Below are 56,849 nucleotides of genomic sequence, written 5' to 3'. Positions count from 1 at the left end.
ATCGCGGGACTGGAACTGTTCGCTCCCCTGACCTGCGGGGCCACCCTCCACCTCGCCGGATCCGACCTGACGCACGACCCCGCCCGCCTGCACGCCACGATCACCGAGCACGCCATCACCGTCGTCCAGGCCACCCCCAGCCTCTGGCGCACCCTCACCCCCACCGGCGGCGCGGACAGTGCGCAGAGTCTGCGTGGTGTCCGTGTCCTGATCGGTGGCGAAGCCCTCCCCCCGGACCTGGCCACCCAGCTCGCGTCCGTCACCGGCCGGCCCCTGCTCAATGTCTACGGGCCGACGGAGACGACGATCTGGTCGACCACCGCCTCCATCACCGCCCACACCCCTATCACCATCGGGCAGCCCCTGAGCAACACCCAGATCTACGTCCTGGACTCCCGCCTCCAGCCCGTCCCGCCCGGCACCACCGGCGAGCTCTACATCGCCGGTCACGGCTTGGCCCGGGGCTACCTCGACCGCCCCGACCTCACCGCGGAACGCTTCACCGCCAACCCCCACGGCCCGGCCGGCTCCCGTCTCTACCGCACCGGAGACCTCGCCCGCTGGACCCACGACGGCCACCTCCACTACCTCGGCCGCGCCGACCACCAGATCAAACTCCGCGGCTTCCGCATCGAACTCGGCGAGATCGAAACCGTCCTGGGCACCCACGACTCCGTCAGCCAATGCGCCGTCATCGTCCGCGAAGACCAGCCCGGCGACAAACGCCTCGTCGCCTACCTCACCGGCGACACCCCGGACAGTGCCACCCTGCGCACCCACCTCGCCCACACCCTCCCCGACTACATGCTCCCCACCACCTACATCACCCTCGACGCCCTCCCCCTCACCCCCAACGGCAAACTCGACCGCAACGCACTCCCCGCCCCCGATTACGGTGTGGGCGCGGAGGCGTCGCGCCGGGCGCGTACTCCGCAGGAGGAGATCCTCTGCGGGCTGTTCGCCGACGTCCTCGGGCTGGAACGGGTCGGCATCGACGACAGCTTCTTCGACCTGGGCGGGCACTCCCTGCTGGCCACCCGCCTGGTCTCCCGCATCCGTACCGCGCTGGGCGCGGAACTCTCCATACGCCGCCTCTTCGAAGCCCCCACCGTCGCCGGCATCGCGGCCGAAGTGGCACTGGGCACGGGCACAGCTCGTACCGGGGTGGTGGCCGGGGTGCGCCCGGAACGGGTGCCGTTGTCGTTCGCGCAGCGGGGCCAGTGGTTCGTGCACCGGCTGGAGGGCCCCAACGCCACCTACAACATTCCGGTCGCTCTGCGCTTGAGTGGCGCTCTCGACCAGGAGGCGCTGGAGGCGGCGCTCGCGGACGTGGTCGTCCGGCACGAGTCGCTGCGCACGGTCATCGCCGAGGATGATGAGGGCGCGTACCAGATCGTACGAACCGGTGACACGACGGTGCCGTTGGCGGTGGAGCAGGTAGCCGACGAGGAGCGGTTGGGCGAGGCGCTGGCTGTGGCTACGGCGCGCGCGTTCGACCTCGCGACGGAGATCCCGCTGCGGGCCACCCTGTTCCGGGCCGGTCCGGACGATCACGTCCTGCTGCTCCTGCTGCACCACATCGCGGCCGACGAGTGGTCGTTCGGGCCGCTGGCCCGGGATCTGACGGAGGCGTACACGGCTCGTTGCGAGGGTGTGGCGCCGGACTGGGAGCCGTTGGCGGTGCAGTACGCCGACTACACCCTGTGGCAGCGTGAGGTGCTGGGTTCGGAGGACGACCCGGAGAGTGCCATCGCGCGTCAGTTGGCCTACTGGCGTGCGGCGTTGGCCGGCCTGCCCGCCGAACTGGACCTGCCGACCGATCGTCCCCGCCCGGCCACTCCGTCCCATCGTGGCGGCACCATCACCTTCGACATTCCTCAGGAGCTGCACGCCGGCATCACCGACGTGGCTCGTGAGCACCAGGCGAGTACGTTCATGGTGCTCCAGGCCGCACTGTCCGTACTCCTCAACCGGCTCGGCGCGGGCACCGACATCCCCATCGGCACGCCCATCGCGGGCCGCACGGACGACGCCGTGGAAGACCTCATCGGCTACTTCCTCAACACGCTGGTGCTGCGCAGCGACCTCTCCGGCGATCCCACCTTCAGCGAACTGCTCACCCGCGTCCGCCACAGCGACCTGGCCGCCTACAGCAACCAGGACGTTCCCTTCGAGCGTCTCGTCGAAGTCCTCAACCCCCAACGCTCCGCCACCCGTCACCCCCTCTTCCAGGTGCGGCTCGTCGTGCAGAACGCGGACCCGCGCAGCTCGGCCGGCCGTGCTCTCGAACTGCCCGGGCTGTCGGCCTCCATGGTGCCGACCGGGGCCGAAGGGGCCAAGTTCGACCTGTTGTTCCGTCTCTACGAGAAGGAGGCGGGCCTGGGCGGCGTGCTCGAATACAGCGCTGACCTGTATGACGCGTCCACCGCGCAGTCGCTGTGCGAGCGCTTCCTCCGTGTACTGGGCACGGTCGTGACCGAGCCGGAGCAGCGGGTCGGCCGTGTGGAGGTGCTGTCCGCCACGGAGCGCCACCGGATGCTCGACGAGTGGAACGACACCGCGCGTGACGTCGAGCCCGCGAGCGTGGTCACCCTCTTCCAGGCGCAGGCGGCCCGTACCCCGGACGCCCCGGCGCTCATCGTCGACGGCACCTCGCTCTCGTATGCCGAACTTGACGCGCGCAGCAACCGGTTGGCACGGCTCCTGATCGAGCGTGGTGCGGGTCCCGAGCGATATGTGGCGGTGGCGCTGCCCCGGTCCGCCGAATTGATCGTGGGCCTGCTCGCGGTGCTGAAGTCCGGCAGTGCGTACCTCCCGCTGGACCTGGAGTACCCGTCCGAGCGGATCCAGTACATGCTCGCGGACACCGCGCCCGTCTGTGCCCTCACCAACGAGGAGTGGTCCGGGCTCGTGCAGGGCGTAGACACACTCCTGGTGGACGACGAGGTGACCCGGGTCGCGCTGGCGAAGCTGTCCGGGCAGGCGCTCGCGGCCGCGGATACGGCCGGGACGACCGCCCTGCACCATCCCGCGTACGTGATCTACACGTCCGGATCGACGGGCCTGCCCAAGGGCGTGGTCGTCGAGCACCGTTCCGTGGGCGCCTACCTCCAGCGGGCACGCCTCGCGTATCCGGACGCCGCCGGAGAGGCACTGCTGCACTCCCGGATCGCCTTCGACCTGACCGTCACCGCCCTGTACACGCCGCTGGTGTCCGGCGGCTGCGTACGGATCGCCGATCTCCAGGACGAGGTGCCCGCCGACGCCGGCAGGCCGACGTTCATGAAGGCGACGCCGAGCCACTTGGCGCTCCTCGAAACACTCGGCGACGCCGCCTCGCCGTCGGGCACGCTCATCCTCGGCGGGGAGCAACTCCTCGGCGAGAAGCTCGCCGCGTGGCGCGACCGGCATCCCGACGCGGTGGTGATCAACGCGTACGGGCCGACCGAGGCCACGGTCAACTGCACGGACTTCCGGATCGAGCCAGGCGCCCCGACGCCCGCGGGCCCCGTGCCCATCGGGCGCCCCTTCTGGAACACACAGGCCTACGTCCTGGACGCGGGGCTGCGGCCGACGGCCCCCGGGGTCGCCGGTGAGCTGTACATCGCCGGCACGGGGCTGGCCCGCGGCTACCTGGGCCGCCCCGGCATGACAGCGGAACGCTTCGTGGCGAACCCCTTCGACCCCGCAGGCTCGCGGATGTACCGCACGGGCGACCTGGCGCTGTGGGCTGCCGACGGGCAACTGCAGTACGTGAGCCGGGCCGACCAGCAGGTGAAACTGCGTGGCTTCCGGATCGAACTGGGCGAGATCGAGTCCACGCTCGTGGGTGTCGACGGCGTCCGGCAGGCCGCGGTCGTCGTCCACGAGGACGCTTCCGGGGACAAGAGCCTCGTCGCGTACGTGGTGCCTGAGCAGGGTGGCGACACGGCGCCGTCGCTGCTCCGCTCGTACGTCGAGCAGCGCCTGCCCGACTACATGGTGCCGTCGGCCTTCATGGTCCTGGACGCGCTGCCGCTGACGTCGAACGGGAAGCTGGACCGGAGGGCGCTGCCCGCCCCCGTCCACGAGGCGGACTCCGGCCGCGGGACCGAGTCGCTCGTGGCACGCGGCGCCCACAACCCGTGGGAGGACGCCCTGCGCGCGCTGTTCGCCGATGTCCTCGGGCTGGAGCGGGTCGGCGTCGACGACAGCTTCTTCGAGCTGGGCGGGCACTCGCTGCTCGCGATCCGTCTGCTGGCGCGGGCGCGTTCGGTCCTCGGTTCGGAACTGTCGGTGCGCGACATGTTCGACAACCCGACGGTCTCCGGTCTCGCGAAGCTGATGACCGTGGCGGGCCGTTCGGGTCACCGGCTGGTGGCCGGGGTGCGTCCGGAGCGGGTGCCGTTGTCGTTCGCGCAGCGGCGGTTGTGGTTCCTTCAGCAGTACGAGCCCGACAGTTCCCTGTACAACATTCCGGTCGCTCTGTGCTTGAGTGGCGCTCTCGACCAGGAGGCGCTGGAGGCGGCGCTCGCGGACGTGGTCGTCCGGCACGAGTCGCTGCGGACCGTCTTCGCCGAGGATGATGAGGGCGCGTACCAGATCGTACGACCCGTCGACACGACGGTGCCGTTGGCGGTGGAGCAGGTAGCCGACGAGGAGCGGTTGGGCGAGGCGCTGGCTGTTGCTACGGCGCGCGCGTTCGACCTCGCGACGGAGATCCCGCTGCGGGCCACCCTGTTCCGGACCGGTCCGGACGACTACGTCCTGCTGCTCCTGCTGCACCACATCGCGGCCGACGGATGGTCGCTCGCACCCCTGGCCGGCGATCTGACGGCGGCGTATGCAGCGCGCGCGGTCGGCCAGGCCCCGGTCTGGGAGCCGTTGGCGGTGCAGTATGCCGACTACACCCTGTGGCAGCGTGAGGTGCTGGGTTCGGAGGAGGACCCGGAGAGTGCCATCGCGCGTCAGTTGGCGTACTGGGGTGAGGTGTTGGCTGATCTGCCTGCCGAGCTGGATCTGCCGACCGATCGTCCTCGTCCGGCTACGGCGTCCTACCGTGGTGGCACGGTCACGTTCGATATTCCTCAGGGGTTGCACGCGGGCGTCGCCCGGGTGGCTCGTGAGCACCAGGCGAGTACGTTCATGGTGCTCCAGGCGGCGCTGGCCGTGCTCCTCAGTCGGCTCGGTGCGGGCACCGACATTCCCATCGGGACGCCGATCGCGGGTCGTACGGATGATGCTGTCGAGGACCTCGTCGGGTTCTTCGTCAACACGTTGGTCTTGCGCAGTGATCTCTCGGGTGATCCTTCGTTCGGCGAGCTCGTGGGCCGTGTCCGGCACAGTGACCTGGCCGCGTACAGCAACCAGGACGTGCCTTTCGAGCGTCTCGTGGAGATCCTCAATCCCCAGCGCTCCACCGCCCGGCACCCCCTCTTCCAAACCATGCTCACCCTGCACAACGTCGACCCGACCGTGGACTCCGGCGTCGGCCGGCTCCCGGGTATCGACGTGAGCACCATGAACGCCGACAACGCGGTGGCGAAGTTCGATCTGCTGCTGGCCATCCGGGAGCTTGAAGCTTCCGGGGAAGCTGAAGTGGGTGGGATGCATGCGGTGCTCGAGTTCAGTGCGGATCTGTTTGATGAGGGGTCCGCGGAGTTGTTGTGTGCGCGGTTCGTGCGGGTGCTGGAGGCGGTGACCGCGGATCCGGGGACCCGGATCGGTCAGGTGCCTGTGCTCGACGCGGTCGAGCGGCAGCGGGTGTTGGGGGAGTGGAACGACACCGGCCGTGATCTGGGGGACAGCGATGTCGTGGGGTTGTTCGAGGCCCGGGCGGCCGCGACTCCGGATGCTGTCGCGGTGGCCTTCGCCGATACCCGTCTCACCTATGCCCAGCTGGCCGGGCGGGTCGACCGTCTGGCGGGTGCCCTGCTGGAGCGGGGTGCGGGGCCGGAGCGGTTCGTGGCGGTGGCCCTGCCCCGCTCGGCCGACCTGGTCGTGGCACTGCTGGCCGTCCTGAAGACGGGCAGTGCCTATCTGCCCATCGATCTGGACTATCCGGCCGACCGTATCCAGCACATGCTCGACGCCACCCGCCCCGTCCTGACCCTCGACCCGCCACTCCTGGCCGAACTCCACACCGCGGCCCACGCCACTGCTCCCACTGCTCCGGCTCGGGCGGTGCGTGGGGACAGTGCCGCTTACGTCCTGTTCACGTCCGGCTCCACAGGACGTCCCAAGGGTGTGGTCATCTCCCGGGCCAGCCTGACCAATCTCCTGACCGACATGCATACCCGTATCCCCCTCACCCCGGAGGACCGGCTGCTCGCGGTGACGACGATCGGGTTCGACATCGCGGGACTGGAACTGTTCGCTCCCCTGACCTGCGGAGCCACTCTCCACCTCGCCGGATCCGACCTGACCCACGACCCCGCCCGCCTGCACGCCACGATCACCGAGCACGCCATCACCGTCGTCCAGGCCACTCCTAGTCTCTGGCGCACCCTCACCCCCACCGGCGGCGCGGACAGTGCGGAGAGTCTGCGTGGTGTCCGTGTCCTGATCGGTGGCGAGGCCCTCCCTCCGGACCTGGCCACCCAGCTCGCGTCCGCGACCGGCCGGCCCCTGCTCAATGTCTACGGGCCGACGGAGACGACGATCTGGTCGACCACCGCCTCCATCACCCCCCACACCCCTATCACCATCGGGCAGCCCCTGAGCAACACCCAGATCTACGTCCTGGACTCCCGCCTCCAGCCCGTCCCGCCCGGCACCACCGGCGAGCTCTACATCGCCGGGGCGGGTCTGGCCCGGGGCTACCTCGACCGCCCCGACCTCACCGCCGAACGCTTCACCGCCAACCCTCACGGCCCCGCCGGCTCCCGCCTCTACCGCACCGGAGACCTCGCCCGCTGGACCCACGACGGCCACCTCCACTACCTCGGCCGCGCCGACCACCAGATCAAACTCCGCGGCTTCCGCATCGAGCCCAGCGAGATCGAATCGGCCCTCACCACCTTCCTCGGCATCAGCCAGGCCGCCGTCATCGTCCGAGAAGACCAGCCCGGCGACAAACGCCTCGTCGCCTACACCACCGGCGACACCCCCGACATCAACGACCTACGCCAACACCTCGCCAAAACCCTGCCCACCTACATGATTCCGTCCGCGTTCACCCACCTCGACGCCCTCCCCCTGACCCCCAACGGCAAGCTGGACCGCAACGCACTCCCCGCTCCCGATTACGGTGTGGGCGTGGAGGTGTCGCGCCGGGCGCGTACTCCGCAGGAGGAGATCCTGTGCGGGCTGTTCGCCGATGTCCTCGGGCTGGAGCGGGTCGGTGTCGATGACAGTTTCTTCGAGTTGGGCGGGCACTCGCTGCTGGCTACGCGTCTGGTTTCCCGTATTCGTTCGGGGCTGGGGGTTGAGCTTTCGGTTCGTCGTCTTTTCGAGGCGCCTACGGTCGCTGGTATCGCGGCGGGGCTGGCCGGGGCTTCGGTGGCGCGTGCCGGTCTGGTGGCCGGGGTGCGTCCGGAGCGGGTGCCGTTGTCGTTCGCGCAGCGGCGGTTGTGGTTCCTTCAGCAGTACGAGCCCGGCAACTCCCTGTACAACATTCCGGTCGCACTGCGCCTGAACGGAGATCTCGACCAGGAGGCCCTGCGACTGGCGCTCGCGGACGTGGTGGACCGGCACGAGTCGCTGCGGACGGTCATCGCGGAGGATGACGAGGGTGCTCACCAAGTCGTCCTCGACGGCGACCGGGCCCGTCCCCGCCTGGCCGTGGCAGCCACCAGCGAGAGCGCCCTGGAAGGTGATCTGGCCCGGGCCGTGGCCCACGGTTTCGACCTCGCCGCCGAGACTCCTCTGCGTACTACCTTGTTCGGGCTGGCACCCGATGAGCACGTGCTGCTCGTCGTCGTGCATCACATCGCGGCCGACGGATGGTCACTCGCACCCCTGGCCCGCGACCTGACGGAGGCCTACACGGCTCGTTGCGAGGGTGCGGCCCCGGTCTGGGAGCCGTTGGCGGTGCAGTACGCCGACTACACCCTGTGGCAGCGTGAGGTGCTGGGTTCCGAGGACGACCCGGACAGTCAGCTGTCCGCGCAACTGGCCTACTGGCGTGAAACTTTGGCCGATCTCCCCGTCGAGCTCGACCTGCCGACCGATCGTCCCCGCCCGGCCACTCCGTCCCATCGTGGCGGCACCATCACCTTCGACATTCCTCAGGAGCTGCACGCCGGCATCACCGACGTGGCCCGTGAGCACCAGGCGAGTACGTTCATGGTGCTCCAGGCCGCACTGTCCGTACTCCTCAGCCGGCTCGGCGCGGGCACCGACATCCCCATCGGCACGCCCATCGCAGGCCGCACGGACGACGCCGTCGAAGACCTCGTCGGGTTCTTCGTCAACACCCTCGTCCTGCGCAGCGACCTCTCCGGCGATCCCACCTTCAGCGAACTGCTCACCCGCGTCCGCCACAGTGACCTGGCCGGCTACAGCAACCAGGACGTTCCCTTCGAGCGTCTCGTCGAAGCTCTCAACCCCCAACGCTCCAGCGCCCGGCACCCCCTCTTCCAAACCATGCTCAGCCCGAACGTGACCAGCGATTCGGCCGGTCGGGGCGCGGAGTTCGGCAACCTCAAGGCGGTGCACGAGCCGAGCAGCACGGGGGCCTCGCGGTTCGACCTCTCCCTGTCCTATGCGGAGTTGGGAAGCAACGCCGGTATGCATGCGGTGCTCGAGTTCAGTGTGGATCTGTTTGATGAGGGGTCCGCGGAGTTGTTGTGTGCGCGGTTCGTGCGGGTGCTGGAGGCGGTGACCGCGGATCCGGGGACCCGGATCGGTCAGGTACCTGTGCTCGACGCGGTCGAGCGGCAGCGGGTGTTGGGGGAGTGGAACGACACCGGCCGTGATCTGGGGGACAGCGATGTCGTGGGGTTGTTCGAGGCCCGGGCGGCCGCGACTCCGGATGCTGTCGCGGTGGCCTTCGCCGACACCCGTCTCACCTATGCCCAGCTGGCCGGGCGGGTCGACCGTCTGGCGGGTGCCCTGCTGGAGCGGGGTGCGGGGCCGGAGCGGTTCGTGGCGGTGGCCCTGCCCCGCTCGGCCGACCTGGTCGTGGCACTGCTGGCCGTCCTGAAGACCGGCAGTGCCTATCTGCCCATCGATCTGGACTATCCGGCCGACCGTATCCAGCACATGCTCGACGCCACCCGCCCCGTCCTGACCCTCGACCCGCCACTCCTGGCCGAACTCCACACCGCGGCCCACGCCACTGCTCCCACCGCTCCGGCCCGGGCGGTGCGTGGGGACAGTGCCGCTTACGTCCTGTTCACGTCCGGCTCCACAGGACGTCCCAAGGGTGTGGTCATCTCCCGGGCCAGCCTCACCAACCTCCTGACCGACATGCACACCCGTATCCCCCTCACCCCGGAGGACCGGCTGCTCGCGGTGACCACGATCGGGTTCGACATCGCGGGACTGGAACTCTTCGCACCCCTGACCTGCGGAGCCACCCTCCACCTCGCCGGATCCGACCTCACCCACGACCCCGCCCGACTGCACGCCACAATCACCGAACACGCCATCACCGTCGTCCAGGCCACCCCCAGCCTCTGGCGCACCCTCACCCCCACCGGCGGCGCGGACAGTGCGCAGAGTCTGCGTGGTGTCCGTGTCCTGATCGGTGGCGAAGCCCTCCCCCCGGACCTGGCCACCCAGCTCGCGTCCGTCACCGGCCGGCCCCTGCTCAATGTCTACGGGCCGACGGAGACGACGATCTGGTCGACCACCGCCTCCATCACCGCCCACACCCCTATCACCATCGGGCAGCCCCTGAGCAACACCCAGATCTACGTCCTGGACTCCCGCCTCCAGCCCGTCCCGCCCGGCACCACCGGCGAGCTCTACATCGCCGGTCACGGCTTGGCCCGGGGCTACCTCGACCGCCCCGACCTCACCGCCGAACGCTTCACCGCCAACCCCCACGGCCCCGCAGGCTCCCGCCTCTACCGCACCGGAGACCTCGCCCGCTGGACCCACGACGGCCACCTCCACTACCTCGGCCGCGCCGACCACCAGATCAAACTCCGCGGCTTCCGCATCGAACTCGGCGAAATCGAAACCGTCCTGGGCACCCACGACTCCGTCAGCCAATGCGCCGTCATCGTCCGCGAAGACCAGCCCGGCGACAAACGCCTCGTCGCCTACACCACCGGCGACACCCCCACACCCCGGACAGTGCCACCCTGCGCACCCACCTCGCCCACACCCTCCCCGACTACATGCTCCCCACCACCTACATCACCCTCGACGCCCTCCCCCTCACCCCCAACGGCAAACTCGACCGCAACGCACTCCCCGCCCCGCACTACACCCCCACACCCCAAGGCCGCGCCCCCCGCACCCCACAAGAAGAAACCCTCTGCCGCCTCTTCGCAGACACCCTCCGCCTCGACCACGTCACCATCGACGACGACTTCTTCACCCTCGGCGGCGACAGCATCCGCTCCCTCCAACTCATCACCCAAGCCCGCACCACCGGACTCACCCTCACCGTCCGCGACATCTTCGACCACAAAACCGTCGCCGCCCTCGCCCAGATCCACACCGAAACAGACACCGGAAAGGGCGTGGACGTGGCCGGTGGCGCGGAGTTGGCGGCGGAGGGGGCGCTGACGGGGCTGAGTCAGGACGAGATCGAGCGGCTACAGGCCGAGTGGGGTGCCTGAGGCCTGGATGCCTCGGCCGCGCCGCACCGCCCTTTCCCCCACTCCCACCGGACTTCCTCACTCGTAGGTGACCACCATGCCCATCGCCCTCGTCAACGGAATACGTCTGCATTACGACGACACAGGAGGTGCCGGAGAGCCCGTCGTCCTCGTCATGGGCTCAGGAGCTTCGGGCCAGGCGTGGCACCTGCACCAGGTGCCCGCGCTGCGGGCCGCGGGGTACCGGGTCATCACCTTCGACAACCGGGGGATCGCGCCGAGCGACGTCTGCGCCGAGGGGTTCACCATCCAGGACATGGTGGCCGACCTCGTGGGTCTGCTCGAAGTGCTGGGGCTGAGCAGGTGTCGGCTGATCGGCACTTCCATGGGCGCGTACATCGTCCAGGAACTGGCGTTGCTGCGCCCCGATCTCGTACAGCAGGCCGTGTTGATGGCGACCCGGGGGCGTACGGACGTGTTGCGCGCCGCCCTGACGCGGGCGGAGATCGAGCTGTACGACTCGGGGATCGAGCAGCCGCCTCTCACGCACGCGGTGGTCCAGGCGATGCGGAACCTCTCGCCGCGCACGCTGTCGAACGACGTGGACATCCGCGACTGGCTCGACATCTTCGAGCTGACCTCCGGGGTCGGGCCCGGGGAGCGCCAGCAGTTGGCGCTCGATCCGCCTCCGGGCCGTCTCGTCGCCTATCGGAGCATCTCCGTGCCCGTCCATGTCATCGCCTTCCAGGACGACTTGGTCACCCCGCCCGAGCTGGGGCGGGAAGTCGCCGAGGCCATTCCGGGCGCGAGCTTCGAGACGGTCGCCGGGTGTGGTCACTACGGCTACCTGGAAGACCCGGAGTCCGTGAACAAGGGCGTCATGGAGTTCTTCCGCACGGTCCAACCCTGATCGTCCAACCCTGATGGTCCGGCCCATCCCGACCGTCCCAGAGCGATGTGAGGAACTGATGAGCGATCAGTACAGCTGGAAGCCGCTGGAAATCACCGCGGCCGACGCGGGCGTCGAGGCGTCGGCGGCCGGTCTCGCGGAGTTCCTGAGCGATGCCGAGAAGATCAGCGGACTGCTCGTCCGCGAGAAGGCCCTGGTGTTCCGTGGGTTCCGGGTGTCCGAGGACACGCTCGATCCGGTGATGGACCGGTTGCTGCCCAACCGTCTGGCCTATGTGCACGGGAACTCTCCGCGCAGCAAGGTGGGCAGCAACGTCTATACGTCGACGGAGTACCCGTCGGAGCTGACGATCTCGATGCACAACGAGCTGTCGTACGCGTATGCCTGGCCTTCGCGGCTGCTCTTCTTCGCGGCGCACGAGCCGACCACGGGCGGCGCGACGCCGGTCGTCGACGGGGTGCGCTGGCTGGAGTCCCTCGACCCCGCGATCCGTGAGGCGTTCGCGGGTGGCGTCCGTTACGCGCAGAACCTGCACGGCGGGCGTGGGCTCGGCAAGAGCTGGCAGGACACGTTCGAGACCACCGACCGGGCGGAGGTGGAAGCCTTCCTGAAGGGCACCGAGGCCGAGTGGACATGGCTGGCGGACGGTGGGCTGCGGATCTCCCAGTTGCGGCCGTCGACCACCCGGCACCCGGTGACGGGCGTCGAGGTGTGGTTCAACCAGTCGGACCAGTGGCATCCCGCGGCGCTCGGCGACGACATGGCCGCCGAGCTCGCGCAGATCCTTCCGGAGGAGGAGCTGCCGCAGTCGGTGCGGTTCGCCGACGGGAGCCCGATCCCGGACGAGTACGTGATCGAGGTGCGGGACAAGGGGCTCGAAGCGGCGGTGGACGTCGACTGGCGCACCGGTGATCTGATGCTCATCGACAACGTCCTGGTCGGGCATGGCCGGCGGCCCTTCACCGGTCCGCGCCGGGTCCTGGTCGCGATGTCCGACTGACACGCGCCCGGCAGCCGCCTGTACCGGTCACCGCCCGAACCCGGATCGCCGCCCGCTCGTCCATCGCGACGCGGGCGCGGTCGAGCGGGTGCGGTCGACCAGTGCGGGCAGGACCGGCTGGTCGCCGCGGGCGCACCTGATGCACCGCACTCGCGTCACCGCCCGACCGAGCCGTCGATCTGCTCGCGCAGGATGTCCGCGTGACCGGCGTGCCGGGCGGTCTCCTCGATCATGTGGACCAGGACCCAGCGCATCGAAGGCGGCGGGGTCTCGCGCAGCGAGCGGGCGCCGGGCCGGTCCAGGTCGGTGCAGGCGAGCACGGCCTCGTTGGCCCGGGCGGCGGCCGCGCGATAGGCGTCCGCCACGTCCGACGCGGTGTCGGCGGCGGACACCTCACCCTCGTCGTCCCAGGGCTCACGGCCGGCGCCGGTGTAGGCCCAGACGAACCAGTTGAGCTCGGTGGCCGTCAGGTGCTTGAGCAGTCCGAGCAGGCTGGTCCCGGACGGCACACCGGCCGTGCGGACCGCCGGTTCCGGGACGCCGGCCGCCTTCGCGAGGACGGACTCGCGCAGGTAGTCCAGGAAGGCCAGCAGGGTGGTCTTCTCGTCTGCGTTCAGGCCCGGTGGCCGAAGATCGGGGCGCGGCTTCGAAGTGGTCATGACGGAACCGTAGTTGGCTGATCCAAGCAATTGCAGGGGAGGGGTTCACCCGGACTCGCGGGACCCGCAGGACTCGCGGGACCTGCAGGCCCTCAGGCGGCGCCCGGGGTCTCAGGGAAGGCCAGAGCGGGTGAGCCGCCCGCCCACCACACGCCGATCACGAACGCGGCCGTGGCCTCCAGGTACGCCGCCCGGTCCAGCCCGCCCGCCGGCATCGGGCTCCACCCCATCCCGGTGATCAGCTCCGTGACGTGCCCGGCAGCCCCCGGGGCGTCCGCGCAGAACGGCACCGCGGGCGGGGTCGCGCCGAAGGCGTCCCCCGGGTGCTGCCATCTGCTCACGTGGGCCAGGTTGAAGGCCTTCACGACGTGTGCCTCCGGCGCCGCCGCCCCGATCAGGCCGGCCACGCTCTCCCCTGCGGCGGTCGTCAGCATCACCCCGCCGGGCCCGGGAACAAGGGGGTTCGTGCAGTCCACGACCGTCTTCCCGGCCAGTGCCCCGGCGTGCTCCCGGGCCAGCTCCGGCGCCGCCCCGGCGGGTACGGCGAGCAGCACCACCTCCCCGTACCCCGCCGCCTGCGCGGGCGTCCCGTGCCCGGCCGCCCCGGTCCGTCCGGCGAGTGCCTCGGCAGCGGCCGCGTCCCGCCCGCCGATGAACACCTCGTGCCCGGCCCGCGCCCACGCGCTCCCCAGGGCCGCCGCCATGCCCCCCGTACCCAGTACGCCTATGCGCATCGTCGTGCTCCCTCTCGTCCTGCTCGTTCCGTTTCGGTGGGATGACGCTACGAAGGGCCGACGCGCACCGTTCGGTGTCCATCGGCGGGGCAGGATGGGCGGCATGGAGAAGCTGACCGATCCGGCCGCCGGTCTGCCGGACCTCGCGTACACAGCGGACTGTCAGGCGCGCGTCGCGTTCGAGGTGCTGGCGAACCGCTGGGACAGCGTCGTGGTCTTCACGCTCGGGGTGACCGGACCGATGCGGCCGCGCGCGCTGGTGGCGCGGATCGGCGGGATCAGCCCGAAGGTTCTGAACGAGGCCCTGCGGCGACTGGAGTACAACGGCCTCGTCGAACGCCACGCGTACGCCGAGGCCCCGCCGCGCGTGGACTACGCCCTGACCGAGGCCGGCACGGCGTTGCTCACGCCGATGCGGGCGATGGGCGCGTGGGCCGCGCGATACGCGGACAGCGTGCTCGACGCGCAGGACCGGTACGAGACGCGCTGAGTTCGCGCCGTACGGGGCGTGGTCCGTGACGGCGTCGGTTCACGGCTGCGGGGCGGGCCCACGGGAGTGGGAGTCCCCGCCTGTCGAGGCACGGGGGTGCAGTCCGGCTTCGGTGTGTTCCGGGCGCCGAGGAGTAAGCACGCTCCGCCGACCTGAGTGCCGCCGTCAGACGCCACGCCGGGTGGAGGCGGTCAGCCGCCTGTATCCGATCACTGCCCGAACCAATACCGCCGATATGGCGGCGCCGGCCACAGCGAGGCCACCTCGTTCCCACCAAGCCAAGCCGGGACCTCCGGCAGTGAACGCCCCGATCAGCAGGAAGGGACCCGAGAGGAGCAGAAGGAACACGCGCCAGTTCGTCCACTGGGACCAGGACTCTCGTTGATGACCGTCCACGTCCACGGGAAAGATCCAGGCGGCAAGCCGCATGGACCGCGTCGGCTGGGAATCGTGTTTTCTGGCATCGGGCATGGAGACAGCCTCCCTCATAGCGGAGGCTTGAAGATGAGACTTGAGCCCGCTACCCCAACTGATCATCGGCTGCGCATGAGTGTGTGAACGCGAGCCGTGGTTGGGCGGCTTGTCGAGGCCGGCCAGAAGATGGAGGCAGTTTGGCCCGGTCCCGCCCAGAAGGGCACATCAACTGACAAACCGCTGTCTGACGCCGGAGGGCCAGAAGCGTCACCCGCCCCACCACGCCTGATCGCCCTGCCGGAAGTCGTGGAACCCGCGCCGCCGGCCGGGCCCTCACCGCGTCCGCAACCAGCCACGGAGCGGGACGGCCGGCCGCCGCTTTGACGACGGCGCGAGGCGGAGCTGCCTTGTCAGTGGGCTCCTCTACGGTGGCCGGTATGACGCACTGGATACACGGCCCGCTCCCGCACCACGAGGAAGTCAACGTCGTCTTTTTCCGAGGAATCGCTCTGGATGCCCTCACTCAAGGACTCCTTGACCAGAAGCGAATGCCGCTCGCGTACAGCAAAGGCCCCGATTGGGGATTGGTGATGCACGACATGCTCAGCTGGGAGAGCGGTGACTACGACCTCGCCCATTATGGGCAGTTGTGCCCGTACGGCAGTGAGCTTGTCATGTTCGTGCTCGAACCATGCCTCGCCAAAGCCCATGGTCCCTCGTTCCAGTACTACCGCGATGGACGACTGGTCACGTCCTTCAGCTTCGAGACTCCGTACTACAGGGCCGGCGATGAGCCCGATCTGCTGCTGCCCGCCCTCACCGCGGCGAACCTGATTGGGCCCGAGGCGGATCTTGACAGAGATGACGACGAGGAACGGATTGCGGAGGCGATCTCCGGCTTCTTCTCTTTGCCTGAACTCGTCATGCCTTGACCGAGAGCACAGAGTGACCTTGGTGACGTAGAGCTACACGATCTCCCGTCCCGGCCGCCCTGTTGAGATGTTCTGGGATGTCGGATGTTGTGGCGTGCGCCGGCTCTATGAACGTAAGGCCGAGTACTTCTCGGCCTCTTTCGGCCTGGCCGACGCCTTTGTCCGTTGCCACCGAGTCACTGCGCAGGTCCGCTCTCAGCCGGCCGAGCCAGGAGGTTCGAGTACTAATACTCAACTGCCCCGCCACGGAACCGATGTCTGCTGACACGTTCTGACAACTGCGAGGCAGTGGAGTGACGCTCCGCAGCCAATAGGCCATGGATCGCGTCCGGCTTCCGAGAGAGGCCGATGGCCGCCCATGCACAAGATCGGATCACGTCTGTGGGCCTGATCGACTCAGTCATCGGCCGCGACGACGAGCGAGATCCGTCCAGCCGAGCGGTCTACGAGTACGAATTCGTGGAAGTCCTCGTGCACACCTCCCCAATCGTGAACGGCCCCGTCCCCGAGCCCGTTCAGGTAGTGGACATGATCTGCGGCGGCCAAGCGATCGAACACCTCCTGCTGCAGATCCGCGTTCAGCTTGGAGGGCACGTCCCCGAACTGGTTGGCCCACCCCCACAGAGTGTGCGCGCACTCCTTCCGGCTGACGGCTTCGTAGGCATCAGGGGTGACCAGTTCCAGCCAGTACGGCCCGTGCCGGGTGCCGTCCGTGAGGACCCCACCGCCCGCATAGTCGTTCCGGAACTGCTCGTGCCCGATGAGCGCCGCGAGCAGTTCCCGACCCCCGACGGACTCCGCAGGGAGCCGCAGATGTTTGATGTCGACCCACCTGTAGCCGTGTGCTTTCGGGTCCCGAAACTTGTAGTCCCGGAAATTGATGAAGGTACTGGCCTCATGGGTGAGCTGGTTCTCCATAACGCCGCAGCCTAAGGGCTGTCCCGCAATTCCTGGCGGGCGCACGACGACAGCTACGGCACCTCGCCGCGTTGTCGAAACGCCGTGGTCTGTGTGAGCAAGTTCGGTTCCCTGGCCGAAGTATGTGCCGACAATCCGGGAGCCTTCCTGGGTACGGAGGAAGCCCGTGCGGAGGGGGCGCTGGACGCAACCGACCTTGCCGCCGTGCAGCGGGCGCTGGCCGAACTCGGCTACGTGAGCGTCCCTGAGGAACTGCTGGAGAGCGACTACGAGGGTCCCAGCGCGCTGGGACAGGTCGCAGCGCGTCCCACTTGGTGGGTGCGGTTCTTCGGAACGCTGTGATCCGCCCGCCTGACGCGTAGGAAGAGCCCGATTCGCCTACGCTCGGATCATGGTGCGGAGCCAGGCGGAAGATGTCGACGGCTACCTCGCCGAGGTGCCCGAGGAGCGCAGAGCGGCGTTGACCCGGCTGCGGGAGCTGTGCCGTGCGGAGCTGCCGGGATTCGCCGAGGTGATGGCGTACGGGATGCCCGTCTACGGGCGGGACGGTGTCGGGGAGATCGCCTTCGCGAGCCAGAAGCAGTACGTCTCCTTCTACCTTCTGCGCAGCGATGTCCGCGAGGCCTTCGCCGAGCAGCTCGCCGGCCATGACATGGGCAAGGGCTGCCTTCGCTTCCGTCAGCCGGAGAAGATCGATTTCGTACTGCTCCGAGATCTGTTGCGGGCCACGGCGGCCGAGGCGGGCCAAGTCTGCTGAGTGCTGCGACGCGGTCAATCCGGTCCGGGTCCGGGGCCGGGGCCGGGTCCGGGACCGCTCGCGGGTGGCTCGGGCAGCCAGTCGCGGGCCGGGTCGTACTCCAGCCATCGGCTTCGCCCCGCCTCCTCGGCGCAGGCGGCGGCCAGGTCGTTCAGGCCCGGGTGCCCGTCGCCCGTGCGCCGGAGCAGCGACCAGGCGTACAGCGGCGTGGGATCGACCAGGGGGACGGAGCGCAGCCCGGGGACCTCCGGCAGCGGTACGTCGGCAGGCAGCAGCGAGAAGCGGCGGGGCTCCTGCGCCACCTCTGCAAGGAAATGGGGGAGCCCCAGGTTGACGCTCGTCGCCGTCTCCCGGACGCCGAACCGGTCGGCGAACCTGTGGAGGAAGTCGAGCCGGTCCAGCGCACCGGGTGCCCACAGCACGCTGTCGCGCAACTGGTCAGGCCGCAGAGCCGGTTCGGCTGCGAGCGGATGGTCCGCGCTCAGTACGGCGTCCACAGGTTCGAGGCGGATGAGCCTGTGTGCCAGCCCGGCGGGGAGCGGGGGGTGGACCCGGCCGAAGGCCGCGTCGATATCACCGTGCAGCAGTGCCGCCGTGACCGACGGCAGATCGCGCCCGTGCCCCAGCGCCAGCTCTCCGACCCGCCCGGCCACCTGGGCCAGTGTCCGCATCGGCGCGTAGAGGTGTCCCCACACGTCCACGCGCAACGGGCGGTTCGTGCCGGCCACCGCCGCGACCGCGGCGTCGGCGGCGGCCACGGCCTGCCGGGCCGGTGCGAGGAATCGCCGGCCGGCCTCGGTGAGGCGAACGCCGCTGCCGCCACGCCGGAACAGTGTGGTGCCGAGCAGGGACTCCAGTCGCGCGATCCTCTTGGACAGCGCCTGCTGGGAGAGGGCGAGCGTCCCGGCCGCCCGCCCGAAGTGCAGTTCCTCGGCGGTGCGCACGAAGGCACGTACCTGCGCCATGTCGAGATCCATGGCTTCACCGTAGGTGACAACCGAAAGTTGTCGGCTTCGCTTGTTCGTTGTTGGATCGCGGAGCTGCCGCGACGATTGCATGCTCTCCATGCAACGACTGATTCCCACGGGGGAAGCGGCGCGCCCGGTGACCTTCGCCGAGGTCGCCCAGCCCGTCCCGGAGCCCGATGAGGCACTGATCAAGGTCGAGGCGTTCGCCCCGAACCGGGGCGAGACCTTCCTTCTCGAACACCCCCGGCCGGGTGCGCTGCCCGGCAAGGACATCGCAGGGCTCGTCGTACAGGCGGCAGCCGACGGATCCGGCCCCGGCATCGGTACCCGGGTGGTCGGCCATCCGGCGCAGGGCGGCTGGGCCACGTACGCGGCCGTGCCGACGCACTCGCTCGCGGTACTCCCGGACAGCATCGACAGCGCACGGGCCGCGGCACTGCCTCTGGCCGGGATCACCGCCCTGCGGCTGCTGCGTACGGCCGGTTCCCTGGCGGGCCGGCGCGTGCTTCTTACCGGTGCTTCGGGCGGCGTCGGCCACTACGTCACCGAGCTGGCCGTCGGCGCGGGAGCCGAGCTGACCGCGGTGACGGCCACACCGGCACGGGGTGAACGGCTCGCGGAGCTGGGCGCGCACGTGGTGCACGAAGTCGGGGCGGCCCAGGGGCCGTTCGACGTCGTCCTGGAGTCCACGGGCGGGCCGGCACTTCCCCTCGCCTTGTCGAAGGTGCGCCCGGGCGGCACGCTCGTCTGGTTCGGCCAGGCGAGCCGCACCCCGGTGACCCTCGACTTCTTCGACCTCCTCGGCGGGCCCGAGCGCGTCACGATCCAGCACTTCCACTACGCCGAAGCTCCGTACGGCTCCGATCTCGCGACCTTGGTACGCCTCGTGGAACAGGGCCGGCTGCACCCGGAGATCGACCGCGTCACCGACTGGGCCCGGACCGCCGACACCCTGGTCGACCTCCGGGAGCGCCGGATACGCGGCAAGGCCGTCCTGCTGACCGGAGGAACACGATGAACACGATCAACACCCAGGAATTCGCCGCCGCCCAGTGGTCCCGCGCCACCGGCGTGGGCGTGGACCCGCATGAGTACCGGCGCGTCACCGACGGCCTCGCCTCCGTCGCCGACTGGGGGCCGTCCTTCCTGCGCACCGGACACGCCTACGTCCAGCGCGCGGAGGACGCGGGGGCGCCCCGCTCGGCGGGTGAGTACCTGCTGACGGCGGCCCGTTGGTTCCACCTGGCCACCCTGACGCCGTACGCGGACGCGCCCCGCGGCTCCGCCGAGGCGGACCAGGCCCTGAGCAGGGCGCTCACCGTACTGGAGCCCGGTGCGCGGCGGCTGAGCGGCGAAGGATTCACCGGCTGGCTGCGTGGCCCCGCCGACGCACCGGGGATCGTGGTCGTCGTGCCCGGCCTGGACTCGGCCAAGGAGGAGTTCCTCGATCTGGCGTACGCGCTGCTGGCCAGGGGGCTGGCGGTCTTCGCGATGGACGGTCCCGGGCAGGGCGTGCTCGCGGCCACCACGACGTTTGTGCCGGACTACGAGCGGGTCGTGGGCCGGGTCATCGACGCCCTCGGCGCCGCCCGCATCGGACTCGTCGGCCTGAGCCTGGGCGGCTACTTCGCGGCCCGGGCCGCGGCGCTGGAGCCGCGCGTCGCGGCCGTCGCCACCGTCAGTGGTCCCTTCCTCCTCGACTGGGACGAACTGTCTCCGCCGGTACGGGAGATCATGGCCCGGCGCGCGGGCGGAACCGACGCCGCCCGCGCGTTCGCCCGCCAGGTGGACCTTGCCGCGCTGGCACCCCGCATCACGGCTCCGCTGCTGGTCGTGGACGGCGGGCAGGATGTCAACGGCGGCGTGACGAAGGGCGAGGCCCTGGCCCGTCTGGCGCCGCACGGCAGCTACCTTTCGGTCCCGCACGGCGACCACCTCCTCGGCAACGCGCGCCCCGACTGGCTGCCCCACCTCTGCGACCACCTCGCGCACACCCTGACGGGAACACCGGCATGAACCGCTTCACCGACAGGACCGTCCTCATCACCGGCGGCACCAGCGGCATGGGTCTGGCAACCGCCCACCGCCTCGTCGCCGAAGGCGCCCACGTCATCGTCACCGGCCGATCCCGCGCGCGGCTGGACGCCGCGGTCAAGGAGCTCGGCCCGGGTGCCTCGGGGATCGTGGCCGACACCGCCGAACTCGGCGCGGTGGACGCGATGGTGGAGACCGTCCGGAACCGTCACGGCCGGCTGGACAGCCTCTTCGCGAACGCGGGCACCGGCACGTTCCTGCCGTTCGAGAACATCACGGAGTCGGACTTCGACCGCGCTGTCGACGTCAACTTCAAGGGCGTGTTCTTCACCGTGCAGAAGGCACTGCCACTGCTGGCGGACGGAGGCTCGATCGTCCTCAACGCCTCATGGACCCTTCACCGGGGCAACAGCGTGCTGACGCTCTACTCGGCGACGAAGGCCGCCGTGCACAACCTGGCCCGAACCCTCGCCGCGTCGCTCGCCCCGCGCGGCATCCGCGTCAACTCCGTCAGCCCCGGCTACATCGACACCCCGATGTACCCGGCGGGCGCGCTGACCGAAGCGGAGGCGGATGCGATCACCGGCCGCATCGTCGCCGGCCGCTTCGGGCGTCCGGAGGAGGTCGCCGCCGCCGTGGCGTTCCTCGCCTCGACCGACGCGTCCTACGTCAACGGCCAGGATCTCGTCATCGACGGCGGGCTGATCGGTGCCGTGCCCGCCTGAGAAATCGGCATTTCGGAACGCATCTACCCCGCGCTCGGGGCGCCGGACGTGGAGACGTGAAAGGCATGCCTGACAGGGGAACACACTGTCCGACCTGTCGAGTAGGGTGCGATTCCCTTACGGCCGGAGCCCGCGGAACGCGTGGTGGCCGCCGTCATGGCGATCCTGGGGGGATCATGAACGCAAGATTCGTCCTGCGCCGGTGCGTGGGTGTGGGCACCGTGGCAGCTGTGCTCGCGCTGGGAGGGGTAGAGGGCGTGGGGGCCGGGCCCACGGCGCAGGCGGCCGAGGTGAAGCAGCGCATCGTCTATCCGGAATCGACGACGGTCGACGGCCTGCTGACGCGTTCGCTGGTATCGATGAACGCCGACGGAAGCGACCGCCGGACGCTGGTCCCCACCGGCGACGGACTGCCGAAGGCCACGTATGACAGCCCCGTCTTCTCGCCCGACGGGCGCCACCTGGCGTTCATCAGCGAGGACGGCTACGGGGACATCTGGGTCGCCAACCCCGACGGCAGCGGAGCGCGTCCGGTCGTCATGGACGTCCAGGACCCGGACGGGTGGGTGACGCAGCTGACCTGGGGCCCGAACAGCGACATGCTCTATCTCGGCTTCCAGTCGATGCCGGGTCACGACCGCCTCCGGCTGATGAAGGTCAACCTCGACGGCAGCGGTCTCGACTACGTGCTGCCCGACCAGCCGAACGTCTTCGACGGTCAGCCCTCGGTGGCACCCGACGGCACACTGGCATTCCTGCACGGCAGCAGCATCATGGTCTACGACCCGCGCAAGGGCGGTACGCCCACCCTGCTCACCTGGGGCCTCCAGCCCGCGTACTCGCCCGACGGCACCAAGCTCGCCTTCGTCCGGCAGGCGTCGTCGAGCGGGCCGCAGGTGTTCGTGCGCGACCTGGCGAGTGGCCAGGAGAAGCAGATCACCGAAGACGGCGGCGGAGTCATCTACCCGTCGTGGTCGCCCGACGGAACCAAGCTGGCCTACCTCGCCGGAGGTACGGAAATGCGGCTCACGGTCCACTCCGCCACCGCAGCCGGGGGCCCGGGCACGGCACTTACCGACGGCGAGGTCCAGGGCGAGGGACGCCCTGCATGGGTCATACCCGCCCGCACGCCCAGCCCCGGCCCGGACCTGACCGGTGACGGCAGGCCGGACCTGGTGGTCCGGGACCGTTCGGGCGTGTTGTGGCTGTACAGGGGGACGGGGAATGCTTCCGCTCCCTTTGCGGCACGGACCCGGATCGGCGCGGGCTGGAACACGTACAACTCCCTGGTCTCGACCGGAGACCTGACCGGTGACGGCAGGGCGGACCTGTTGGGCCGGGACGCTTCGGGTGTGCTGTGGCTGTACAAGGGGACAGGTGGTGCTTCCGCCCCCTACACGGCACGGACGAAGGTAGGAGGCGGCTGGAGCGCCTACAACTCCCTTGCTTCGGCGGGAGATCTGTCGGGTGACGGCAGGGCGGATCTGCTGGGCCGGGATGGTTCGGGTGTGTTGTGGCTGTACAGGGGGACGGGTAGGGCTGCTGCTCCCTTCACGGCGCGGACCAAGGTCGGCGCGGGCTGGAACACGTACAACTCCTTGACAAAGGGCGGGGATGTGTCGGGTGACGGCAGGGCGGATCTGCTGGGTCGGGATGGTTCGGGTGTGTTGTGGCTGTACAGGGGGACGGGTAAGACCGCCGTTCCCTACGCGGCGCGGACCAAGGTCGGCGCGGGCTGGAACACGTACAACTCCCTGGTTGCGTCAGGAGACGTGTCGGGTGACGGCAGGGCGGATCTGCTGGGTCGGGATGGTTCGGGTGTGTTGTGGCTGTACAGGGGGACGGGTAAGACCGCCGTTCCCTACGCGGCGCGGACCAAGGTCGGGGCCGGCTGGAACGCGTACAACGCGTTGAGCTGAGTACGGGCCGGGGCGCGGTCTCGCGGGAGGATCTCCCGCCTCCTCGGGCCCGAGGCGTCCGACGCGAAAGGGCCGGACCTCTCGGTCCGGCCCTTACGGCGTACCGTCCCGCCAGGCCGAGGCCCGCCGGGACGGTGTCACCTCAGCAGTAGGCCTTGGCCGCCCGCTTGGCGGTGCCCTTCTTGGGTGCTTCGGTGCACTTCACCGCACCCTCGGCCTGGACGTTCCAGCTGCGGGCCTTGCCGTAGCCCGTCTTGCCGAAACCGGTGCCGCGGGTGTTGCAGGTCTTGGCCGTGTAGTAGCCGGACGCCTTCTTGACGCCGCTGAACACCACGTAGACACCCGACTTGTTGAAGTTGTACGTGACCGACTCGCTCTTCTCCTTGGTCTTCTCCCCGGCCTTGGAGAGGGTCCCGGAGACATGTGCGTCCATGCTGCTGATGACCCAGCTGGCCGAGTAGCTGGCGCCTGCGGACACTTCGCGCCCGGAGGTGACCGTCTGCCGATAGGTCGCCGACTTGGTATAGGAGCCGGTGCCGTCCTTCGGGATGTTGATCTGCTTCGCGTGGGTGATCACCCAACTGTTGCTCAGGCTGGTCCATTTCGCGGACTTGTAGCCGGGCTCGCAGACGAGCGGTGCCGCATTCGCCGAGCCCGCCGGGCCCAGCGCCACGAAGGAGACGGAGGCCAGGCCCGCGGCCACGACCGTCGACAGGAATCTCTTACTCATGTTACTTCCCCCGCTTTAATTCAGTGGCCCCTTACCCGCGGGCCACATGGTCACCGACCCGCCCAGTTGGCTAGGGCCGGTCAACCGCAGCCTATTGCGGGACGATCACGGAATGCTCCTGATTTAAGCGGGACTTGAGCATTCTGAAGGGACTTGTCACGACGGCTGTGGTTTGTGAGGCGTACGGCAGTACCGCTGTTCGGCGCGCGAGACCGGGGGCCGGCGCCTGCGTCGAGCCGAGGCGGTAGGCGTGTGTGGCGCCGGGGCGTGGGCTCACTTCCGGGAAGGGAAAGCCTCGTCGAGCGTGGGGACCGAGAGGTGGTCGGACGTCATCGCGTCCAGGACGTCGTCCACGCGTAGGTAGCGGCCCTGCTGGACTGCCGGTGTGATTCTGGCGATCGTGCCGGCCTCGCGGAGGTGGAACACGGTCCATCGGCGCGGGAACGGTTCCCGGTCCAGGGGCTCCCCGTCACGCATGATCTGCCGCGTCTGCGGGCTCGGGCTGCGGGTCCCGTCGATCTCCTGGTTGATGGTCTCGACCGCGTCGACCCCGAAGACCGTGCCGCTGCCGCCCCGTTGGTACATCACGAGCATCCGGGGGCGGGCGAGGGCCACGTGTTTGCTGTCCAGCGGGCAGATGTACGCCTTGTGCGCGGCGAGGTCCTGCACGGCCTGCTCGTTCGCCGGCACGATCACCGCGTGGTTGTGCAGGGAGCGGAACCAGCCGAGGGCGGCCTCCTCGTTCCACACGAGCTTGTTGCGATTGCGGAACGCGGGATCGGCGACCAGGCCTCTGTACCCCATCAGCTCGATACTGCGCGGCGGACGTCCCACCAGGGCGCCGAAGTCGGCCCGGGTGATGACCTCGGGCAGTTCGTCGAACCAGTTCGTCATGGAGCTATACCACCGTGTGCTTGAGGAAGGCCGCCCAGGCGGAGGGGGAGAGGGTGAGCGCGGGGACGGTGAGGTCCTTGGAGTCGCGGACGTGGATGGCGTGGGGGTGGCTCGCCACCTCGACGCAGTTTCCCTGGTCGCCGCTGTAGCTGCTCTTGAGCCAGTCGAGCTCGCTGCTCATAGTTCTCGCGCCACCTGTTCGATCAACTTGGCAGACTCTTCCGGGCTAAGAGCCTGGGCTCGCAGAATGCCATACCGCGCGAACAAGTCGCTGAGTTCCGGTTGTTGACTGACGAAGAAGCCTCCGCTCTGACCTTCGATGTAGGCGAGCTGGCGCCGTTCCCCGGTTTCGAGAAGGACCATGGGGCCGTTGAGTGCTGCGTGGCTCCGCCTGTCCGGAGGCATCACCTGGATCTCGACGTTGCGCCGCCGGGAGACGTCGAGCAGGTGGCCGAGCTGCTCCTTGAGAACGGTGGCACCGCCCAGGGGGCGCGTCAGCGCAATGAGTTCAAGGACGAAGCTGACGACGGGGGCGGGGCGCCTGTCGAAGATTCGTTGCCGGTGCAGCCGGGTCTGGACCCTCGGTTCGATCTCTTCGTCGTCCAGTGGCGGACAGTGGCAGTCGAAGACTGCTCGCGCGTATGCCTTGGTCTGGAGCAGCCCGGGAACCACATGGTTCTCGTACCAGTGGACAGAGGCGGCCTGGGCCTCCTCTTCCGTGTACTCCCTCGTCCATTGCGGCAGGTGGCCGCCTCGAAGCTCCGCCGCAGCCGCCGCAAGTGCACCTTGTGCACGGAGAGCATCCTCGGCGCGTGCGACGAAGTCTCCCCTGGGAGGGCGAACGCCCCGCTCCACCATCGCCACCTGCGACTTGGAGAAACCGATCTTCTGCCCTAACCCCTCCTGCGAGAGCCCGGCCCGTTCGCGGTAGTGCCGCAACAACGCCCCGAACATCTCGGCGTTGCCGCCCCCGTTATTGCTGGTGTGCACAGCCTGACCCCCAAGTGCACAACAGTGCACAGACGCCTTGTGTCCCTGGTCACGGTACGTGTGCGCGCCGAAGCTTTCCGCATGGAACCGAAAAATTCACCGGACCTGATGCCCTCCTGGATCCCCGCGACCGGCCACGCCCTCCGTCATGCCGGGATCCACTTCGACGCCGTGCGGATCATCGGCATCCTGGGGGAGCAAGTGGCGTACGAGGTCATGCAGTTCACGGACTTCCGGGCCGGGCCCATCATCCGGTCGCGCATCGGTGACCGCAGCATGTACTTCCTGCTGCCGCCCGGGAGTGCCCGCGCCTATCGATGGCCCGTCGGGGCCGAGGCGTTGGTGCGGGAGGGGGCGGCCTTCGTCGGGGTGCCTGCCGTGCACGGGCTGACGTACCCGCTGGACTGGCGTTCTCTGCCGAGCGCTCAAGTTCCGTTCGTGGACGCGGAACTGCTGTTCGAGCTGCTGCGGAAGGTGGTCGACGACGAGATTCGTGCTGTACGGTGATCGCGTAATTACGCTCCGTGCGCCTCGGCGCATGGGGCGGCCCCCGGCGGTGCTGGAACACCGTATGCCGAGGGCCTTCACCCCGCGATGGACAAGTGAGGTCCACCGAGAATGCTTTGCCATGCTATCTCGCCGTCCTACGGCTTCGTGAAGGCCGCGCACGACATCGTGCGTCATCCTGAGCTCAACAGCGACGCGAAGATTCTGATCACCTACGTCCAGGGGCTGCCCGAGAAGTGGGCCGGTAAGCCCCTCGGTGAGCACGCCAAGCGGCTGGGTCTGAAGGGGCGCGCCTACCAGAAGGCCAAGGGGCTGCTCAAGAAGTTCGGGTTCGTCCACGAGTGGCGGCGCCAGGACGACGGCGGGCTGTGGGTGACCGATCAGCTCATGTCCAACGTTCCGCTCACGGACCGCGAGGCCCGCCGCATCCATGACAAAAAAGCTGAATCGCCGCAGGTGGGTCCGAGTGATCGCTATCCGACGGTCGGTCAACCGAGGACTCGGTCCGTCGGTGGTTACCTACCTGAAGGTGAAGAACGGGAGAAGAACTCCTCCCACCCACCCACCGAAGCGCCTGAGCTCGCGGCCGAAACGGTGGAGCCCGAGCCCGAGCCCACGGACCCGCAAGTCATCCAGGCCGAGCGTGTGTTGCTCTCCCTCCGGCATGCCGACTCCCAGCTGCGTCTCGGTGCTCGTGAGGCCCGCCGCCTCGCCGGGACGGCCGCCGAGTGGCTGCGGCGTGGGGTGAACGCTGCGGAGCTGCGGCTCGCGCTCAGCAGGGCGCTTCCCGAGGACGGGGTCCGGTATGCCCCCGGGTTCCTGGGGAAGCGGCTGAAGGTCCTGATGCCGGAGCCCCTGCCCGCGGAGCCGCTGGTGCCTGCGCCTCCCGTCCTCAGGGCGTTCATCGCGTGCGAGGCGCAGCAGGAGGGCGCCGAGCACGTCTTCCGGCCCAGGGGGGACGAGACCGTGTGCCGGCCGTGCAGGCAGGAGGCCGCCTGGGAGGCGCACACGGTCAAGTGGGTGCCGGCGCCCCTGCCCGACGACTACGAGAAGCCCGAGCCGCTGTCCTGGCGGGAGAGGTTCACTGCTCTCCAGGCGGCGGACGCGACCGCCGCCGAGTGAGGCGTACGGCTGTTCGCCGTGTGGCGGTGGTGCCGTCCGCACGGTGGAGCGAGGACAGTGGGCCCTGGGGCCTGGACGGCGGACCGAGGAGGACCGATGACGGATGCCGTGATGGAGCTGTGGAGCGGAGCGCGAGCGGCGCGGGACCCTGCGTGGGTGCGTGCGCAACTCATGGAGGCCGGGCGGACCTTGTTCGCCATGTACGGCTACGCCCACACCGGCGTCGAGGATCTGTGCGCCGCCGCGCACGTGGAAGTGTGGGAGTTCCGACGCGAGTTCGAGTCGCGCGAGGCGCTGCTCGTCGATCTGTACGACGAGGTGGCGACCCGGGGCATGCGGGCGTCCGAGACGGAGCTGTCCGCCGAGGGCATGGAGACCTGTCCGACCGAGGAGCGGGTCCACCGGCTCTTCGACGCCTACGTGAAGGCCGTCACGCGCGATCCGAGGGATGCGAGGGTGGCGTTCGTCGAGGTGCTCGGTGTGAGCAGGGAGATGGAGGAGCACCTCACGATGTGGCGGTCGGTGTGGGTGGAGTTCCTGACCCAGGAGGCCGAGCGCGCCAAGCTGCGCGGTCACGGGGTCGACGGCAACCTCGCCGTGGTGGTGAAGGTGCTGACCCGGTCCGTCGACGAGCTCCTCGCCCATCACGGCCGCCGCCCCCGCCAGGTGCCGCCCGAGTGGCTGACCAGCGAGTTCACCCGGCTGTCCATGGCCATGATCGGACCGGCGGGGGCCGGGCCCGTGGACTCCTCCGGTTGACAACACCGCTTGCCGGGTCGGCAAATGGAACCATGGCAGCAGATGAGACAGGAGCAGGCGGCACGATGGGGGACGACGAGCTGTCGTCCGTCCTGACCGGCGTCGGGCCGCGGCTGCGCGCGCTGCGCACCGAGCGCGGGACGACGCTGGCGCAGCTGAGCGAGACGACCGGGATCTCGCTCAGCACGCTGTCCCGGCTGGAGTCCGGTGGCCGCAAGCCCACGCTGGAGCTGCTGCTTCCGCTGGCGAAGGCGTATGGGGTGCAGCTGGACGAGCTGGTCGGGGCTCCGGAGACGGGGGACCCACGGGTCACCTTCCGGCCGTTCAAGCGGCACGGCATGACGTTCGTGCCGCTGACCCGGCACCTCAGCGGGGTGAACGCGTACAAGCAGGTCATGCCCGGTGCGACGGGGAACGAGGGGCCGGTCGAGCAGCGGGTGCACGAGGGGTACGAGTGGCTGTACGTGCTCTCGGGGCGGCTGCGGCTCGTGCTGGGGGATCACGACCTGGTGCTCACGGCGGGGGAGGTGGCCGAGTTCGACACGCACACCCCGCACTGGTGGGGCGCGGCCGGGCCGGAGCCGGTGGAGTTCCTCAGCCTGTTCGGACCGCAGGGGGAGCGGATGCACGTACGGGCGAAGCCGACGGGGAAGGGGTGAGGGGCTCGTCCGCGACGGCGTACGGCCCGCCCAGCCCCCACGCCTCGTGCATCGCGTCGGCGTAGGCCGCCGCGAGTCTGTGTTCGCCCGACGGGCCGGGGTGCGTGCCGTCGTACGTGTCCGTGTGGATGTCGTAGCCGGGCGGGTGCGAGGCCAGCAGGAGCGGGGACGTCGCGGTGTCGAGGTCGGCCACCGCTTTGGCGAGGAGTTCGTTGAAGCGGGCGCACTCGGCGGCGAAGGGGGCGTCGGACTCGGCCCGGATGTTCGGTATGACGGGGAGCAGGACGCATCTGATGTGCGGGTTCGCCGCGCGGGCGGCGGTGAGGAAGGCCCGGGCGTTCAGCGCGGTCTGATCGCTGTCCGTGTAGAAGCCGAGGTCTATCAGGCCGAGCGAGACGAGCAGGACGTCCGCCCGGTGCTCGGTGACCGTGTCCGCGATCACCGGGGCCATGTGCAGCCAGCCCTCGCCCCAGCCGGCCAGGTGGCGGCGGGCGTCGGCGGGGAAGCCGGGGGCGGCGTACGCGGTCGAGACGGGCGTGCCCGTGCCGGTGTCGTACAGCTCGGTGCGCGGGCCGACGATCGCGTACGGGCCGTCGTGGGACGCTTCGAGGTGCTGCCACATGCGGTAGCGCCATGTGAAGTCCCCGGCGCGTCCGATGGTCATGGAATCGCCGACACACATGAAACGCATGGCGCCATCATGGCCGATCATGGCTCCGGCCTGCGACGTGACGATGGACACTTGTGCCATGCGTTCGTACCGACTGACCGTTTCCGCTGCCGCCGCCGCGCTGCTGTCCCTCGCGGCGGTGGCTCCTGCCGTGGCCGACGACGGGGATGCCGACCGGAGCTTCACGATCGAGGACCCGCAGATCACCGAGTCCAGCGGCCTGGCCGCCAGCCGCGCCCACCCGGGGATCTACTGGACGCACAACGACAGCGACGACGGGCCGTACGTCTTCGCCGTCGACTCCCGCACCGGGAAGACCGTCGCACGGATCACCATGAAGGGCGTGGGCGCGCCCCGGGACGTGGAGGCGATCTCGCTGGGGCCCGACGGGAACCTGTACGTCGGTGACATCGGCGACAACCTGAACGGCAGCTGGGACCACGTCTGGATCTACCGCTTCCCCGAGCCGAAGGAGCTCCGGGACCAGGTGGTCCGGGCCACCCAGTTCGACGTGAAGTACGCCGACGGTCCGCGCAACGCGGAGGCGCTGATGGTCCACCCGAAGACGGGCCGGGTGTACATCGCGTCGAAGAACGAGGACGGCGGCGGGCTGTACGAAGGTCCCGCGAAGCTCACGACCGGCGGGGACAACGTGTTCCGCCGGGTCGGTGAGGTGCCGTGGGTGACGGACGGGGCGTTCTCGCCGGACGGCAAGGAACTGGTGCTGCGCTCGTACTTCAGCGCCCGCGGCTACCCCTTCGCGAACGGGCGGCTCGGCAAGGACTACCCGGTCGAGTCCCCGCTGCTCGGGCAGTCGGAGTCGGTGACGTACACGGCGGACGGTTCGGCGCTGATGTACGGCTCCGAGGGCGAGCGGAGCGATGTGGTGCGGGTGGACCTGAAGAGCGGCGGGGGCGACGGGCCGGCCCGGGCCGGTGGCACGTCGCCGTCGTCCGCCGGGGCGGGGAGCACGGCGGACGGGAACGGGGTGCCGGTGAAGGGCACGACGCTGACCGGGATCGCCGTGCTCGCCGGGATCGGGCTGCTGCTGTTCCTGGGGAGGCGGCGCCGGCAGGGGTGAGGCGGCCGGACGGAACGGAACCGGGCGTCGTCGGTTTTCCACAGGCCGGGACGCGGGGCTTCCCGCTGCGTCATCCTGAGTCGGCGGGGGCACGGCCGACGCACGGAGCAGAGCACGGGGGTGCGGCACCACGATGGTTCCGGGAACAGTGCAGCAGCTGACGATCCTGCTGGTCCTCGTGCTGCCCGGCGTCTTCTACCAGGCCGTACGGGAACGGCTGCGGGGCCCTCTCGCCACCGAGCAGGAGCCGCAGAACCGCCTCGTGCGGGCCATCGCCGCAGGCGCCCTGCTGGATGCCGTGTACGCGGTGGTCGCGGGGCCCTGGCTGGTGCGGCTGCTGGCCGGGGGCGGGGACGGGCCGTTCGCGGGGGTGCTGCGGGATCCGCGCGGGGCCGGACTCGCCGCGCTGCTCCTGATCGTCGTCGTGCCGTCCGCGCTGGCCTGGGCGGAGGCGGTGTGGCGGCGGCGGCACGCGCGGGCGCGGTACGAGCCGACGCCGACCGCCTGGGACGCCCTCTTCCGGGGCCGGGGATCCTGCTTCGTACGCGTACGGCTCAAGAGCGGTCTGTGGGTGGGCGGTTGGCTGGGGTCGAGGTCGGCCGTCTCGGCGTATCCGCAGAGCGGTGACCTGTATCTGCAGGCGCAGTACCGGGTGGGGCCCGACGGCAGCTTCCTCGGCAAGGTACCCGGCACCGCCGGTGTGTACGTGCGGGCGAGTGACATAGAAGTGCTGGAGGTGCTGCTGCCGCCGTCCGCGGAGGCGGCGGCCCGGAGGACGGAGGGTGATGGGCGATCAGGAGAAGGACATTGAGGACGGACTGGCGGCCCTGGTGGAGGAGTTCTCCTCGCGCAGGACCTATCGGCCCGCCGATGGCATGGCCGAGCCGGACGAGCTGCCGCAGGGGCCTTCCGGCACGGCGATGGGGGAGAGTGCGGAGCCGGAGGCGCCCTGAGCGGTCCGGCCCGTCTCACGGGCCCGTGTGGATGTGCGCCGCCCACAGGTGCGGGGCCTGTGCGTAACGGTCGCGCAGAGCTCTGACCGGGCGGTGCAGGGCGGCTGCCGGATCAAGGGGGCGGCCCCGGGCGATGTCCTCGGCGAGCGCGGTGTAGAACGCCTCGGTGAGGTGCGTCGCCAGCTTGTCGGCGATGGGCCACAGGGTCCCGATCACATGGGGGTATCCGGCCAGTTGGAAGGACGAGGCCAGCTGGACCGCCTCGTCCGACAGCTCGATGCCGCCCTGGGACGCGGAGCAGGCGGACAGCATGGCAAGTTCCGGGTTCCGCGGGCGCCGGGTGGCGACGTCGGACACGGTGAGCCGGCCGTCGTACAGGACGAGGCCGCTCTGTGACGGGTCGAGCAGCTCGCTGACGCCGTGGCAGCTGAAGTGGACCCACGGGTGGGCGTCGAGCAGCCCGCCGACCGCCTCCACCGTGGCGTCGGGCCCGGCCATCAGCCGCGCCCCGGGGAACAGTTCCGAGAGCAGCTCCGCCTCCCGTGCGACGCCGGGCAGGGGCGCGGCACCCGGCGTGTCGGCGAGGGCGACGACCAGGGGCGCCGGCGGGGCGGCGGGGGCCGCTGTGAGGAGGCCCGCACGGGCCCGGACCAGGGCGCGCAGGGTCGGGGTGTACGAGGAGACGGCCCGGTCCATGACCCAGGTGCCGGAGTCCGCCGCGCCGCGCCCGGCCGCGTGCAGCGGCAGGAAGGACAGCCAGCCGGTCGGGCACCACCACAGCCGGGGCCACGGGGCGCCGCCCGCCGGCCCGGCGTCCAGGCCGAGGTGGCCGAGGACCGGCGCGGCGATCGTGTCCCAGAGCCAGCCGAGGGTTCCGGACAGCGTGCGCATCATGGCGACGGCCTCGTCGACTCCGTTCCCGCCGTACGCCGTCTCCATGCCGTTGACGAACTCCGCCGCCCGCGTCACGGTGGCGTCCAGGGTGAGGCCGGGCAGCGGGACCACGGCGATCCCGGCGTCGGCCGTCACGACCAGGGCGTCGCAGCGGTAGAGGCTGACGTTGACGACCACGACGGGGCCCTCCGCGGCGGCCGCGAGCAGTTCCGGTACGGAGGGCGGGCGCAGGAAGTTCTCCAGGCTGGGCAACTCCCGTACCTCCGCGATGAGGTCGTCCCAGCGGAGGGCCAGGGCGTGCCGGGTCTCGGCGAGCAGGCTCGCGTCCTGTGCGGCGTCGTGGGCGCGGGAGAGCGGGGGCGGCGCGCTCAGCTCGTCGCGGATCCGCTCGAACTCGGCCGCGCGGGCGGGGTCGAGGTCACGCAGCCGCGACACGTCGGCCCTGTTCTCCAGGCCCTGGCCCAGCAGCACACCCCGCCCCTGTTCGAGGAGGGCGAGGGCGCGGTCCGCGTCACCCGCTTCGAGGGCCAGGGCGGCGGCGTCGCTCGCCATGCCGTCGCTGCCGCTCAGCCGCGCTTCCTGGTCGGCCCGGCCCAGGCCGCGCGGGGCGATCCCGGGCAACAGGCCGACGCCGTACGCGTAGCCTTCCAGGGCCTCCGCGTGGTCACCCGCCTTCATCGACGCCAGCCCCCAGGCGCGGGAGGCCTGGAGCCGGGACGCGCTGTGGCCGGCCGGATTCCGTGCGCAGCTGCGGCCGAGGCGGACCACTTCCGCCAGGTCGACCCGGTCTCCCAGGGCCGCTCGGTCCAGCTGTGCCGCAGCCAGCATGAGTTGGGACGTCGCGTAATCGGGGTCCCCCTCGGGCGTGCAGGCGAGGGATTCCCGGGCGGTGGCAGCCGCGCGGTGCAGGGCCTGCCGGGACGTCTCCACGGAGGTGCCCTCGGCCAGGCGGGAGACCAGGTGACAGGCCAGCGTCAGCTTCTGCAGGGCGAAGGGGCGCGTGGGGTGCTCCTTCCCGAGCCGGCCCACCGCCCCTTCGAGGATGCGCCGGGCCTCATCGGCCATGTGGGGGTCCTCGTTGGCCCGGGCGCGGTCGAGCAGCAGGTCTCCCAGGTTGATCGCGGCCAGTTCGGCGCCCACGACGTCGCCGTGGCCGCCGGTCATCGCGGCCCGCAGGAGCCCGATCGCCTCGTCGGTGGCCGACGCGTCGCCGATGAACGCGTCCCAGTGGCGGAGCGCTTCGGCGAGGTTGTTCAGGTGCAGGGGACGGTCCATGGCCGACGGCAGGCTGTCGTGGACCGCGCGGCGCAGCACGGTCACGGCCTCGGCCATCCAGGACCGGTTGCCGGTGCGCCGGCTGCGGTCCATGAGCGCGCTGCCCAGATTGGTGAGCGCCATGCTGACGCGCGTCCGGGAGGCTTGGGAAACGGCCGTGCGCAGCGTTTCGACGGCGGTGTCCATGAGAGGTTCGTCGCCGGTGTTGCGGGCCACGCTCCACTGGATGTGGCCCAGGCTGGTGAGGGCCCCGGCCCGTACCTCGGCGGTCGCGGGCGGCGAGGCGGTCAGGGCGGCGCGGAAGTGATGGATCGCTTCGGCACTGTGCCGTTCGTCGCGGGTGTAGCGGTAGAGGGCCGCCAGGCTGTTCGCGAGCCCGAGCAGCCCCGTGGCCGCGGGAGGTCCCGGCGTCATCACGAGTGCCTCCCGGTGCCATCGGATGGACTCCTCCAGCGGGAGGGGGTCGGAGGCGAGACGGGAGAGGTTGCGCAGGGCTTCTCCGAGGGCCGTCCGGCAGGAGGCCCCGTCGTAGGTGTCCTCGTCGGAGGCGGCCACGGCCGCGCGCAGCACCTTGATGCCCTCGCCCATGGCCTCGGAGTCCGAGCGGAACTCGGCGAGGGACAGCAGGGCTTCACCGAGGCACATGAGCACGTGCACATGGAGGAAGTCCTCCGCCGATGACAGGGCGACGGCTTCGCGATGGGTCGCCACCACTTCGGTGAAGAGCTCGGAGCGGCCGGTGTGCAGGGCGATGCCCCTCAGGCCGTGTCCGATGTTCGACCAGGACAAGGCGCGTTCGGCGCGACCTACCTACTGCTGAGGCGACTTGAGCAAGTCCTCAGGTCCGGTGGTCAGGCGTCGAGTGGCCGGATCTCGTAGTGCAGGGTCCGGTCCCGCTTGATCCTGTGTGCGACCGGGACGAGGACGCCCTGCACGATCGGGTGCTTGCGCGACATCATCCGGGCGGCGTGCGTGTTCTCCTTCGACCCGGCCTGGAGGAGGCGGGCGTGCGCCGTGATCTGCGGCCCCGTCGGCCGGCCGCGCAGGGTGCAGGGGCCGACCATCACGACGGGGTGGTTGCGCATCCGCTCCACCTTCCACGCCGAGGAGAACGTACGGATGTAGGCGTGGTCGCCCTCTACTGCGATGTTGACGGGGGTGTCCGCGTGCGTGCCGTCCTGCCGCCGCGTGCTGAGCAGCACGGCGTACTGCTTCACGAACGGCCTCAGCTCAGGGATCGTCTCCATACCTTCCATGGTCCGCCGCCCCGGCGTCGTGTCATCTGCGCGGCCGGTGCGGAACGGGCGTTTCGGCCGTGTTCTCGTGCAGTTCCCGCCGCCGTCATGGAGCGCTGAGTGCCTCCGCGGGGCTGCGCCGTGCCGCTGGAGGGTGGCGAAGCGGGCGTGTGCCCGCTCGCGGTCCGCTCATATCCGGGCCCGGCTTCACTGACGGGCCGCTCTGAGCTCGCGGATCAGGGCGCGGACGGAGACGCTGGAGGCCAGCTCCGGGGTGGTGACGTAGCCGACGGAACGGGTGGGGCGCTCGGGTCCGAGATCGGTGATCTCGACGGTGTCCGGTGCTTCGTTCAGCGAGAGCGCGGGCATGATCGCCATTCCGAGACCTCTGCTCACCAGTGAGAGCACTGCTCCGTCGTCCTCGGTCAGGACGGTCGCCTTGGGAATCCAGTCCTGCCCGGCCCACCACTGGCGGGTGTAGGAGCCGCAGTTCTCGTGCCAGTCCACCAGCGGCAGGGAGCGTGGGGCGGGGTGTCCGACCGGATGCACCAGCGAGTACGGCTCCTCGACGAGTACGCCGCCGATGAGCCCGGCGGGCACGGGCGAGGCCGCGCCCATCGTTGCGATACCCACGTCCGCGCGACCCTCGGCGACCTCGCCGGCAGTGCCCGCGCCCAGCTCGCGGACGACACGCACCTCCGGTTCGATGCCGGGATGGCGGGCGGTGAGGCGCTCCAGGACGGGCGGTAGCAGGTGGAGGGCGGCGCTGCGGAAGGCCGCGATGCGCAGCGGGCCGGCGATCGTGTCCCGCTCGGCCCCGCGGGCCTCCGCGGCCAGGGTGTCCAGGAGCCGCAGGACCCGGCGGGCGTGGGCGGCAGCGGCGGCACCGGCCGCGGTGGGCGTCGCGCCCTTGCGGCCCCGCTCGAAGAGGACCGCTCCGATCTTGCGTTCCGTCCCCCGTATGGAGTGCGAGACCGCGGACTGGGTCAGTCCGAGGACCCTGGCGGCCGCCGAGAACCCGCGCTCGCGGTCGACGGCCACGAGGATGCGGAGTTCGTGCGGGGCGAGGTCGGTGGCGGCAGCCGCAGTGAGTGCGGGGGCTGTGGGGGCTGCGGCTGTCATAGGTGGTCCCACCTGCTTCTATGAGGGCCCTTCATGGGCCGGGCCGTTCCATGAGCGCAACCCTCTGCCCGGCCCGCGCATTCCTCCGTACGGTCACCGCCATGACCGAGACAGCGCTCACCGTGCACCAGACCGCCCGCCCCCACGGCTTCCCCACCCCCGACCACTTCGCCTTCGTCGAGTCCGCGATGCCGCAACCCGGCCCGGGTACGGCGCTGGTGGAGAACCTGTACTGGTCGGTGGACCCCTACCACCGCGAAATGATGGACGGGGACTTCGCGCTGAACGCCCCCCTGGAGGGCCGCGCTATCGGCCGGGTCGTGGACTCCCGCCATCCGGAGCTCCGCGAGGGCGAGATCGTCTTCCACCGGCAGGGCTGGCGCACCCACACGGTCGTCACCCGCGAACAAGCGCGTACGATCCCCCGCTTCGACGGCGTACCGCTCTCCGCGCACCTGAGCATCCTCGGCGGCACCGGCCTGACCGCCTACGTCGGTCTCACCCGCATCGCCGAACTCCGCGAGGGGCAGGACCTGTTCGTCTCGGCGGCGGCCGGCGGTGTGGGCACGGCCACCGGGCGGCTCGCCCGGCTGATGGGTGCGGGACGGCTGACCGGCAGCACGGGCAGGGCGGCGAAGGCCGCGTACCTGACCGAACACGTCGGCTACGACGAGGTCTTCGACTACCACGCGGGCCCCGTGACCGAGCTGCTCGCCAAGGCGGCACCCGACGGGATCGACCTCTATATGGACAACGTCGGCGGCGAGCACCTGGAAGCGGCGATCTCGTCGCTGCGTGACCACGGCCGGATCGTGCGGATCGGCACGATCGCCCAGTACAACAGCACCGGCACGCCCTACGCCCTGCGCAACCTTCCCGAAATCGTCGAGAAGAGCCTGCGCATGGAGGGTTTCCTGGTCCGTGACCACCAGGACGTCCAGGAGGAGTTGTACGAGTTCGTCGTGCCGCACCTGCAGAGCGGACGGGTCACGCTCGATGAGACCGTGGTCGACGGCTTCGGCGGCATCGTGGACGGGTTCCTGGGGATGTTGCGGGGCGAGAATCAGGGCAAGATCATCGTGCGGGCGGCCGGGGCCGACGCCTCATGACGTTCTGCGCCGTGGCGGGTGGCGCGGCCCTGCGTGGACACGGGCGTTTCGCGGGCGGAGGGCCCGGCGTAGGGTCGTCGCCCTATGACGACGCACCACGGGCCCGCGCCCTTCGCCACCGCCCGCCTTGACGCGGAGCCCCTGCGGGTGGCGCACGCGGTCGAGATGGCGGCAGTGCTCGCGGACCCGGCCCTGTACGCCTTCACGGGCGGCGCCCCGGAGTCGGCCGAACGGCTGCGGGCCCGGTACGCGCGGCAGACCGCCGGATCCCCGGACCCGGACGAGCTGTGGTGGAACTGGGTGCTGCGGATCCGGGACGAGGGCCGCCTCGCGGGCTATGTGCAGGCGACGGTGCGCGGCTCCGGGGCGGAGATCGCCTGGGTGATCGGTGCGGAACACCAGGGCCTGGGATACGCGACGGAGGCGGCGCGGGAGCTCGTCGCGCACCTGCTGGGCGGGGGAGCGGTCCGTACGGTCGTCGCCCACGTGCACCCTGATCATGCGGCGTCGGCCGCGGTGGCCGCGGCGGCGGGGCTGGTGCGGACCGGTGAGTGGGAGGACGGGGAGGAGCGGTGGCGGCGGGGGGAGTAGCGGTGAGCGTCGTGACCTCAGGCGTCGGGCGGGCTCGGCTTCGCCCGGCCGGCCTTGACCAGTTCGGCGACGTCGAGGCTGACCGCGGCGCCGATCGATTCGGGGAGCGGGGCCTCCTGGCCGGGGGCATAGACCTCGTGACGGTCGTACGTGCCGCCGACGGGTTCGGTGAGGACGTGGAGCCGGCTGTGCTTGCGGTCGAGGATCACGTAGACGGGGATCTTGGCCTCGGCGTACGCGGCGACCTTGTGCCGCAGGTCGCTTCTGTAGTTGCTGGAGGTGACCTCCAGGACGAGGCGGAAGACGGCCGGGTCGTAGCAGTTGTTCTCGAGCCTGTGCTCGTCGAGATCGGCGTCGACGAGCGCGAGGTCGGGGATGGCGAAGTCCTCGGGGCCGTCGGGCAGCCAGAGGCCGACGCCCTGAAGGACTTCCGAGCCCCCGTCGTCGAGTCCGGCCGCGATGAACGGCCGCATGAGCTTGGTCAGGGCGCGGGCGTGCGGGCCGTCCGGGGGCGGGGCCACGGTGATGACGCCTCCGATGATCTCGACGCGACGACCGGGAAGCTGCTCCGCGAGCTCGTTGGCTTCTTCGAGCAACGACAGCTCCGGCTCGTCTTCACAGGGGTGCTCGACTGCTGCTGCAGACATTGCGGGCCTCCTGGAACGGCTGGTGTCGAGACCATCATCGTAGGGCGGAACAGCCGCAGAGCATGGTTCTGGCATATGCCACTCGGCCGGGTGAAGCAGAAACGGCCCTGCGTACACACGGGCGTGTGCGCAGGGCCGTTTCTCAGGTGCGGAGGCGTTACAGCTTCTCGATCACGTAGTCGATGCACGCCGTCAGCGCCTGGACGTCCGACGGGTCGATCGCCGGGAACATCGCCACGCGCAGCTGGTTGCGGCCCAGCTTGCGGTACGGCTCCGTGTCGACGATGCCGTTGGCGCGCAGCGCCTTCGCGATGGCCGTCGCGTCGATCTCGTCCGCGAAGTCGATCGTGCCGATGACGCGGGAGCGCTTGGCCGGGTCCGTGACGAACGGGGTCGCGTACTTCGACTCCTCGGCCCAGCCGTACAGGTGGCCGGAGGAGGCGGCCGTGCGGCCGGTCGTGAACTCCAGGCCGCCCTGGGTGTTCATCCAGGTCAGCTGCTCGTTCAGGAGGAAGAGCGTGGCGAGCGCCGGGGTGTTGTACGTCTGGTTCTTCAGGGAGTTGTCGATCGCCGTCGGCAGCGAGAAGAACTCCGGGATGTGCCGGCCGGAGGCGTGGACGCGCGCCGCGCGCTCCAGGGCCGCCGGGGAGAAGACGCCGATCCACAGGCCGCCGTCGGAGGCGAAGGACTTCTGCGGGGCGAAGTAGTAGACGTCCGTCTCGGCGATGTCGACCGGCAGGCCGCCCGCGCCCGAGGTGGCGTCCACCAGGACGAGGGAGCCCTCGTCGGCGCCCGCGACGCGCTTGATGGGCGCGGCGACACCGGTCGAGGTCTCGTTGTGGGTGAAGGCGTAGACGTCGACGCCCGCCTCGGCCTTCGGGTCCGGGTGAGTGCCCGGGTCGGAGGCGATGACGGTCGGGTCGGCCAGCCACGGGGCGAGCTTGGCGGCCTTCGCGAACTTCGACGAGAACTCGCCGAAGTTGAGGTGCTGGGACTTCGACTCGATCAGACCGTGCGTCGCGATGTCCCAGAAGGCGGTGGAGCCGCCGTTGCCCAGGATCACCTCGTATCCCTCGGGGAGGGAGAAGAGGTCGCGCACGCCCTCACGTACCGCGCCGACCAGGTTCTTCACCGGGGCCTGGCGGTGGGACGTACCGAGCAGAGACGTACCGGTGGCGGCCAGCGCGTCGAGCGCCTCCGTCCGCACCTTGGAAGGACCGGCGCCGAAGCGTCCGTCGGCGGGCTTGATGTCAGCGGGAATCTGGATGTCGGCCACGAGTCGGAGCGTAGCCGCTCGGTGGAGCGGCTACGCGTCCTGTCCGTCGGATGAGACAGGGGATCCGACGCGTGGACCTTGGAGGTACGTCCGTACGTGCCCCGGTCAGCCCAGGTCGACCGGGAGGTCGAACAGGTCGTTCTGCGTGACGATCGGCTTGTTCCGCAGCTCGGAGGCCGGTACGGCCAGCTCCAGCTCCGGGAAGCGCTCGTACAGGGCGGGCAGCGCGACGCCCGCCTCCAGACGGGACAGGGCCGCTCCCGGGCAGACGTGCGGGCCGTGGCCGAAGGCGATGTGGCGGTTGGGGGAGCGTGTCGCGTCGAACTCGCCGGCGGTCGGGCCGTACTGCGCCTCGTCCCGGCCCAGCGCGCCGAAGGACACGATCAGGGCCTCGCCCTTGGGGAGGACCTTGTCCCCCACGGCCACGTCCTCCGTCGCGAAACGGATCAGGACGTGCGAGGTCGGGGTGTTCCAGCGCAGGGTCTCCTCGATCACGTTCTCCCACGGCAGCTCGCCGGAGAGGACCTGCTTGCGCTGCTCGGGGTGGGTCTGGAGTGCGACCACGGCGTTCACGATCAGGCTGATCGTCGTCTCGTGGCCCGCCGCGATGATCAGCTGGAGGGTGTTGACGATCTCCTCGTTGGAGAGGCGGTCGCCGTCCTCGGACGCCGCGATCAGGGCACTGGTCAGGTCGTCGCCCGGCTCGGCCCGCTTCGCGTCGACGATCTTCGTGAAGAGCGTGCCGAGGTCCGCCATCATCTGCGGGACCTCCTCCGGCGGCGTCTGCGTCGAGAAGAACTTCTCGAAGAGCTCCTTGAGGCGGGGGTGGTCGGCGCCGTCGACGCCCATCAGCTCGCTGATCACGTTCATCGGCAGCGGGTAGGCGAACTCGGCCTTCAGGTCGACCCTCTCGCCCTTGGGCAGGGCCGCGAGCCGGTCCAGGCTCGCCGTCGTCAGCGCCTCGATGCCCGCGCGCAGCCGTTCCACCCGCTTCACGGTGAGGGCCTGCGCCACCAGGGTGCGCAGCCGGCGGTGGTCGGCGCCGTCGACGGTCAGCATCGAGCGGCCCGGGTTGGCCAGACCGATCAGCGGCCAGTCCATCGGGATCTCGCCGCGCTGCCAGGCGCCCCAGACGTTGATGTCCTTCACGATCCGGGAGTCGGTCAGCAGCTGCCGCGCCTCCGCGTGGTGCGTGACCGCGTAGCAGTGCACCCCGCCGGGCAGTTCCACCTCGGCGAGCGGGCCCGCGGCGCGCAGGGCGGCGCTCTCGCCGTCGAGGTCGGCGACGAACGGGTCGAGGGCGATGCGGGTCATTTCTGGCCTCCGGGGGCGGAACCTGTGGCGGGGGTGGGTGTGAAGGCGACGGGCAGATCCGTCAGGCCCCGCAGCCACGGGGAAGGGCGCCGGGTGAGCTGCTCGACGGGGACGTCCAGGTCGATGTCCGGGAGGCGGTCCAGGAGGACCTCGATGCCGGTACGGGCGATGACCTCGGCGGTCTCCTGGGCCGGGAACGGGCAGCGGTGCTCGCCGTGGCCGAAGGAGAGGAACGCGTTGTTGCCGCCGGTGAGCGCGGAGCCGTCGGTGCGCACCTGCGGGTCGGCGTTGGCCGCGGCGAAGCTCAGGACCAGGAGCTCGCCCGCCTGGATGTGGCGGCCCCCGAGATGGGTGTCGCGCGAGGCCCAGCGGCCCGCGATGTTCTGTGTCGGAGTGTCCTCCCACAGGACTTCGTTCATGGCCTCGGCGACGCTGTGCCGGCCGCCGGAGAGCGAGGCGGCGAACCGGTCGTCGGTCAGCATCAGCCGCAGCGAGTTGCCCATCCAGTCCGCGGTCGGCTGGTGGCCGGCGGCCATCATGACCATGAGGTCCTGGGCGACCTCCTCGTCCGTGAAGCCGCCGGGGTCGGCCAGCATCCGCGTGGCGACGTCGTCACCGGGTTCGGCGTGCTTGTCGGCCAGCAGCTGGAACATCGACGTGCCGAGGTGCTGCTGACCGGCCAGGGCGCGCTCCCGGCCGTCGATCATGTCGTTGATCGAGCCGACGAGCGCGTCGCCGACCTCGTCGCTGACGCCGTAGATCCTGGCCAGGACACGGGCGGGGAGCAGCATCGCGTACTCGGCGATGATGTCGACCGATCCCTTGGAGCAGAACCGGTCGATCAGTTCGTCGGCGAACTCCTCCGCGTACCGCTTGAGGGCGAACGGGTCGACCGCCTCCAGGGCGTTGCTGATCATCCGGGCGCGCTCGACGTGCCGCGGACCGACCGTGTAGAGGATCGAGGGCTGCTTGCGGCCGATCATGGGCAGCAGCGGCCAGTCGTCGGGGATGTGCTCCCACTGGCTCCACAGGTCGGAGTCGCGGCTGAACAGCACCGGGTCGCTGGTGACCTGGTGCAGTTCGCGGTAGCCGAGGACCAGCCAGGCCGGGACGTCGCCGTCCAGGACGATGGGGGCCACGGCACCGTGGTCGCGGCGCATCTCCCGGTACAGCTTGGTGGGTTCGGTCTGGAACCGCGGACCGGACAGCGGTACGCGGCCGTGCGCGGGGCAGCCCGGGGGTGGTTCTGGCGGCTGGGTCACGGGGTGGGCTCCGGGGTCTTCTCCGGAGCGGTTTCCGGACGGGTGGCGGCGGCGGAGAGGGAGGCGGCGGAGCCGACCGTGCCCCGCGAGAGGGCGTAGAGGTGCTCCACCAGCGTGATCAGGACGTACTTGCTGGAGGACCGGTCCCGGGCGTCGCACTCCACGAGCGGTACGTCGTCCGAGAGGGCGAGCGCCTCGCGTATCTGCTGCTCGGTGTGGAGCGGGCCGCCGAAGTCGTTGCACGCCACGATGAACGGGGTGCCGTGGTGCTCCAGCCGGTCGATGGCGTACCAGGAGTCGGCGAGGCGCCGGGTGTCGACGAGGACGACGGCGCCCAGGGTCCCGGAGAACAGCCGGTCCCACAGGAACCAGAAGCGCTCCTGCCCGGGTGCGCCGAAGAGGTACAGCACGGAGCGTGCGTCGAGCGTGATCCGGCCGAAGTCGAAGGCGACGGTGGTGGACGTCTTCGACTGCACCCCGTCGAGGTGGTCGACGGCCTCGCCCGCGCGGGTCATCGTCTCCTCCGTGTTGAGCGGACGGATCTCGCTCACGGATCGGACCATGGTGGTCTTGCCGACCCCGAAGCCGCCGACGACGACTATTTTCAGTCCGTTGTCGGCCGTGGCCTGCAGGGCGGCACGGTCAGAGGTTGCGGAGTCCAACGAGCACCTGTTCCAGGATGTCGGGGTCGGGGAGCCGGTCCGCGACACGGGCGGTACGGGGGTGGCGGGCGCTGATCCGGCCGGTGTCGAGCAGATCGCACAGCAGGATGCGCACGATACTGACGGGCAGGTTCAGTCCGGCGGCGAGTTCGACGACCGCGGTGGGCCGTTCGCACATCCGCAGGATCGTGACGTGCTCCGACTGCATGCCGGGGGCCGGCTCGCATTCGGAGACGACCAGCGTCACCAGGTCGAAGGCGGCCGAATCGGACCGGCTGCGGCCACCGGTGAGGGTGTACAGCCGGTCCGGGTCGTCGTCCCGGCCGGGGCGGGGGCGGGGAGTCATACGGTCGCGGTCTCGGAGGCCTGGACGGACTCGCGCGGCGGGGCGACGAGATGCTCGCCGAGCTGCTCGACGAGCTCGCTCATGTTGTGGCCGACGAGGCCGACATCGGCGGTGTCGGAGGCGACGACCGCGAGGTGGGCGCCTGCCCCCGCCTCCACGATGAACAGCACCCCGCCGTAGAACTCGGCCATCGCGGAACGTACGCCGCCGGTGCCGTCACCGAACTCGACGGACGCGCCGTGCGAGAGGCTCTGGATTCCGGCCGAGATCGCGGCCAGCTGGTCCGCCTGGTCGACGGAGAGCTCGGGGGTACGGCACAGCTTGAGGCCGTCCCTGGACAGCACGAGGGCGTGACGGGCGCCGGGGGTGCGCTCAAGGAGCCCCTCCAGCAGCCAGTTGAGCTTCTCGTCGGTGGTCGCGGTCATCGGGTGTTGCCTTCCGGGTGCGGGGAGTTGGGCCGTACGGCCTGGCGGAAGCTGCTGAAGCGGGCTGCCTGGGCCTTGGGGTCGGACGTACGGGGCCGGGGGGTGGAGCCGTCGGCCGTCTCGGCCTCCGACGCTTCGGAGGCCGCCCGGGCGCGGGACTCGGCGGCGGCCAGGGTGCGGCCGCGCGAGCGCTTGGGCAGGCCGCTCTCGCCGAACCGGGGGAGGCCGCCGGTGGTCTCCGAGCCGGAGTCGGAGCGCAGGGGCTCCTGGGGGCGGGCGGTCTCGGGGGCCTCGGCGGGTGCGGCGGCGGGGCGGTCGGGGGCGGTGCGGTCGGCGCCGGAGGCGTGGACCGGCTCGGGCTCGCGCGGGGCGGGGACGGCCGGCTCGGCGGGCTCGGGGGCCGGCATCGGGGTGCGGGTGATGATCTCCTGCGGGAGCATCATCAGCGCACCCGTGCCGCCGCGCGCGGAGGGCCGGAACGAGACGGTCAGACCGTGCTTGCGGGCGAGGCGGCCGACGACGGCGAGGCCGAGGCGGGTGCCGGAGAGGCCGGTCAGGTCCTGGTCGGTCGCCGAGACGGCCCGCTCCGCGCGGCGCAGCTGCACGTCGCTCATGACCAGACCGCTGTCCTCGACGGTCAGCACGATGCCGGCCGGGACCTCTTCCACGTACACGTGGACCTCGGCCGTGGGCGGCGAGAAGTTCGCGGCGTTGTCGAGGAGTTCGGCCAGTGCGTGCATGACGCCCTCGGCCGCGTGGCCGGCGACGGCGACGTCGCTGGTCGAGTGGAGACGGATGCGCTGGTATCCGCTGATCCGGCCCATCGCGCCGCGCAGGATGGACTCCATCACGATCGGCTTCGCCCAGCGCCGCCCGGAGCGGGCGCCGGTCAGCACGGCGATGGAGTCGGCCAGCCGGCCCGCCTGGGCGGTGCGGTGGTCCAGGTGCAGCAGGTCGCCCAGGACGTCCTCGGCGGAGTGCCGGTGCTCCATGTCGCGCAGGTCGGCGAGCATGCTGGTGGCCAGGGCCTGCATGCGGCCGGCGGCGTTGGCACAGGCGGCGACGGCGGCGGAGCGCTCGGTGTCACTGCGGGCGGCGCGGGCCTTGAGGCGCGCGTTGTCGACGGTGAGCTGCTCGGCGCCGGCCGCGGCCTCCTTGACGACGCGGGCCGTCTCGGCGGCTGCCGCGGCCTTGATCCTGGCGGTCTCGGCGGTGAACCGCTGGGCGTCGGCGGCGGAGGCCGACACCATCCGTGAGGTCTCGGCGGTGAACCGCCCGCTCTCGGCCGCGAGCAGCTCGCGGAGCCGGCGCGCGGTGAGGCGGGCGTGTACGGCGGTGGCGACGGCGGCGGAGAGCAGCACTGCGGCGGCGCTCGCCCCCCAGGCCACTGCGGTCCTGGCCGAGTCGGGGGCGACGGCGGCCGCCCACAGACACAGGGATCCGGTGAGGGCCACGGTGACCAGCAGGGCCAGTGCGGTCGGCCGGGTTGAGGGGCGCAAGCGGAGTCCTCGGGGAGCGGACGGTGACGGATGGGACGGTTCGGGCGAGTCATGACTGCGATGATCAAATGCGACAACTGGAACACATGATTCCCAGACAAGTCTGAGTCACTATATGAGAATTGACGATCTGTTTGGGAAGAACTTGTGGCGTTCTCTGTTCCATTTATGTTTGTGAGTCCGGCATATTCCGACGTACTGACGTAATCGGCGGAAACGCGCGGGGGCGGCCGGGCGGGGCGGCCGGACGAGGCAGCCGGGCCGGCGGCATCCTGGCCGTATGGCATCCGGCAACGCCCCGCACGGCGGCACCCCCGACGCGCTCGTCCGTGAACTGCGCGCGTCCGTAAGGGGCGAGGTCGCGTTCGACGCCACCGCGCGGGCCCTGACGACGATGGACGCCTCCAACTACCGGCGGGTGCCGCTCGGCGTCGTCGCCCCGCGCGACGCCGACGACATCGCCGCCACGCTCGCCGCCTGCCGGGCGCACGGGGTGCCCGTCGTGCCGCGCGGCGGCGGTACGTCCATCGCCGGGCAGGCCACGGGCACCGGCGTCGTCCTCGACCTCACCCGCCACCTGCGGTCGGTCGTCGGACTGGACCCCGCCTCCCGTACCGCCGTGGTCCAGCCGGGCGTCGTCCTGGACGACCTGCGGGCCGCCGCCGCCCCGCACGGGCTCACCTTCGGCCCGGACCCCTCCACCCACAGCCGCTGCACGATCGGCGGCATGATCGGCAACAACTCCTGCGGCTCCCACTCGGTCGCCTGGGGCACCACCGCCGACAACGTCCACGCCCTGACCGTCGCCCGCTACGGCGGCGGCACCCTCCGCCTGGAACGAGGCGCCGAAGGCCCATCCGGACTCCGTGAACTGGTCGCCGGCCACCTCGCCCTCCTGCGGACCGGATTCCCCGAACTCCCGCGCCGCATCTCCGGATACGCCCTCGACGCCCTGCTCCCCGAGAACGGACCCGACCCCGCCCGCGCGTTCTGCGGCAGCGAGGGCACGCTCGGCGTGGTGACGGAGGCGACGCTGCGCCTCGTCGAGGCACCGGCCGCCCGCGCGCTCGCCGTCCTCGGCTACGCCGACGAGTCCGCGGCCGCCGAGGCCGCCCCCGGCCTCCTGCCCCTCCACCCGCTGACCGTCGAGGGCATGGCCGCCGACCTCGTACGCGAACCGGCCGGACTGCCCCGCGGCGCGGCCTGGCTCTTCGCCGAGACGGGCGGAGCCACCCCGGCCGAGGCCCGCGCGCACGCCGAGCGCCTCGTGCGCGCCGCGTCCGCCGACGCGGTGGACGCCGCCGTCGTCACCGACCCCGCCGGACAGCGGGCCCTGTGGCGGATCCGGGAGGACGCGGCCGGGACGGCGACCCGGATGCCCGACAGCGGTGAGGCCTGGCCCGGCTGGGAGGACTGTGCCGTGCCGCCCGCCCGGCTCGGCCCCTACCTCCGCGACTTCCGCGCCCTGCTCGCCGAACACGGGCTGCGCGGCACCCCGTACGGCCACTTCGGCGACGGCTGCATCCACGTCCGGATCGACTTCGACCTGCTGACCGGCCCCGGCGTGGCCCGGTTCCGCCGCTTCTCCGAGGACCTGGCCTCGCTCGTCGTCGCCCACGGCGGCTCCCTTTCCGGCGAACACGGCGACGGCCAGGCGCGCGCCGAACTGCTGCCCCGCATGTACGGGGACGAACTCGTCGCCCTCTTCAGCCGGTTCAAGGACCTCTGGGACCCCGACGGCGGCATGAACCCGGGCATCCTCGCCCGCCCGGCCCGTCTCGACGAGAACCTCCGCTTCGAGGTGCTCCCGAAGAATCCGGTCGACGTGGCGTTCGGCTACCCGCACGACGGCGGCGACTTCTCCGCGGCCGTCCGCAGATGCGTCGGCGTCGCCAAGTGCCGTACGGAAGAGGCCTCGGGCCCGGCCGTCATGTGCCCCTCCTTCCGCGCGACGGGCGAGGAGGCCCACTCCACACGCGGCCGGGCCCGGCTGCTCCACGAGATGCTCGCCGGGCCCGCCGGCGGTGTGATCACGGACGGCTGGCGCTCGACGGAGGTACGGGACGCGCTCGACCTGTGCCTGTCCTGCAAGGGCTGCCGCAGCGACTGCCCGGTGGGCGTCGACATGGCCACGTACAAGGCGGAGTTCCTGCACCACCACTACCGGGGGCGGCTGCGGCCCGCCGCGCACTACGCGATGGGGTGGCTGCCCCGGTGGCTGCGGATCGCGTCCCCCTTCGCGGGCGTGCTGAACGCCCTGGCCCGGGTGCGCCCGCTCGCGGCCCTGGCCAGGCGGGTGGCGGGCATCGCCCCTGAGCGCGGGATCCCGGTCCTGGCACGGGAGCGGTTCACCCGGTGGCTCCTGCGGCGCCAGGGCAGGGGGACGTTCCTCTACTCCAGCGACCAGGTCGCGTTCCTGTGGCCCGACACCTTCACCGAACACCTCTCGCCCGAGGTGGGCCGGGCGGCGGTCCGCGTGCTGGAGGCGGCGGGACGAACGGCGATGACGCCCGGGAACGGCCTGTGCTGCGGCCTCACGTACGTCTCGACCGGCCAGCTGACCCGGGCCCGCAAGGTGATGCGCCGCACCCTGGAACGGCTGGGCGGCACGCTCGGTACCCCCGTCATCGTCCTGGAACCGAGCTGCGCGGCGACGCTCCGCACGGACCTGCCGGAACTCCTGCCCGACGACCCCCGCGCCGCCGAACTGGCCGCCTCCGTGCGCACCTTGGCCGAGTACCTGGAGGAGCACGCCCCCGGCTGGGAGCCCCCGCGCCTCGACCGCCCGGTCACCGGCCAGACGCACTGCCACCAGCACGCGGTCCTGGGTGACGCGGCGGACCGCCGGCTGCGCGAACGGGCCGGTCTGAGCGGTGGGCTGACCGGCGGCTGCTGCGGTCTCGCGGGCAACTTCGGCTTCGAGCGGGGCCACTGGGAGGTGTCGGTGGCCTGCGCGGAGGACCAACTGCTGCCTGCGGTACGGGAGGCGCCCCCGGGGACGGAGGTCCTGGCGGACGGGTTCTCCTGCCGGACCCAGCTGGCTCAGGTGGGAGGTGTGAGGGCAAGGCACCTCGCGGAGGTGCTTGCGGAGGGGCTGGAGCCGGTGGCCCCGCCCCCGGGCCCCGGCTCCTCAAGCGCCGGAGGGGCTTGAGGGGGCGCTGACCCGGACCCCCGCTCCTCAAGCGCCGGAGGGGCCTGAGGCGGCCGGGGGGTTCGATTCCGCGGCCCCCACCACCGCCGCCACCAGCCGCTCGTTCTCCGGTGCCGCCCCGCCCGGATACGCGAACCGCCGGCGCGTGTAGCCGTACGCGATCCCGCTCGCCGGGTCCGCGAACGCCTGCGAGCCCGCCGCGCCGCAGTGGCCGAACGCGCCCTCGCCCAGCGACGGGTAGACCATATGGGGACGTTCGAAGCCGAGGCCGAAGTGGTCCGTCTCCAGGGTCACCCGGTCGGTGCCGGCCAGGCCGGGGCGTGCGAACTCGGCGCGGGTCTCCGGCGTGAGGAGAGCGGGCCGGCCCGCGAACTCCGAGAGCGTGGCCGCGTACATCCCGGCAAGCGCGCGCGCCGAACCCACACCACCCACCGAGGCCGGGCCGAGCGCCCGCACGGAAGGAGTGTTGATCCAGGCCATCAGATCCGTCGGGACGTTGAAGGCCACCGCCTGAAGGCCCTTCGGATCGAAGGGGCGGGCCCCAAGCTCCGCCTTCTGTTCCGGCGTCGGGTTCATGGGCCGGACGGCGAGGTAGCGGGGCTCCAGCTCCGCGGGCTGCCCGAGGTAAAGATCCAGGCCGTACGGGGCGCGGACGCGCTCCTCGAAAAGCTCCTGGATCGAAAGCCCGGTGACCCGCCGCACCACCTCACCGGTCAGCGCGCCGATCACCAGCGCGTGGTACCCGTACTCCCTTCCCGGCTCCCAGAAGGGGGCCTGCACCGCCAGCCGGGCGGCGATCACCCGGTCGTCGGCCAGGTCCGCCTCGGGGAATCCGCCCTCGATGCCGATCACTCCGGCCCGGTGGCCCAGCAGCTCCCGCAGGGTCAGCGCCCCCTTGCCCTCGGCGGCGAACTCCGGCCAGTACGAGGCGACCGTCCGGTCCAGGTCGAGGGTGCCGTCCTGCACCAGCAGGGCGACGACGAGATGGGCCGCGCCCTTGGTCGACGAGAAGACCGCGGGCAGGGAGTCGCCGTCGATCCCGTCACCCGCCCAGAGATCGACGACCAGCCGGCCGTCCCGGTACACGGCGAGCTGCGCGCCCGGCTCGTTGTGCTCCTCGGTCAGTACGGCGGCGAACTCGTTCCGCACCGCCTCGTATCCGGCGGCCACGGTGCCGTGCACGGTGATGGTCGCAGAGCTGTGGTCCGACATGGTGCCCCCTCGGCGGGCGTGCCTGTCACGCCTCTCGCACAGGCTCCAACTGCACGTCCGCGCATTGGAATTCCCTCATGCACCGGCGTCTCGCGCCACGATCTCGCGGGCCAGGGCGGCGAGGTCGTCGAGCGCCGGGTGCCCGGGGGCGTCGCGGCGGGCGAGCAGCACCGGGAGGGCCGGCGCGTCCACGAGCGGGCGGTAGGCGACCCCGGCGTGCGGGTGCATGCCGGCCGTCGACGCGGCGGAGACCCCGCTCCCGCGCCCCGCCGCGATGGCGGCCAGCCAGTCGTCGGTGTTGGCGACGGTCAGTGTGGCGGCGGGGCGGGCGGACGGCGGCCACAGTTCGGGGGTGGTGGTGCCGGAGACGGTGTTCAGGACGACGGTGCCGGTCGCCAGATCGGCCAGCCGGAGCGTGGCGCGGGAGGCGAGGGGGCCGTCCGCCGCCACGGCCGCGACGCGCTCCTCCTCGTACAGCACCTCCGTGACGAGTCCCGGCGCGTCGACGGGGCCGCGCAGCAGGGCGGCGTCGACCTCGCCGCGGGTCAGCCCGGCGGTGCGGTCGTCGATCCGGCGCAGTTCCAGCGGGGTCCGCGGGTAGCGCTCCTGCCAGCCGCGGAGCAGCGGGGTGGTGTAGCGGCCGAACGCGGACCAGGCGTGGCCCAGCCGCAGCGGCCACCGGCGCAGCCCCTCGGCGTCGGTCGCGGTGTCGAAGGCGGCGACCGCCGCGGCCGCCCGGTCGCGGAAGGCGACGCCCTCGGGGGTGAGGTCCAGGTGGTGGGTGGAGCGGTCGACGAGCCGGATGCCGAGATGGCGCTCCAGGGCGGCGAGGGTGCGCGAGACGGCGGGCTGGGTGAGGCGGAGCCGGGCGGCGGCCCGGGTGATGCTGGACTCCTCCGCGACGGCGAGGAAGGCCCGCAGATGGCGGATCTCGATGGCGCGGTGAGTGTTTCCGGCGTTGCTGCCTGCGCTCTTGCCCGCGGCGCCGCCCGCGCCCTGTCCGGTGCTCATGCGTGTGGAGCATAACGGGAGCCCAATCGGCATTTCACGCGCCGCGCGCAGGTCCCTACGGTAAAGGGATGGGCTGCATCGGACGAGTGCAGTATCTTCAATTGAGAAGTGCATTGTGTTGCACTTTTTGCTCCGTGAACTCAGAAAGTCAGGCCACAGGTGAACAACCAGGGCACCGCCGCAGAACCGGCCGCCGCAGTCGCCGTTCCCGAGGCGGTCACCGCCCTCGGTGAACAGCGCGGCCCCGACCGCGCCGGAGGGCGCCGGGCCGCGCTCGCCCCGGTCGCGCTGGTCGTCGCGGGCGGGCTCTCCGTGCAGTTCGGTTCGGCGGTCGCGGTGCTGCTCATGCCGAGGGCCGGCGCCCTCGGCGTCGTCACGCTGCGTCTCGCCGTCGCGGCCCTCGTCCTGCTCGTCGTCTGCCGCCCGAAGCTGCGCGGCCATTCGCGCGCCGACTGGGGCACGGTGGTGGCCTTCGGTGTCGCGATGGGCGGCATGAACACGCTCTTCTACCAGGCGGCCGACCGCATCCCGCTCGGCGCCGCCGTGACCCTGGAGGTGCTGGGCCCGCTCGCCCTCTCGGTGATCGCCTCGCGCCGCCTCGTCAACGTGGTCTGGGCCGGACTCGCGCTGGGCGGTGTGCTGCTGCTGAGCGGCGGGGGCTTCGACCGGCTCGATCCGGTGGGCGCGGCGTACGCACTCGCCGCCGGCGCCATGTGGGCGGCGTACATCGTCTTCAGCGCCCGCACCGGCCGCCGCTTCCCCCAGGCCGACGGACTGGCCCTGGCGATGGTGGTGGCGGCCGTCCTCTCGCTGCCGCTCGGCATCATGGAGTCGGGCTCGAAGCTCCTCGTCCCGTCCACGATCGGCCTGGGCGCCGCCGTCGCCCTGCTGAGCTCGGTCCTCCCGTACACGCTCGAACTCATGGCGCTGCGCCGACTGCCCGCGCCCACCTTCGCGATCCTGATGAGCCTGGAACCCGCGATCGCGGCCGCGGCCGGCTTCCTCATCCTCGACCAGGCCCTCTCCACCACGGACGCCCTGGCCATCGCGCTCGTCATCGGCGCGAGCATGGGAGCGGTGCGCAGTCAGGTCCGGGGCGCCGGGAAGCGGTGACGGGAAGCGCGGGCGGATGATCCCGTTCCGGCTGCGGGGCCAGGTCGGCGAACCTAGGGTGATCGCGATATCCGACCTGGAGGAAAACATGCCGGAACGCGACGATCTGCTCGCGCTCGTGACCGACCAGCGCACCAATTTTCTCTTCACCGTCGAGAATCTCGACGACACCCGGGCCCGCGCCCGTACGACCGTCAGTGAGCTGACGCTCGGCGGCCTGCTGAAGCACCTCGGGCTCGTGCAGCGCAGCTGGCTGGACGTGATCGAGGGCACCGCCCCGGCCAAGGTCGACTGGGCCGACCTCGACCCCGACGGCAACCGGATGACCGACGCCGAGAAGCTGCCCGAGCTGCTGGAGGCCTTCCACGCCGCAGCCGCCGACTTCGACCGTACGGTGCGCGAGGAGGCCGACCTCGACCGCGAGGTCACGCTGCCGGCGTACCCGTGGTCGCCCCCGGAGCCCGTCCTGTGGACCGTCCGCCACGTCCTGTGGCACATCTTCCGCGAGATCACCCACCACAGCGGCCACGCCGACATCATCCGCGAGGCGCTGGACGGCGCCAGCACGACGGCGAAGATGGCGGAGGCGGCGCAGAAGGGGCAGTAGCGCCGGCCGTCCGACGCGGGCCGTCAGCCGATCCGACGGGTCAGCACCTGGCCCGGCCACTCCCCGGACATGAAGCGGGAGGCGGGGGCGAAGCCGTTGCGCTCGTAGAAGGCGACCAGTTCGCCCCCGCCGCCCGCCCAGCAGTCGACCCGCAGCAGCTCCACGCCCGCCCGCCGGGTCTCCTCGGCGGCATGGGCCAGCAGCGCCGCCCCGATGCCCAGACCGGCATGACGGCGGTCCGACACCAGCAGCCGTACGTACCGCTCGGGTTCCCCGGCCTCCGCGATGGGCATCTGCGGGCTGGGCCCGGAGCCCAGCACCATGGCCCCGACGGGTGTTCCGCCCAGCTCCGCCACGTAGGGCGTCTGCTCGGTCGTGTACCGCCGCACCCGCTCCGCCCCACCGGGCTTCTGCGAATACGGTGTCGTGCCCCACTGCTGGGTGTTGCCGCGGCCGTTCATCCAGGCGACCGCCCCGTCCAGCATGTCGAGAATGGCGGGGGCGTCGGCCGGGCCGCCCGGCCTGATCCGTATGTCATGTGCGATGTCGTGGCTCACGGCTGAAGCCTAGGGCGGCGAGGGCACCGGCGTCCGGAGCGGGAAAAATCATGCAAGCATGCTTGATTGTTTTACGTCCCGCTGGCAGGCTCCGGGACACACCGCCACGCCCCGAGGGGAGCGCACCGTGTCCGATGCCGCAGCCGTGCTCGACGACCTGCGCAGCGAGAGTGAGGAACTCGACCTGCTCGTAGCCGGGTTGAGCGCCTCTCAATGGGCGGCCGCGACACCCGCCGAGGGGTGGACCATCGCCCATCAGATGGCCCATCTGAGCTGGACCGACGAGGTCGCGCTGCTCTCCGTCACGGAGCCCGAGCGGTTCGGGGACGAGGTCGCCAGGGCGATGAAGGACCCCGAGGGGTTCGTCGACCGGGCCGCCGAGGACGTCGTCGCCGCGTACGGCCCGGACGCCCTCCTCGTCCGCTGGCGCACCGGCCGGGAGCGCCTCCAGGAGGCACTGCGGGCGGCCCCCGCCGGGACCCGGTTCCCCTGGTACGGGCCGCCGATGAGCGTGGCCTCCATGGCGACCGGGCGGCTGATGGAGACCTGGGCCCACGGCCAGGACGTGGCCGAGGCCCTCGGGGTCACCCGCGCCCCCACCGCCCGGCTGCGGCACGTGGCCCGGATCGGGGTCCGGGCCCGCGACTACGCCTTCCTCGTCCGGGGAATCCAGGCGCCGGGAGAGGAGTTCCGGGTGGAGCTGGAAGGGCCGGACGGGGAGGTGACCGCGTACGGCCCCGAGGGCGCCGCCCAGCGTGTCACCGGGCCGCTGCACGACTTCTGCCTGCTCGTCACCCAGCGCGCCCACCGCGACGACCTCGCCGTCCGGGCCGAGGGCGCCGACGCCGACGCCTGGCTGGACATCGCGCAGGCCTTCGCCGGGCCTGCCGGAACCGGGCGGGCGCCGAAGGCGGACCGGTGACACCGCCGCTGCGGGTCGGCAACGCCTCCGGGTTCTACGGAGACCGCTTCGACGCCGTGCGCGAGATGCTCACCGGCGGCCCGCTCGACGTCCTCACCGGCGACTACCTCGCCGAGCTCACCATGCTCATCCTCGGCCGCAGCCGGCTCAAGGACCCCGGGCGCGGCTACGCCACCACCTTCCTGCGCCAACTGGAGGAAGGGCTCGGGCTCGCCCACGAGCGCGGGGTGAAGATCGTGACCAACGCGGGCGGCCTGAACCCCGCCGGACTGGCCGACGCGGTACGCGAGCTGGCCGAGAAGGCCGGCGTGCCCGTGCGCGTCGCCCATGTGGAGGGCGACAGCCTGCCCGTGCCCGACGGCTTCCTCACCGCCAACGCCTACCTGGGCGGGGCGGGCATCGCCGCCTGTCTGCGGGCCGGCGCCGACGTCGTCGTCACCGGCAGGGTCACCGACGCCGCCCTCGTCACCGGGCCCGCCGCCGCCCACTTCGGCTGGGGGCCCGAGGACCACGACGCGCTCGCCGGAGCCGTCGTCGCCGGACACGTACTGGAGTGCGGCACCCAGGCCACCGGGGGGAACTACTCCTTCTTCCGCGGCCACGACATCCGCCGCCCCGGTTTCCCCGTCGCCGAGATCCACTCCGACGGGACGTCCGTCATCACCAAGCACGACGGCACGGGCGGCGTCGTCGACCTCGGCACCGTCACCGCCCAACTGCTGTACGAGACCGGCGGCGCCCGGTACGCGGGCCCCGACGTCACCGCCCGGCTCGACACCGTACGGCTGGCCGCCGACGGCCCCGACCGGGTCCGGATCTCCGGCGTGAAGGGCGAGGCCCCGCCGCCCACGCTCAAGGCCGGGCTCACCCGGCTCGGCGGCTGGCGGAACGAGGTCGTCTTCGTGCTCACCGGACTCGACATCGAGGCCAAGGCGCAGCTCGTCCGCGACCAGATCGGCGACGCCTTCGCCCGGGCCGGGCGGCAGCCGGACGAGGTGCGCTGGGAGCTCTCCCGCACCGACCGCGCCGACGCCCCGACCCAGGAGACGGCCGGCGCCCTGCTCCGGCTCGTCGTCCGCGACCAGGACCCGGACGCCGTGGGGCGCGCCCTGTCCGGCGCCGCGATCGAGCTGGCGCTGGGCAGCTACCCGGGCTTCCACGTCACCGCCCCGCCCGGGAAGGGAGCGCCCTACGGGGTGTTCGAGGCCCGGTACGTACCGGCGGGGGACGTGGAGCAGGTGGCGGTGCTGCCCGACGGGCGACGCGAGGCACAGGCGTCGGCCGCCCGTACGCAAGCCCTGGCCGAAGTCGAACAGCCGCCACTGCCACCGCCGTTGGCCGGCGGCCCCACCCACAACGCCCCCCTCGGGCTCGTCGCGGGTGCCCGCAGCGGCGACAAGGGTGGCGACGCCAACATCGGGGTGTGGGTCAGCGGCGACGAGGCCTGGCGGTGGCTGGCGCACGAGCTGACCGTCGAGCGGCTGCGGGAACTCCTCCCGGAGACCGCCGGGCTCCCCGTCGTACGCCATGTCCTGCCGAACCTGCGCGCCCTGAACTTCACCGTCCACGGGCTCCTCGGCGAAGGCGTCGCCGCCCAGCACCGCTTCGACCCGCAGGCCAAGGCCGTGGGGGAGTGGCTGCGCTCGCGCCGGCTGGAGATACCCGTGGCCCTGCTGCCCCCGCAGGAGCGCGCCGACGCACCGGAGGTGCACGCATGACCGTCCTGCCCACCGGGCTCGACACCGCGAGCCCCGAATACGGCGCGAACCGCGCCGCCCTGCTCGACAAGCTCGCCGAGCTGGAGGCCGCGCACACCGGGGCGCTGGAGGGCGGCGGCGAGAAGTACGTCGAGCGGCACCGCTCGCGCGGCAAGCTCCTGGCCCGTGAGCGGATCGAGCTGCTGGTCGACGAGGACAGCCCGTTCCTGGAACTGTCGCCGCTCGCCGCCTGGGGCAGCGAGGCCGCCGGGTACACGGTCGGCGCCTCGCTCGTCACCGGGATCGGTGTGGTGGAGGGCGTCGAGTGCCTGATCACCGCCAACGACCCGACCGTGCGCGGCGGCGCCTCCAACCCCTGGACGCTGAAGAAGGCGCTGCGCGCCAACGAGATCGCGTTCGCCAACCGGCTCCCGGTCATCAGCCTGGTCGAGTCGGGAGGCGCCGACCTGCCGTCCCAGAAGGAGATCTTCATCCCCGGCGGGGCGCTCTTCCGCGACCTCACCCGGCTGTCCGCCGCCGGTGTCCCGACCGTCGCCGTCGTCTTCGGCAACTCCACCGCGGGTGGCGCGTACGTCCCCGGCATGTCCGACCACACCGTCATGATCAAGGAGCGGTCCAAGGTCTTTCTCGGCGGCCCGCCCCTGGTCAAGATGGCCACCGGTGAGGAGAGCGACGACGAGTCGCTCGGCGGCGCCGAGATGCACGCCCGCACCTCCGGACTCGCCGACCACTTCGCCGTCGACGAGCACGACGCGCTGCGCCAGGCCCGCCGCATCGTCGCCCGCCTCAACTGGCGCAAGGCGTACCCCGATCCGGGCCCCGCCGAGCCGCCCAAGTACGACGAGGACGAGCTGCTCGGCATCGTGCCCGGCGATCTGAAGGTGCCCTTCGACCCGCGCGAGGTCATCGCCCGGCTGGTCGACGGCTCGGACTTCGACGCGTTCAAGCCGCTCTACGGGACCAGCCTGGTCACCGGCTGGGCCAGGCTGCACGGCTACCCGGTCGGCATCCTCGCCAACGCGCAGGGCGTGCTGTTCAGCGAGGAGTCGCAGAAGGCCGCCCAGTTCATCCAACTCGCCAACCAGCGCGACATCCCGCTGGTGTTCCTGCACAACACCACCGGCTACATGGTCGGCAAGGAGTACGAACAGGGCGGCATCATCAAGCACGGCGCGATGATGATCAACGCGGTGTCGAACTCGAAGGTCCCGCACCTGTCCGTCCTGATGGGCGCTTCCTACGGCGCCGGGCACTACGGCATGTGCGGCAGGGCCTACGACCCCCGCTTCCTGTTCGCCTGGCCCAGCAGCAAGTCCGCCGTCATGGGGCCGCAGCAGCTGGCCGGGGTGCTGTCGATCGTCGCCCGCGCGTCGGCCGCCGCG

Annotated in this window: 49 protein-coding genes and 1 pseudogene (2 of these 50 only partly in view); 27 read left to right on the top strand and 23 right to left on the bottom strand. The window is 71.1% G+C overall.

From position 1 onward, the window contains the following. The 4 genes and pseudogenes from OG959_RS16015 to OG959_RS16005 all read left to right on the top strand — a co-directional run. Positions 1-10,179: pseudogene (locus tag OG959_RS16015) on the top strand (amino acid adenylation domain-containing protein) (its annotated part extends 3,819 nt beyond the left edge of the window); the annotation flags it as partial. Continuing rightward, positions 10,140-10,715, top strand: coding sequence for a phosphopantetheine-binding protein (locus OG959_RS38695; RefSeq protein WP_442805746.1), 576 nt, complete (start codon positions 10,140-10,142; stop codon positions 10,713-10,715). The pseudogene OG959_RS16015 and the gene OG959_RS38695, both read left to right, overlap by 40 nt. A 76-nt stretch (positions 10,716-10,791) precedes the next feature. Next, entirely contained in the window at positions 10,792-11,604 is an 813-nt protein-coding gene (locus OG959_RS16010) for an alpha/beta fold hydrolase (protein WP_326659005.1), read from the top strand. Positions 11,605-11,662: 58 nt separating this feature from the next. Then, a complete protein-coding gene (locus OG959_RS16005; RefSeq protein WP_326659003.1) occupies positions 11,663-12,604 on the top strand; it encodes a TauD/TfdA family dioxygenase in 942 nt (313 codons plus the stop codon). Positions 12,605-12,759: 155 nt separating this feature from the next. Here OG959_RS16005 and OG959_RS16000 read toward each other — a convergent pair whose 3' ends face one another. Together OG959_RS16000 and OG959_RS15995 are read right to left on the bottom strand one after the other, a co-directional pair. Continuing rightward, a complete protein-coding gene (locus OG959_RS16000; protein ID WP_326659001.1) occupies positions 12,760-13,263 on the bottom strand; it encodes a DinB family protein in 504 nt (167 codons plus the stop codon). Positions 13,264-13,355: 92 nt separating this feature from the next. Then, positions 13,356-13,997: an NADPH-dependent F420 reductase gene (locus OG959_RS15995; RefSeq protein ID WP_326658999.1), complete on the bottom strand. Its 642-nt coding sequence runs from the start codon at positions 13,995-13,997 to the stop codon at positions 13,356-13,358. A 103-nt stretch (positions 13,998-14,100) separates the two neighbouring features. Between OG959_RS15995 and OG959_RS15990 the strand changes: the two genes are divergently transcribed. Both OG959_RS15990 and OG959_RS15985 read left to right on the top strand, forming a co-directional pair. Next, on the top strand, positions 14,101-14,487 hold the full coding sequence (locus tag OG959_RS15990; protein WP_219571712.1) for a winged helix-turn-helix transcriptional regulator: 387 nt from the start codon (positions 14,101-14,103) through the stop codon (positions 14,485-14,487). A gap of 851 nt (positions 14,488-15,338) precedes the next feature. After that, positions 15,339-15,833: a DUF6461 domain-containing protein gene (locus tag OG959_RS15985; protein ID WP_326658994.1), complete on the top strand. Its 495-nt coding sequence runs from the start codon at positions 15,339-15,341 to the stop codon at positions 15,831-15,833. A gap of 396 nt (positions 15,834-16,229) precedes the next feature. Here OG959_RS15985 and OG959_RS15980 read toward each other — a convergent pair whose 3' ends face one another. Beyond that, on the bottom strand, positions 16,230-16,751 hold the full coding sequence (locus tag OG959_RS15980) for a hypothetical protein (RefSeq protein ID WP_326658992.1): 522 nt from the start codon (positions 16,749-16,751) through the stop codon (positions 16,230-16,232). 93 nt (positions 16,752-16,844) lie between these two features. Here OG959_RS15980 and OG959_RS15975 point away from each other — a divergent pair, with 93 nt between their 5' ends. Then, positions 16,845-17,093: a hypothetical protein gene (locus tag OG959_RS15975; RefSeq protein WP_326658990.1), complete on the top strand. Its 249-nt coding sequence runs from the start codon at positions 16,845-16,847 to the stop codon at positions 17,091-17,093. Positions 17,094-17,142: 49 nt separating this feature from the next. Next, positions 17,143-17,508 carry an iron chaperone gene (locus tag OG959_RS15970; RefSeq protein ID WP_326658988.1) on the top strand — a complete coding sequence of 122 codons (366 nt, stop codon included), beginning with the start codon at positions 17,143-17,145 and terminating at the stop codon, positions 17,506-17,508. A 14-nt stretch (positions 17,509-17,522) separates the two neighbouring features. On the opposite strand, the gene OG959_RS15965 is transcribed toward OG959_RS15970, so the two are convergent. Beyond that, on the bottom strand, positions 17,523-18,485 hold the full coding sequence (locus OG959_RS15965; RefSeq protein ID WP_326658986.1) for a LysR family transcriptional regulator: 963 nt from the start codon (positions 18,483-18,485) through the stop codon (positions 17,523-17,525). An 88-nt stretch (positions 18,486-18,573) separates the two neighbouring features. Between OG959_RS15965 and OG959_RS15960 the strand changes: the two genes are divergently transcribed. The 4 genes from OG959_RS15960 to OG959_RS15945 all read left to right on the top strand — a co-directional run bounded on the left by OG959_RS15960 (position 18,574) and on the right by OG959_RS15945 (position 23,154). Further along, positions 18,574-19,494: a zinc-binding dehydrogenase gene (locus tag OG959_RS15960; protein WP_326658985.1), complete on the top strand. Its 921-nt coding sequence runs from the start codon at positions 18,574-18,576 to the stop codon at positions 19,492-19,494. Positions 19,495-19,499: 5 nt separating this feature from the next. Further along, positions 19,500-20,492, top strand: a complete 993-nt coding sequence (locus OG959_RS15955) for an alpha/beta hydrolase family protein (protein ID WP_326666413.1) — start codon at positions 19,500-19,502, stop codon at positions 20,490-20,492. After that, positions 20,489-21,235 carry an SDR family NAD(P)-dependent oxidoreductase gene (locus tag OG959_RS15950; protein ID WP_326658983.1) on the top strand — a complete coding sequence of 249 codons (747 nt, stop codon included), beginning with the start codon at positions 20,489-20,491 and terminating at the stop codon, positions 21,233-21,235. Before OG959_RS15955 ends, OG959_RS15950 begins: the two co-directional genes overlap by 4 nt. Positions 21,236-21,411: 176 nt before the next feature. Beyond that, positions 21,412-23,154, top strand: a complete 1,743-nt coding sequence (locus OG959_RS15945; RefSeq protein WP_326658980.1) for an FG-GAP-like repeat-containing protein — start codon at positions 21,412-21,414, stop codon at positions 23,152-23,154. Between the two features lie 142 nt (positions 23,155-23,296). On the opposite strand, the gene OG959_RS15940 is transcribed toward OG959_RS15945, so the two are convergent. From OG959_RS15940 to OG959_RS15925, 4 genes are all read right to left on the bottom strand, one after another. Continuing rightward, entirely contained in the window at positions 23,297-23,884 is a 588-nt protein-coding gene (locus tag OG959_RS15940; protein WP_326658978.1) for a hypothetical protein, read from the bottom strand. Between the two features lie 273 nt (positions 23,885-24,157). Then, complete coding sequence (locus OG959_RS15935) at positions 24,158-24,778, bottom strand: hypothetical protein (protein ID WP_326658976.1); 621 nt, start codon at positions 24,776-24,778, stop codon at positions 24,158-24,160. A gap of 4 nt (positions 24,779-24,782) precedes the next feature. Next, the gene (locus tag OG959_RS15930; RefSeq protein WP_326658974.1) at positions 24,783-24,959 is read right to left on the bottom strand and encodes a DUF397 domain-containing protein; all 177 of its coding nucleotides are present in this window, start codon (positions 24,957-24,959) and stop codon (positions 24,783-24,785) included. Further along, positions 24,956-25,732 carry a helix-turn-helix domain-containing protein gene (locus OG959_RS15925; protein ID WP_326666411.1) on the bottom strand — a complete coding sequence of 259 codons (777 nt, stop codon included), beginning with the start codon at positions 25,730-25,732 and terminating at the stop codon, positions 24,956-24,958. The genes OG959_RS15930 and OG959_RS15925 overlap by 4 nt, the downstream gene beginning before the upstream one ends. Positions 25,733-25,849: 117 nt before the next feature. Between OG959_RS15925 and OG959_RS15920 the strand changes: the two genes are divergently transcribed. From OG959_RS15920 to OG959_RS15905, 4 genes are all read left to right on the top strand, one after another. Further along, positions 25,850-26,275 (top strand): hypothetical protein, encoded by a 426-nt coding sequence (locus OG959_RS15920; protein ID WP_326658972.1) that lies wholly within the window; start codon positions 25,850-25,852, stop codon positions 26,273-26,275. 111 nt (positions 26,276-26,386) lie between these two features. Next, on the top strand, positions 26,387-27,397 hold the full coding sequence (locus tag OG959_RS15915; RefSeq protein WP_326658970.1) for a hypothetical protein: 1,011 nt from the start codon (positions 26,387-26,389) through the stop codon (positions 27,395-27,397). Positions 27,398-27,493: 96 nt separating this feature from the next. After that, positions 27,494-28,156 carry a TetR/AcrR family transcriptional regulator gene (locus OG959_RS15910; protein ID WP_326658968.1) on the top strand — a complete coding sequence of 221 codons (663 nt, stop codon included), beginning with the start codon at positions 27,494-27,496 and terminating at the stop codon, positions 28,154-28,156. A 65-nt stretch (positions 28,157-28,221) separates the two neighbouring features. Beyond that, entirely contained in the window at positions 28,222-28,815 is a 594-nt protein-coding gene (locus OG959_RS15905) for a helix-turn-helix domain-containing protein (protein ID WP_148016838.1), read from the top strand. Here OG959_RS15905 and OG959_RS15900 read toward each other — a convergent pair. Next, a complete protein-coding gene (locus tag OG959_RS15900; RefSeq protein WP_326658965.1) occupies positions 28,751-29,506 on the bottom strand; it encodes a GDSL-type esterase/lipase family protein in 756 nt (251 codons plus the stop codon). The two genes, OG959_RS15905 and OG959_RS15900, sit on opposite strands and share 65 nt — an antisense overlap. 58 nt (positions 29,507-29,564) lie before the next feature. Here OG959_RS15900 and OG959_RS15895 point away from each other — a divergent pair, with 58 nt between their 5' ends. From OG959_RS15895 to OG959_RS15885, 3 genes are all read left to right on the top strand, one after another. Continuing rightward, on the top strand, positions 29,565-30,566 hold the full coding sequence (locus OG959_RS15895) for a WD40 repeat domain-containing protein (RefSeq protein WP_326658963.1): 1,002 nt from the start codon (positions 29,565-29,567) through the stop codon (positions 30,564-30,566). 133 nt (positions 30,567-30,699) lie between these two features. Next, on the top strand, positions 30,700-31,377 hold the full coding sequence (locus tag OG959_RS15890; RefSeq protein ID WP_326658961.1) for a DUF6338 family protein: 678 nt from the start codon (positions 30,700-30,702) through the stop codon (positions 31,375-31,377). Continuing rightward, complete coding sequence (locus tag OG959_RS15885; protein WP_326658959.1) at positions 31,352-31,519, top strand: hypothetical protein; 168 nt, start codon at positions 31,352-31,354, stop codon at positions 31,517-31,519. Before OG959_RS15890 ends, OG959_RS15885 begins: the two co-directional genes overlap by 26 nt. A gap of 15 nt (positions 31,520-31,534) precedes the next feature. Here the strand turns inward: OG959_RS15885 and OG959_RS15880 are convergent, their stop codons facing one another. From OG959_RS15880 to OG959_RS15870, 3 genes are all read right to left on the bottom strand, one after another. Further along, the gene (locus OG959_RS15880) at positions 31,535-34,477 is read right to left on the bottom strand and encodes a CHAT domain-containing protein (protein WP_326658956.1); all 2,943 of its coding nucleotides are present in this window, start codon (positions 34,475-34,477) and stop codon (positions 31,535-31,537) included. A 62-nt stretch (positions 34,478-34,539) separates the two neighbouring features. After that, entirely contained in the window at positions 34,540-34,935 is a 396-nt protein-coding gene (locus OG959_RS15875; RefSeq protein ID WP_326658955.1) for a PPOX class F420-dependent oxidoreductase, read from the bottom strand. A gap of 195 nt (positions 34,936-35,130) precedes the next feature. Further along, positions 35,131-36,045: a LysR family transcriptional regulator gene (locus tag OG959_RS15870; protein WP_326658952.1), complete on the bottom strand. Its 915-nt coding sequence runs from the start codon at positions 36,043-36,045 to the stop codon at positions 35,131-35,133. Positions 36,046-36,146: 101 nt separating this feature from the next. Here OG959_RS15870 and OG959_RS15865 point away from each other — a divergent pair, with 101 nt between their 5' ends. Together OG959_RS15865 and OG959_RS15860 are read left to right on the top strand one after the other, a co-directional pair. After that, complete coding sequence (locus OG959_RS15865; RefSeq protein ID WP_326658950.1) at positions 36,147-37,154, top strand: NADP-dependent oxidoreductase; 1,008 nt, start codon at positions 36,147-36,149, stop codon at positions 37,152-37,154. 84 nt (positions 37,155-37,238) lie between these two features. Next, positions 37,239-37,745 carry a GNAT family N-acetyltransferase gene (locus tag OG959_RS15860; RefSeq protein ID WP_326658948.1) on the top strand — a complete coding sequence of 169 codons (507 nt, stop codon included), beginning with the start codon at positions 37,239-37,241 and terminating at the stop codon, positions 37,743-37,745. Between the two features lie 17 nt (positions 37,746-37,762). Here OG959_RS15860 and OG959_RS15855 read toward each other — a convergent pair whose 3' ends face one another. From OG959_RS15855 to OG959_RS15820, 8 genes are all read right to left on the bottom strand, one after another. Then, complete coding sequence (locus tag OG959_RS15855; protein WP_326658946.1) at positions 37,763-38,392, bottom strand: Uma2 family endonuclease; 630 nt, start codon at positions 38,390-38,392, stop codon at positions 37,763-37,765. A 157-nt stretch (positions 38,393-38,549) separates the two neighbouring features. Further along, positions 38,550-39,668: a phosphoserine transaminase gene (serC, locus tag OG959_RS15850; RefSeq protein ID WP_326658944.1), complete on the bottom strand. Its 1,119-nt coding sequence runs from the start codon at positions 39,666-39,668 to the stop codon at positions 38,550-38,552. A gap of 105 nt (positions 39,669-39,773) precedes the next feature. Next, a complete protein-coding gene (locus OG959_RS15845; protein WP_326658942.1) occupies positions 39,774-40,982 on the bottom strand; it encodes a cytochrome P450 family protein in 1,209 nt (402 codons plus the stop codon). Beyond that, a complete protein-coding gene (locus tag OG959_RS15840; protein ID WP_326658940.1) occupies positions 40,979-42,244 on the bottom strand; it encodes a cytochrome P450 in 1,266 nt (421 codons plus the stop codon). The genes OG959_RS15845 and OG959_RS15840 overlap by 4 nt, the downstream gene beginning before the upstream one ends. Next, on the bottom strand, positions 42,241-42,906 hold the full coding sequence (locus tag OG959_RS15835; protein ID WP_326658938.1) for a GTP-binding protein: 666 nt from the start codon (positions 42,904-42,906) through the stop codon (positions 42,241-42,243). The genes OG959_RS15840 and OG959_RS15835 overlap by 4 nt, the downstream gene beginning before the upstream one ends. Then, positions 42,887-43,252 (bottom strand): DUF742 domain-containing protein, encoded by a 366-nt coding sequence (locus tag OG959_RS15830; protein WP_219573777.1) that lies wholly within the window; start codon positions 43,250-43,252, stop codon positions 42,887-42,889. The genes OG959_RS15835 and OG959_RS15830 overlap by 20 nt, the downstream gene beginning before the upstream one ends. Further along, complete coding sequence (locus OG959_RS15825) at positions 43,249-43,677, bottom strand: roadblock/LC7 domain-containing protein (protein WP_326658935.1); 429 nt, start codon at positions 43,675-43,677, stop codon at positions 43,249-43,251. Before OG959_RS15825 ends, OG959_RS15830 begins: the two co-directional genes overlap by 4 nt. After that, positions 43,674-45,176 (bottom strand): ATP-binding protein, encoded by a 1,503-nt coding sequence (locus OG959_RS15820; RefSeq protein WP_326658933.1) that lies wholly within the window; start codon positions 45,174-45,176, stop codon positions 43,674-43,676. Before OG959_RS15820 ends, OG959_RS15825 begins: the two co-directional genes overlap by 4 nt. Positions 45,177-45,456: 280 nt before the next feature. Between OG959_RS15820 and OG959_RS15815 the strand changes: the two genes are divergently transcribed. Beyond that, the gene (locus OG959_RS15815; protein WP_326658931.1) at positions 45,457-48,327 is read left to right on the top strand and encodes an FAD-binding and (Fe-S)-binding domain-containing protein; all 2,871 of its coding nucleotides are present in this window, start codon (positions 45,457-45,459) and stop codon (positions 48,325-48,327) included. Positions 48,328-48,354: 27 nt separating this feature from the next. Here OG959_RS15815 and OG959_RS15810 read toward each other — a convergent pair whose 3' ends face one another. After that, a complete protein-coding gene (locus tag OG959_RS15810) occupies positions 48,355-49,539 on the bottom strand; it encodes a serine hydrolase domain-containing protein (protein ID WP_326658929.1) in 1,185 nt (394 codons plus the stop codon). Between the two features lie 75 nt (positions 49,540-49,614). Then, positions 49,615-50,550, bottom strand: coding sequence for a LysR family transcriptional regulator (locus OG959_RS15805; RefSeq protein WP_326658927.1), 936 nt, complete (start codon positions 50,548-50,550; stop codon positions 49,615-49,617). A gap of 159 nt (positions 50,551-50,709) precedes the next feature. Between OG959_RS15805 and OG959_RS15800 the strand changes: the two genes are divergently transcribed. Both OG959_RS15800 and OG959_RS15795 read left to right on the top strand, forming a co-directional pair. Continuing rightward, a complete protein-coding gene (locus tag OG959_RS15800; RefSeq protein WP_326658925.1) occupies positions 50,710-51,663 on the top strand; it encodes an EamA family transporter in 954 nt (317 codons plus the stop codon). An 88-nt stretch (positions 51,664-51,751) separates the two neighbouring features. After that, a complete protein-coding gene (locus OG959_RS15795; RefSeq protein ID WP_326658923.1) occupies positions 51,752-52,270 on the top strand; it encodes a DinB family protein in 519 nt (172 codons plus the stop codon). A gap of 23 nt (positions 52,271-52,293) precedes the next feature. Here OG959_RS15795 and OG959_RS15790 read toward each other — a convergent pair whose 3' ends face one another. Further along, complete coding sequence (locus tag OG959_RS15790) at positions 52,294-52,755, bottom strand: GNAT family N-acetyltransferase (protein ID WP_442805745.1); 462 nt, start codon at positions 52,753-52,755, stop codon at positions 52,294-52,296. Positions 52,756-52,954: 199 nt separating this feature from the next. On the opposite strand from OG959_RS15790, the gene OG959_RS15785 reads away from it, so the two are divergent. The 3 genes in view from OG959_RS15785 to OG959_RS15775 are tightly spaced (each overlapping or abutting the next) and all read left to right on the top strand, a layout consistent with a single transcriptional unit that may run on beyond the window. Beyond that, positions 52,955-53,749: a TIGR03084 family metal-binding protein gene (locus tag OG959_RS15785; protein WP_326658919.1), complete on the top strand. Its 795-nt coding sequence runs from the start codon at positions 52,955-52,957 to the stop codon at positions 53,747-53,749. Continuing rightward, a complete protein-coding gene (locus OG959_RS15780; RefSeq protein WP_326658917.1) occupies positions 53,746-55,467 on the top strand; it encodes an acyclic terpene utilization AtuA family protein in 1,722 nt (573 codons plus the stop codon). Before OG959_RS15785 ends, OG959_RS15780 begins: the two co-directional genes overlap by 4 nt. Beyond that, positions 55,464-56,849: the 5' portion of an acyl-CoA carboxylase subunit beta gene (locus tag OG959_RS15775; protein ID WP_326658915.1), read on the top strand. Its footprint extends 222 nt past the window's final position; only the first 1,386 of its 1,608 coding nucleotides appear in the window; the start codon lies at positions 55,464-55,466; the stop codon falls past the right edge of the window. The genes OG959_RS15780 and OG959_RS15775 overlap by 4 nt, the downstream gene beginning before the upstream one ends.

It is taken from the genome of Streptomyces sp. NBC_00385, from assembly GCF_035917155.1.
In the GTDB taxonomy this organism is placed as follows: Bacteria; Actinomycetota; Actinomycetes; order Streptomycetales; family Streptomycetaceae; genus Streptomyces; species Streptomyces poriferorum.
This window is presented reverse-complemented; position numbering and strand designations above follow the sequence as displayed.

Bases quoted from the DNA above. Each gene is read 5' to 3' on its own strand.
- OG959_RS38695 (WP_442805746.1), top strand. From the start codon at position 10,140: ATGCGCCGTCATCGTCCGCGAAGACCAGCCCGGCGACAAACGCCTCGT.
- OG959_RS16010 (WP_326659005.1), top strand. From the start codon at position 10,792: ATGCCCATCGCCCTCGTCAACGGAATACGTCTGCATTACGACGACACA.
- OG959_RS16005 (WP_326659003.1), top strand. From the start codon at position 11,663: ATGAGCGATCAGTACAGCTGGAAGCCGCTGGAAATCACCGCGGCCGAC.
- OG959_RS16000 (WP_326659001.1), bottom strand. From the start codon at position 13,263: ATGACCACTTCGAAGCCGCGCCCCGATCTTCGGCCACCGGGCCTGAAC.
- OG959_RS15995 (WP_326658999.1), bottom strand. From the start codon at position 13,997: ATGCGCATAGGCGTACTGGGTACGGGGGGCATGGCGGCGGCCCTGGGG.
- OG959_RS15990 (WP_219571712.1), top strand. From the start codon at position 14,101: ATGGAGAAGCTGACCGATCCGGCCGCCGGTCTGCCGGACCTCGCGTAC.
- OG959_RS15985 (WP_326658994.1), top strand. From the start codon at position 15,339: ATGACGCACTGGATACACGGCCCGCTCCCGCACCACGAGGAAGTCAAC.
- OG959_RS15980 (WP_326658992.1), bottom strand. From the start codon at position 16,751: ATGGAGAACCAGCTCACCCATGAGGCCAGTACCTTCATCAATTTCCGG.
- OG959_RS15970 (WP_326658988.1), top strand. From the start codon at position 17,143: ATGGTGCGGAGCCAGGCGGAAGATGTCGACGGCTACCTCGCCGAGGTG.
- OG959_RS15965 (WP_326658986.1), bottom strand. From the start codon at position 18,485: ATGGATCTCGACATGGCGCAGGTACGTGCCTTCGTGCGCACCGCCGAG.
- OG959_RS15960 (WP_326658985.1), top strand. From the start codon at position 18,574: ATGCAACGACTGATTCCCACGGGGGAAGCGGCGCGCCCGGTGACCTTC.
- OG959_RS15950 (WP_326658983.1), top strand. From the start codon at position 20,489: ATGAACCGCTTCACCGACAGGACCGTCCTCATCACCGGCGGCACCAGC.
- OG959_RS15945 (WP_326658980.1), top strand. From the start codon at position 21,412: ATGAACGCAAGATTCGTCCTGCGCCGGTGCGTGGGTGTGGGCACCGTG.
- OG959_RS15940 (WP_326658978.1), bottom strand. From the start codon at position 23,884: ATGAGTAAGAGATTCCTGTCGACGGTCGTGGCCGCGGGCCTGGCCTCC.
- OG959_RS15935 (WP_326658976.1), bottom strand. From the start codon at position 24,778: ATGACGAACTGGTTCGACGAACTGCCCGAGGTCATCACCCGGGCCGAC.
- OG959_RS15930 (WP_326658974.1), bottom strand. From the start codon at position 24,959: ATGAGCAGCGAGCTCGACTGGCTCAAGAGCAGCTACAGCGGCGACCAG.
- OG959_RS15925 (WP_326666411.1), bottom strand. From the start codon at position 25,732: ATGTTCGGGGCGTTGTTGCGGCACTACCGCGAACGGGCCGGGCTCTCG.
- OG959_RS15920 (WP_326658972.1), top strand. From the start codon at position 25,850: ATGGAACCGAAAAATTCACCGGACCTGATGCCCTCCTGGATCCCCGCG.
- OG959_RS15915 (WP_326658970.1), top strand. From the start codon at position 26,387: ATGCTTTGCCATGCTATCTCGCCGTCCTACGGCTTCGTGAAGGCCGCG.
- OG959_RS15910 (WP_326658968.1), top strand. From the start codon at position 27,494: ATGACGGATGCCGTGATGGAGCTGTGGAGCGGAGCGCGAGCGGCGCGG.
- OG959_RS15905 (WP_148016838.1), top strand. From the start codon at position 28,222: ATGGGGGACGACGAGCTGTCGTCCGTCCTGACCGGCGTCGGGCCGCGG.
- OG959_RS15900 (WP_326658965.1), bottom strand. From the start codon at position 29,506: ATGCGTTTCATGTGTGTCGGCGATTCCATGACCATCGGACGCGCCGGG.
- OG959_RS15895 (WP_326658963.1), top strand. From the start codon at position 29,565: ATGCGTTCGTACCGACTGACCGTTTCCGCTGCCGCCGCCGCGCTGCTG.
- OG959_RS15890 (WP_326658961.1), top strand. From the start codon at position 30,700: ATGGTTCCGGGAACAGTGCAGCAGCTGACGATCCTGCTGGTCCTCGTG.
- OG959_RS15885 (WP_326658959.1), top strand. From the start codon at position 31,352: ATGGGCGATCAGGAGAAGGACATTGAGGACGGACTGGCGGCCCTGGTG.
- OG959_RS15875 (WP_326658955.1), bottom strand. From the start codon at position 34,935: ATGGAGACGATCCCTGAGCTGAGGCCGTTCGTGAAGCAGTACGCCGTG.
- OG959_RS15870 (WP_326658952.1), bottom strand. From the start codon at position 36,045: ATGACAGCCGCAGCCCCCACAGCCCCCGCACTCACTGCGGCTGCCGCC.
- OG959_RS15865 (WP_326658950.1), top strand. From the start codon at position 36,147: ATGACCGAGACAGCGCTCACCGTGCACCAGACCGCCCGCCCCCACGGC.
- OG959_RS15860 (WP_326658948.1), top strand. From the start codon at position 37,239: ATGACGACGCACCACGGGCCCGCGCCCTTCGCCACCGCCCGCCTTGAC.
- OG959_RS15855 (WP_326658946.1), bottom strand. From the start codon at position 38,392: ATGTCTGCAGCAGCAGTCGAGCACCCCTGTGAAGACGAGCCGGAGCTG.
- OG959_RS15845 (WP_326658942.1), bottom strand. From the start codon at position 40,982: ATGACCCGCATCGCCCTCGACCCGTTCGTCGCCGACCTCGACGGCGAG.
- OG959_RS15830 (WP_219573777.1), bottom strand. From the start codon at position 43,252: ATGACTCCCCGCCCCCGCCCCGGCCGGGACGACGACCCGGACCGGCTG.
- OG959_RS15825 (WP_326658935.1), bottom strand. From the start codon at position 43,677: ATGACCGCGACCACCGACGAGAAGCTCAACTGGCTGCTGGAGGGGCTC.
- OG959_RS15815 (WP_326658931.1), top strand. From the start codon at position 45,457: ATGGCATCCGGCAACGCCCCGCACGGCGGCACCCCCGACGCGCTCGTC.
- OG959_RS15810 (WP_326658929.1), bottom strand. From the start codon at position 49,539: ATGTCGGACCACAGCTCTGCGACCATCACCGTGCACGGCACCGTGGCC.
- OG959_RS15805 (WP_326658927.1), bottom strand. From the start codon at position 50,550: ATGAGCACCGGACAGGGCGCGGGCGGCGCCGCGGGCAAGAGCGCAGGC.
- OG959_RS15795 (WP_326658923.1), top strand. From the start codon at position 51,752: ATGCCGGAACGCGACGATCTGCTCGCGCTCGTGACCGACCAGCGCACC.
- OG959_RS15790 (WP_442805745.1), bottom strand. From the start codon at position 52,755: ATGCTGGACGGGGCGGTCGCCTGGATGAACGGCCGCGGCAACACCCAG.